The following is a 52,962-nucleotide window of genomic DNA, read 5'->3' as shown; positions in this document are numbered from 1 at the left end:
TGGCGTCACCTTCCAGAGCCATATCGACGGCTCGCGCCATGTGATGTCGCCGGAACGCTCCGTCGAGATCCAGCAACTGCTCGGCTCCGACATCCAGATGCAGCTCGACGAGTGCATTGCGCTTCCCGCGCCTCGCGACGATGTGGAACGCGCCATGCGCCTGTCGCTTCGCTGGGCCGAGCGCTCGCGCGCCCAGTTCGAGAAGATGGGCGGCCCCGGTCGCGGCCAGGCGCTCTACGGCATCGTCCAGGGCGGCGACGTGCCGGACCTGCGCGTGGCCTCGGCCGAGGCGCTCGGGCAGATGCCCTTCGAGGGCTATTCCGTCGGCGGTCTCGCCGTCGGCGAGCCGCAGGAGGTGATGCTGCGGATGCTGGAGGTCACCACCCCGGCGATGCCGGTCGAGAAGCCGCGCTACCTGATGGGCGTCGGCACTCCGGAGGACATTCTGGAAAGCGTGGCGCGCGGCATCGACCAGTTCGACTGCGTGATGCCGACACGCGCCGGCCGCCACGGGCTGGCCTATACGCGCTACGGCAAGGTCAATCTGAAGAACGCCCGCCACGCCGAAGACCCCCGGCCGCTGGACGAGGCGAGTGACTGTCCTGCGGCGCGCGACTACAGCCGCGCCTATCTCCACCATCTCGTCAAGGCAGGCGAGGGTCTGGCGGCGATGCTGTTGACCTGGACCAATCTTGCCTACTACCAGACGCTGATGCGCGAGATGCGCGCGGCGATCGAGCAGGGGCGCTTCGAGGACTTCCGCGCAAGGACGCGCGAGGATTGGGCGCGCGGCGACATTCCGCCGCGCGATTGAGTCGGCCGGTGTGCGTTACGCAGAGGCACCGGGAGAGGTTGTGAGCACGCAGCCGGAAATTTTCCAGCTCCCGTCCGCCTGCTGCTCGAAGCTGTAGAGCGCCAGCCATTCCTTGCCGTCCGCTCCCGTGAGGTAGACCTCCTGCACGGGGCCGTCGGCGTCCGGCCGCAGACGACCGAAGCTCACCGATCCCGGCTGATAGACCGGCGGATATCCGCGCTTCACCATATCGATGAAACGATCCGGCGTCGGGAACAGGCGGCGGATATCGGGGGCGGCGAAGCCATAGGCGCGCTCCGCGTCGCCAGCTCGGAACGCCGCAATCTGGCCTTCGACAAGGCCACGCAGCACCGTGCCGTCCTGTGCAAGCGCCGGGCGTGTCGGCAAGACGAGGGCGAGGAGACACAAAGCAGCGAGGACCATCGTCAGGTGGCGGGCAGGGCGCATGGGTGATCTCCTTGCAGACGTTGCGTCACCTTTTCTACGCCCGATGCTCCTGCCTGGATGTCTCGGTCCTAGAGGCGGTTGAGAAGCGTCGCCGTGGGCCAGCCATCGGCCGGGATTCCGAGGCGAAGCTGTTCCGCGCGAACGGCGGCGCGGGTGCCGGAGCCCAGGATCCCGTCGACCTTGCCGACGTCATGTCCGCGTGCGGCAAGCTTCTCCTGAAGCTGTCGCATCTCGCCATCCGAAAGACCGGGCTCCGGGTTGCCTGCGTCATAGCGCGGCGCACCGGCCAGCCGGGTCGCGAAATAGGCGGCCGATGTCGTGTAGACGAAGGACTGGTTCCACTCGAGATAGACGTTGAAATTGGGATAGGCGAGGAAGGCCGGTCCCTTGCGCCCCTGCGGCAGGATGAGAGCCGCCGGCAGCGTAGCGGACGGCAGTGCGCCGGAACGGGCGGAAACGCCGAGGCCGGCCCAGTCGCCGACGGTCATGTCGAAGGTGAGCCCGGTCTTCTCCCAGGGAAGGTTGCCCGGCAGGCGGACCTCCTGGAGCCAGGGCTCGCCACGCCGCCAGCCAAGGCTGTTGATGAAATGCGCGGCGGTCAGGATCGTGTCGGGCGCGCTTGCCTTGAGATCGACGTGGCCGTTGCCGTCGCCGTCGACGCCATAGCGGATGATATCCTCGGGCAGCATCTGCACCTGCCCGATCTCGCCGGCCCAAGCGCCGGTGGTGCGCGCCGGGTCGAGATCGCCGTGCTGAACCATCTCGATGGCCGCGAGGAGTTGCGGGCGGAAGAGATGCGGGCGGCGGCAGTCGTGAGCAAGGGTGGCGAGCGCATTGACGGTGTTGAAGTCACCCTGAACCGCGCCGAAGTCGGTTTCCAGCCCCCAGAACCCGGTGATCACCGGCGCGGGCACGCCGTAGTCCCTTTCGGCGCGCTGGAAGGCGCTGGCATAGGCCTTCATGTTCTTTGCGCCATGCGTCAGCCGGTAGCCGGAGACCGAGCGCTTGGAAAAGGTCAGGAAGTCCTGCTTGAAGACGCCCTGGGCCCGGTCGCGCGACAGAACCTTCTTGTCGATGCGCGCGCCCGAGAGCGTTGCCCGGATCGCCGTATCGGGCCGGCCGGCGGCCTTCGCCTCTGTCGCGACCCCTTGCAGGAAAGCGTTGAAGTCGCCGCCACACGGCGTCGCGGCCGCCGCCGGTGCCGCGGCAAGCCCGAGGGTCGCGGCGATCAGCAGGGGGACGGAGAGTTTGGCGGAAGATGCGGGCATGACCGGTTCCTGTGTGATTCCCTAGCGGCAAGTCGCAAGGGCGATCATGGCGGATTGGGGGCGGCGATCAAGGCCGGGTTTCTTCAGCCCGCGAGAACCGCGCGCCCGCTGTTCCGCATCCGTGCGATGATCTGGTCGATGGACAACGCCCCTCCAAAGAGCGGTCCCTCGCCGAACCGGCAGCCGCGCTCGAGCAGGAACTTGCGCTGCGCCTCGGTCTCGATGCCCTTGGCGATAATGTCGATGCCGAGCCCGTCGGCAATGCCCAATGTTCCCTCGATGATGACCTCCGAGGAGCGGTCCGTGCCGATGCCGCCGACGAAGGCGGCCGGAAGCTTCAGTTCGTTGATCTCGTAATCCTGCAATTGCTGGAGAGAGCTGTACCCTTGCCCGAAATTGTCCATCGAGATGCGCAGGCCCGCCTTCGCGAGGCCGCGGACGTTCTCGCGGATGATGTCGCCGCCGCGTGAGACGAAAATGTCCCCGCGGAGATCGAGTGTCAGCAGCTCCGTGAGCTTGGGGAACTCGGCCGTCCTGTGGGCGAAGTCCTCGAGCATGCCGGGCATGGAGAGCGTTGTCGGGTCACCCTTGAAGATGAGGCGAACGGGGTCGATGCCCTCGCGCAACTGTCTCTTCATGTTCTCGACCGCCTGGCGGAAGATCTCGAAAGCGAAGTCGCGCTTGAGGCTGAAGTGTTCCAGCCTGTGCTCGAACTGCTCTCCGGTCTGGATGCCGCCGTCCGGCCTCTTCCATACAGGGTGCGCCTCGAAGCTCACGACGTTGCCCGTGCCCAGGCAGACAACGGGCAGGTATTGTAGCTGGAATTCGTGACCGGCAATCGCCCGCTCCAGCTCCTTGCGGTCGTGGAGATCCAGATATCTCTTCGTCATGTCGGGCGTGTAGCGGACAAAGGACTGCTGACGCTGTTCCTTTGCCAGATACATCGCCTGATCGGCGGCAAGCACTAGCTCCTCGGGCCCGCCCTCGACATCGGCGGCGCACACCACGCCGATGCTTGCTCCGACGTTCAAGGTTCCCTGCATGTATTCGATCGGCTCGGCGATTGCCGCCAGGACGCGCCGGGCCAGGGTCTCGGGGGAACCGAACGCCACCACCGAGGGGAAGAGAAGCCCGAATTCGTCGCCACCCAGACGCGCCACCAGATCGCCATGGCGAACGAGATCGGTGAAGCGTTTCGCCAGTTCCACGAGCACTGCGTCGCCGGCGCCGTGGCCATAGGCATCGTTGATCGGCTTGAAGCCGTCGAGATCGATCAGCAGGTAGACGAGGTTGCCGCGTCCGCGCCGGTCCCCGGCGAACATATGCGCCAGAAAGGCGTCGAAGGCGGGACGGTTCGCCAGACCGGTGAGCCCGTCGTGGGTCGCGGCATGCTCGAGTTCGGCCTGTTTGACGACCCGGTCTTCCGCGAGTTGGCGGTTCTCGAGCATCGCGATCTGCAGGTCGCGAACCGAGTGGGCAATGCTGCCGATCTCGTCGCGCCGCCGTGTCCAGGGGACGCGACGGGTCAGGTCTCCCTGCTTGAGGCCTCTGATTGTTGCGACGAGGTCGGAGATCGGCTGCATGATCGCGCGCGCGGCTGCGATGCTGATCGCGGTTGCGATCAGTCCTGTCAGGACGGCGATCGCCAGAAACTCGTGGGACAGGCGGTCGGCGTGCTTGTTGGCCAGACTTGCCCCGGTCGCGAAACGCTCTGAGGCAATCCGCGCGATATGCGCCGCCTGCCGTTCGATGTCGCGGTTCTTTCGGTCGCCGCCGCGGATGGAAAGAATGCCGAGGTCCGGGTCCTTCAGGATAAGAAGCAGCGTTTGCCCCGCGTTGTAGCGATAGGACCTGAAGACCTCGAGAAGGGCGAGGGAGCCGGGTAGTTCGGCCTTCACCAGTTCGACGATATGCGTCTCCACGCGCTGCAGATTGTACTCGACGGTCCGCAGGATGTTCTCGATCTCCTGGCCGGTGACGCCGATCCTCCTCCATGTCGCAAGCTGGTAGAGGTTCGATTCGACATCCGCCAGGTGATACGAGACCGCGTAGGCACGCTCCACGACCGGCACCAATTCGTTGTAGTTCGAGACGATTGCGGAGCGCTGGTCGCGCAGCGTCTGCCAGGCGATGAACGTCAGGGACAGGAGCGTTACCAGCGTGATCAGGGACGCTGCCGTGACCTTCGCCAGAATCGACCAGTCGGAGAATTTGAACAGACGAAACAAGTCGCTATCCGTCCTTGTCCTCAAAGGCGCCGGCACAGAGGATCCGGACCTGATCGCTCAGCATGAAGCAGGTGTGATATCCGAAGGCCGATTGGCGCGTCACCGGATGAAGATAGCGGATCATGAAGATTTTCTCCCCGCTTCCGTTTGCGGACTTCCTGGCAAGTTCGGACCAGTAGCGACCGTCGATGTCGGTCGCTTCCGAAACATTGATTCCCACAAGATTCGGGTGCCCGGCGTCGAACCAGCTCCTGCCGGCACGCGTCACGCCCCAAAGATGCAGGCCGTTGGCCTGGCGCGTCCACGGCGGTGCGCCGAAATCCGCGACGGCCTGCGTGTCGCCGACATTCTCGATGTGCCAGCGCGCGAGATCCGCCAGCAGCGTCACGTCTTGCTCCAGCGCCTGGCTGTCGGAGCCGGACGCGCCCGCATGCAGGTCGTCGATTTTCCGCGCGACCTCGGCCGGGGAAAGCCGGGGTTCCGTTGTCTGTGAAGCAAGGGCCGGGGCGAAGCCGGCGACGCCGACCCAGGCTGCCGATGCCACCATTCGGGCCGCATAGTGCATCTCGATCATCCTCAAACAGTCACGTTACGGTAGCAGGCAGTCATGAACCTGCATTTAAAATGGAAGTTCAGAAAGCGATTCTCCATGATTTTCGGGAGGCTGCGCGTTGAGCGGTTGAGTATTTCACTCATTTGCAACTGCGGCGCGTTGCCCGCTTGCTTTGCTCGGCTCAGTCCTGAATATGGGTTGACGAAGACAGGTATCCAGCTGGGAACGCTGAAACAGGTGGTCGGAGGCTGAATGACAGCGGACGTGGCAGGACGGATCGGAGTGGGCGCACCGGAGGCGGAGGCGTCCTTGGGTGGCGTGTCGCCGCAGGCGCGGCGGCATCTGCAGATGCGCAAGGACGCGCTTGCCGTTCATCCCGCCTTGCGCACGCTCGCAGGCCCCGACCGGCGCACCGCCTTTGCCATACCCGTGCTGCTTGGTATGCACTGGACGATGGCCTGGTACGTTTCCGACACGAACCTCCTGGTCGTCTTCCTCGCCGCGTTCTTCTTCGGTCAGTTCGTCATTCATGCGACTGGCGCGCTGGTCCATGAGACCGCGCACCGGCTCGTGTTCAGGGGAGACCGCGCCAAGCTCGCCTTTGACCTTGGACTGGAGACGATCCTCGCCTCCTTCGGCAAGCAGCTCACCTATCAGCACGAGCACCTGTCGAGCCATCATCCCTACATGGGCGACTACGAACGCGACTACGAGCACGAGGACCTGTGCGCCTTCAAGGCGCGCGAGATGGTGGTCCAGGGGCGGCCGCGCCTTCAGAGGGTGCTGACGGTGGCAACGCTTGTCGTCCACCTGTTGCCCTTCGGCTTCATCATCTCCGACGAGATCTTTCCGCGCGTCTATCGCCGTTTGAGCGGCCATGTGACCGGCGACCGGGAGCGTCATATCGATGCGACGCGGCCGCCGCTTTGGCAGAAGCGGCTGTTCATCGCCTGGTCGCTCGGTGTCAACCTCGTGTTATTCCTGCTGTTCGGCGTCCTGGGCTGGCTCTACCATAACTGGGCCCTGTCGATCTTCCTCGGCAAGTGCGGTATCAGCAATCTGGGTCAGTCGCTGTCCGAGCATCCGGGCGATGACGCGGAAACGCCGACGCGCTCGACGTACGGCTGGGTCAACCGTTTCCTCTTCAACACCGGCTATCACAACGAACATCACACCTTTCCCAATGTCGCTTGGAGCCAGTTGCCCGAACTGACGCGGAAGGCTCCGGACGTGTTCAGCGCGCGTGCCGAGAAGTCCTATCTCGGTTACTGGTGGGAGCATGTCACCCGCGACTTCAAGACATCGCGACGCAATCCGCTGCAGCAGCAGGACCAGGAAGCGCGTTGTCCGAGGACGGATGCGCGCGGGATCGGCGCTGCGGAGTGAGTTGGCCGGGCTCATGCCTCCGGCAGAACATCCAGGCCTGATCAGGCGGGAGCAGGAATGACCAAGACACAGTGGTTCGTCGGAGCCCTTCTGGCCGTCGTCGCCGGCGCGGGTGGCTATGCGATCTGGCAGCGGCTCGCCGAGCCGACGCTGCCCGACGGCATCGTCCAGGCGAATGGCCGCATCGAGGCCGAGCGTATCGACGTCTCCGCCAAGACGGCGGGACGTGTCGCAGAGGTGCTTGTGAAGGAAGGGGACTGGGTCGAAAAGGGCGTGCTGATCGCCCGCCTCGACACCTCCGAGATCGACGCCCAGATCCAGCAGGCGGAGGCGCAGGTGCGCCAGGCCACTCAGCAGAAGCGCCAGAACGAGGCGCTGCTGAACCAGCGCAAGTCCGAACTCGAATACGCCAGGCAGGAGTTCGACCGGGTCTCGCAGCTCGCCGACCGCGGCCACGCCACCCGCCAGCAGGCCGACAACCAGCGCATGGTTCTGGCCACCGCCCAGGCCGGCGTTTCGGCGGCGGAGGCCGGGATCGATCTGGCGGAGGCGACGATCTCGTCGGCCCGCGCGTCGCTCGACAGGCTGAAGAGCGTGCGTGACGACACCCTTCTCACCGCTCCGCGTTCGGGGCGGGTGCAATACATTCTTGCCAACGCCGGCGAGGTCGTCGGCTCCGGCGGAAAGGTCCTCACGCTGACGGACCTGACCGACGTCTATATGACCGTCTTCCTGCGCGCCGCCGACGCGGGGCGCCTTGCCATCGGCGCCGATGCCCGTCTCGTCCTCGACCCGGTGCCGGAATACGTGATCCCGGCGCGGGTGACCTTCGTCGCCAGTACGGCCCAGTTCACGCCGAAGACTGTGGAAACCTCCGATGAGCGCGCCAAGCTGATGTTCCGGGTGCGGCTCGGCATCCCCGAGGACCTGCTCGCGAAGTACCAGAACCATGTCAAGGCCGGCGTCGCAGGCATGGGATACGTGCAGATATCATCCACCGCCGAATGGCCGGACTGGCTGGCGGTGAAGCTGCCGAAATGAGCCAAAACGCGGTCGCATCGGTTCGCGGGCTGACCCACCGTTTCGGCGAGACGGTGGCGGTCGACGGGATCACGCTCGACGTGCCGGCCGGCTGCATGGCCGGGCTGATCGGCCCCGACGGCGTCGGCAAGTCGACGCTGATGTCGCTTCTCTCCGGCGTCCGCCGTATCCAGGACGGATCTGTCGAGGTGCTCGACGGCGATATGCGCGAGCGGGCACACCGGCGCACCTGCAGCAATCGCATCGCCTACATGCCGCAGGGCCTGGGCCGCAATCTCTATCCGACGCTGACCGTTTTCGAAAATCTCGACTTCTTCGGCCGCCTCTTCGGTCAGGACGCAGCCGAGCGCCGGCGCCGGATCGATGATCTCCTGCGGGCGACCGGGCTCGACCCGTTCCCGGACCGCCCCGCCGGCAAGCTCTCGGGCGGCATGAAACAGAAGCTTTCGCTGTGCTCGGCGCTGATCCATGATCCCGATCTTGTCATTCTCGATGAGCCGACGACCGGCGTCGATCCGCTGTCGCGCCGCCAGTTCTGGGACCTGATCGACCGCATTCGCGCCGATCGGCCGGGCATGAGCGTGCTTGTCGCCACCGCCTACATGGAGGAGGCCGAGCGGTTCGACTGGCTGGCTGCCATGTCGGACGGCAAGGTTATCGCCACTGGCACGCCGGCGGAAATCCGAGACAACGCCGGTGCCAAGACACTGGAAAGCGCCTTCATCGCAATGCTGCCGGAAGCTGTTCGCAAGGAGCACCGGGAGGTTGTCGTGCCGCCGCCGATCGAGCACGACGGTCCGCCGGCGATCGAGGCGCGCGGGCTGACCCGCCGGTTCGGTGACTTCACCGCCGTCGACCATGTCGATTTCCGCATCGCTCGGGGCGAGATCTTCGGATTCCTCGGCTCCAACGGCTGCGGCAAGACGACGACGATGAAGATGCTGACCGGCCTGCTTCCGGCAAGCGAGGGTGAGGCGCTTCTGTTCGGCGAAACGCTCGACGCCCGCGACATGGCGACACGAAGCCGCGTTGGCTACATGTCCCAGTCGTTCTCGCTCTACAGCGAATTGAGCGTGTCACAGAACCTCGATCTTCACGCCCGGCTCTACCAGTTGCCGCAGGAAAGCCGCGCCGCGCGGATCGCCGACGTGCTCGAGCAGTTCGACCTCACCGACGACAGGAACGCCCGGCCCGAGGATCTTCCGCTTGGCGTTCGCCAGCGGCTCCAGCTTGCCGTCGCCGTGCTGCACGGGCCCGAGATCCTGATCCTCGACGAGCCGACATCGGGCGTCGATCCGGTGGCGCGTGACGGGTTCTGGCGTCATCTCATCGACCTGTCGCGCAAGGATGGCGTGACCATCTTCATCTCGACCCATTTCATGAGCGAGGCGGAGCGCTGCGACCGCATTTCGCTGATGCACGCGGGCAAGGTGCTGGCGGTCGGGCGTCCCCAGGAGATTGCCGACAAGCGCGGCGAGGGCAATCTCGAAGACGCCTTCATCACCTACCTGAAGGAGGCGGAGGGGGCTCCGCAGGCCCCCGCCGACACCGCGCCGGCTCGCCCTGACGTCGCGGAGGCCGCCGCCGCCCCGGTCTCGGCAACGGCCGCGGGGCAGGGGGCAAAGGTTCCTCGCGCGCGCGGGTTCCGCTTTTCGCCGGCGCGCATGTGGGCGCTGGCGCGGCGCGAGGCGACGGAGATCGTGCGCGACCGCTTGCGGCTTGCCTTCGCGCTGCTCGGGCCGCTGCTGATGATGTTCACCTTCAGCTACGGCATTTCCTTCGACGTCGAGAACCTCGGCTATGCGGTCGCCGATTACGACAGGTCGCGCGAAAGCCGCGAGTTGCTCGAGGGGTTCGCGGGGGCCCGCGTCTTTGAAGAGAAACCAGCGGAGGCCGGCGACACCAGGAGCCTGGAGGATCGTCTGCGCGCGGCGGAAATCGTCTTCGGCGTCGAGATCCCCTCGGGCTTCGGGCGGGAACTCCTCAGCGGCCAGACGCCCGAGGTGCATATTTCCGTCGATGGCGGAATGCCGTTCCGCGCCGAGACGACGCGCGGCTACCTGCAAGGGGTGGCGAGCACCTATCTCGCCGACCAGATGGAACGTTCGACCGGCGACCCGGCGACGCTATCGCCCGTCTCCGTCGAGACCCGCTTCCGCTACAACCAGTCCTTCGAGAGCGTCATCGCTATGGTGCCTTCGGTGATCATGCTGATGCTGGTGCTGATCCCGGCGATGACGGCGGCTGTATCAGTCGTGCGCGAGAAGGAGACAGGGTCCATCGCCAACTTCCACGCGACCCCGGTGACACGGACGGAGTTCATCCTCGGCAAGCAGATTCCCTATGCCGTGCTCGCCTTCTGCAGCTTCCTGATGCTCCTGCTTGCCGCAGTTACCGTCTTCAACGTTCCCGTCTCAGGCTCGCTCGCTGTGCTCTGCCTCGGCTCGGCGCTCTATGTGATCGCGACCACGGGCTTCGGCTTCGTCATCTCCACGGTCACCCGCTCGCAGGTCGCCGCGACCTTCGCCGCCGCGATCCTCGCCATCATTCCGGCGGTCAATTTCTCCGGCCTGCTCGTTCCGGTCTCCTCGCTGACCGGATCCGGTCGGGTGATCGGGCTCGCCTTTCCGGCCGTCTGGTATCAGCAGATCAGCGTCGGCGCCTTCACCAAGGGGTTGGGGCTCGCCACGCTCTGGCCGAACCTTTTCGCGCTTGGCGGCTTCTCCGTGCTCTTCGCGGTGATCGCCATCGCGGCGCTGTCGAAACAGGAGCGCTGACATGCGCCGCTGGATCGCCAACACATTCCGCCTCGGCGTCAAGGAACTCAGAAGCCTGTGGGCCGACCCCTCGCTGGTGATCCTGATCGTCTATGTGTTCACGGTCGCGATCTACTCGGTGGCCACGGGCGCGAAGCTCGAGGTTGCCAATGCCTCGGTCGCCTATGTCGACTTCGATCGTTCGGCTGTCACCGACCGCATCGTCGGCGCGATCCTGCCACCGAACTTCAAGGCGCCGATCGAGATCTCGCCTGACGACGTCGATCCGGCGATGGCCACGGGCGACTACGTTTTCGTGCTTTCCTTCCCGCCGCGCTTCGAGGCGGATCTGCTGCGCGGGCGCGTGCCGGAGGTTCAGCTCAATGTCGACGCCACCGCCATGGCCCAGGCGGGCAACGGCGCGGCCTTCCTGCAGCAGATCATCCGCGACGAGGCGGCCAGGTTTCTCTCCGGCGAGGACAGCGCCGGCTCGACGCTTCCCATCGATTTCGTGGTGACGTCGCTGTTCAATCCCAATCTCGACACGGTGCGCTTCTCGTCGGTGATGCAGGTGATCAACAACATCACCATCCTCGCCGTGTTGCTGACCGGCGCCGCGCTCATCCGCGAGCGCGAGCACGGCACCATCGAGCATCTCCTGGTGATGCCGGTGACGCCGTCGCAGATCATGGTGGCGAAGATCTGGGCCAACGGCCTGGCCATCATCGTTGCCGCGCTTCTGTCGCTCGCCATCGTGGTGCGCACACTGATGGGCGTCGAGGTGAGCGGGTCGATGCCGCTCTTCGCCTTCGGTGCGGTGATCTACCTTGTCTCGATGACGGGGCTCGGCATTCTCTTGGCCACGTTCACCACATCGATGCCTCAGTTCGGCCTGCTCGCGATGCCTGCGCTGGTGATGATGAACCTTCTGTCCGGCAGCACGACGCCGATGGAGAGCATGCCGGTGCTGCTCCAGGACATCATGCAGGTGGCGCCCTCGACCCATTTCATCGCCTTCGCGCAGGCGATCCTCTATCGGGGGGCGGGAATTCTCACCGTCTGGCCGCAGATGCTTGCCATGGCGGTGCTCAGCGCGGTCTTCTTCGCCATCGCGCTGCGACGCTTCCGCGTCACCATGGCAAGCCTGAGGTAGGCGGCTGCGTTGGCAAGCCCCCCGGCGCTTGCATCAGTCCGCCGCCAGCCGTCCGTCGCGCAGCCGCGCGAAATAGTCGTCGGTTCCGATCTGGCCACCCTTCAGGGCAATCTCGAAACGCGGCCCGCTCGCATCATGCGCGGTGCACAGCGGAGAACCAGGGCTGTCGGGGATCGGGTGGCGCAGGGTCAGGGCGTCGATCCCGAGAACGCCGATGGCATGGCTCGAGGTGTCGCCGCCGGCGATGATGATCCGTCGAAGCGCGTGACGCTCCTGCAGGCACGACAGAACCTGGCCCAGCGCTGCGCCGACGGCGGCGTCCGCGCCCTCCACCGGCGCTCCGCTTTCCGCGCCGAGTGCCGTATGGACCAGCGGGCTTCGGCCCTCGCCAACCGCCGACGATCCGGCTGAAATCGCGGCCTCGACCGCCGCCTCGCGGCCTTCGCCGGTGGCAAGCGCCCGGTAGTCGATGGGGATTGGCGCGAAGCCGCATGCCGCCGCGGTCTCGATCTGGCGGGCGGTGGTCGGCGAGCAGCTTCCCGAGACGACCGCCGTCGTCGGAACGGCGTCGGGTGCCGTGATGCCGGCGGGCCCGACATGCTCGCCGCGCGCCTGCCAGGCAGAAAGCAGCGCATATTCGACACCCGATGATCCGACGAGAAAACGGTCGCCGGCCTCTGCGGCACGTTCCAGCACGTCTGCCGCGGCAAGCTGTGTCGCGGTATCATGCACGTCAACGAGCGCCAGACGGGTTTCCTCCGCAAGGCCGGCGTCCCATGCGCGGTCGCCGAAGCCGATGAGCTGCGAGGCAAGCCCGGTCTGGGCGGCGAGGTGGACGAGGAGGTCGGCCTCCCTCATCGGGGTCGCCGGATGGCGGGACATCACCGGATGCCGGTCGATGCGGAAGACCGCATCGCGATAGCCGGCGAAGAGCTGGCCGGCAAATGTGTAGCGGCGAAGCTGCGGCGCGCCGACCACCACATGGGCGCGGTGCTGGCCGAAGGCGGCAAGCCCCAGTTCCGTCGCCCGCCCGATGTTGCCGCGCCCGGGGGCGCTGTCGAAGGTGGAGCAGACCTTGTAGTGGCAGAAGTGCGCGCCAAGCGACTTGAGCCAGCCGTAGATGGGGGGAAGCTCGCGGTCCATCCAGTCCGGCGACTGGCTGCGGCTGGTGCCGGCAAGCCCGACCGCGCGGCAGTGGCCGAAGGCCGCCAAACGCTCGGGCGCGGGCATCCTGGTGAAGAGCACGGTCTCGATGCCGCGCGCGGACAGCGCCTCCATCACGTCGGTGGAGCCGGTGAAGTCGTCGCCATAGAAGCTGACAAGCAGGTCGGACCGCATCAGCGCCTGTCCTTGAAGAGCGAGAGTGCGGCGGCGAGTTCGCCGTGGTCGCGGGCATAGTCGTCTATGGGAATGCCGGCCATCGCGGCCTCGGCTGCCTGACGCAGGCTCATGACCCCGGCCGCCGTGCCGCCGGGGTGGCCCATGATGCCGCCGCCGGCGCAATAGAGAAAGTCCTCGGTGCCCACCGCCGCGAAGGTAGGGGCCATTTGCGCCGCCGTCTGGCCGGAGGAAAAGACCGGCATAGCCGCGAAGGACGGGTCGTCGCCGCCGAAGAGCGGCGTGCCCACGGCCTTTGCCGAGGCGATCACCGAGGCATCGCTCTCGGAAAACTTGTTGGCGAGCCCGTTGACGTGCAGATGGTCGGCGCCGGCCAGCCGCCAGAACTTCTGCCAGGCCACATAGGAAACGCCGATGTCGGGCGAGCGGGAGAACAGGCCCCAGCCGTTGCGGTGGCAGTGGAGCGGCAGCGAAACATGGCGGCGGATGGCACCGAGCCCGGCCAGGCCGAGGGAATGCAGGCTCACCATCACGCAGGTTCCGCCCGCCGCCTGCACGTAGTCGGCGTTGCGCTTCATCTCGTCGATTTCGCCGGTGATGTTGAAAGCCACCATCGCCTTGCGTCCGACCCGCTGCGCCCGGTCGTTGACGACGCGCATGACCGCGTCGACGCGCGCCTGAAGCGGGCAATGCGGGCCGTTGCCCTGCAATTCGTCATCCTTGATGAAGTCGATGCCGCCATCGATGAGATCGCTCACCATCGCCGCCGTTTCCTCCGGCGACAGGCCGACGCTCGGCTTGATGATGGTGCCGATCATCGGCCGCCCCTCGACGCCGGCAAGACGCCGGGTTCCCTCGACGCCGAAGGCCGGCCCCGCATAGGCCTCTGCGAAGGCTGGCGGGAAGGTGACGTCGAGAAGGCGAAGCGCGGAGACCTCGGCGAGTTCGAAGAGATTGCCCGCGACCGTCGCCAGCACGTTGGTCAGCGACGTGCCCATGTTGTCGAGCGGCCAGGAGAGCGTGACCTCGCCGCGGGTGTAGGTGTCGGATGACTTGCGGCAGGGCAGGGAGGGCGTCGACGAAGTGCCGGTCACGGTCAGCGCCTCGATGCGCGCCCCGGAGCGTTCGCGCAGCGCATCCGTCTCGCCGGGCAGGCGCATGAAGGTGCCGCAGGACTGCTCGCCGGCGATCACCTCCGCCGCACGCTCCAGTTCCAGCGGACTTTCAAGCTCGTACCGCGCCTGCAATCGTTCCATCGTCGCGCCTCCTCCCGGCAGTCGTCTCGTTCGGGTGAATATCACCTCATCATACCAGTTGACAACCTGATCCTGTTCCGCGAATGATCGCCGAAACGGAGGAACACCCATGAAGATTGCTTTGCTCGGCGCCGGCGGAAAGATGGGCGTGCGTCTCGCCACGAACCTCAAGGGTTCGGCCTATGACGTGGCGCATGTGGAAATCAGCGAGGCCGGGCAGGCGCGCCTCAGGGACGTTCTCGGCGTTGATTGCGTCGACCTCGACCAGGCGCTCGACGGCGCCGGCGCGGTCATTCTCGCCGTGCCCGACACGGCGATCAAGGCGATTGCCGCAAATGTCGTGCCCCGGGTCGCGCCCGGCACCATCGTCATGGCGCTTGACGCGGCCGCGCCCTTCGCCGGCCACTTCCCCGAACGCGACGACATCACCTATTTCGTGTCTCACCCCTGCCACCCGCCGATCTTCAATGACGAGACCGATATGGCCGCCAAGCGCGACCACTTCGGCGGCGTCGCCGCGAAACAGGCCATCGTCAGCGCCCTGATGCAGGGGCCGGATGAGCATTATGCCGTGGGCGAGGCGATCGCCAGGACGATCTACCAGCCGATCCTGCGCTCGCACCGCGTGACCGTGGAGCAGATGGCGATCCTGGAGCCCGGCCTTTCGGAGACTGTCTGCGCGACGCTGCTCGTGGTGATGAAGGACGCGATGGAGGAGGTCGTGCGTCGCGGCGTCGACCGCACGGCTGCCCGCGACTTCCTGCTTGGGCATCTCAACATCCTCGGTGCCGTGGTCATGGGCGAGATCGACGGAGCCTTCTCGGACGCCTGCAACAAGGCGATCGCCAACGGCAAGCCGCGGCTGATGCGCGACGACTGGCTCGGCGTGTTCGAGCCGGAGGAGATCGCCGCGAGCATTCGCGCCATCACCTGAGCCGAACGCCGCCGCAGTTGCTATCGGACAGGCTCACCTGATACCTAGATCCGGCGACTGCGGCCCCTTGGGAAGGCTGCCCGGCATGGTCCGGGCGGCCGCGCCTTGAGCGGGACGGCGAGGCGAGCGGGAGGGCATTGTGCAAAGGCGAGAAGCAGCGACGGGAGAGGGCGGCAAGATCGTCCGCAGAAAGCTATCGGATCAGGTTCTCGAGCGCCTGCTCGAGATGATCACCAGCGGCGAGCTCGCACCGGGTGAGCTGATGCCCTCCGAGCGCGACCTGATGGAGCGTTTCGGCGTCGGCCGTCCGGCTGTGCGCGAGGCGCTCCAGTCGCTCGACACCATGGGGCTCATCAGCATTTCCCATGGCGAGCGCGCCCGCGTCGCCGCCCTGTCGGCCGAGACGGTGATGCGCCAGATCGACGGTGTCGCCCGGCTGCTGCTCTCCACCTCGCCCGACAGCCTTGCTCACCTGAAGGCCGCCCGCCGCTTCTTCGAGATCGGCATGGTGCGCACCGCGGCGGCAAAGGCGCGGCCCGGGGACATCGCCGACCTGCGAGAGCTTGCCGCGCGCCAGCGCGCCAGCCTTGGCGACGCGGAGGCCTTCATCGCCGCCGACATCGCCTTTCATCGGCGCATCGCCATGCTCTCGGGCAACCCGATCTTCGTGGCCGTAAGCGACGCCATGCTCAACTGGCTCTTCAACTATCACGCCGACGTTCTCATCTGGACCGGGGCGGAGACCACGACGCTGAACGAGCACGACCGGATCCTCGACTGTCTCGCCGCCGGTGACGCGGATGGCGCGGCGGAGGCGATGGGACGGCACCTGGACCGCTCCGCCGGGCTTTATTTGCATCACGAAGAGGCTCAAAAGAAGTAAGACTAGTTTACTCGCGGTGGCGGATTGCGCTAAATGGCTGCTGGATCAACCATGCAGTCGGGAGAACGTCATGGGGAGGAATTACAGCATTGCCGTCATCGCAGGTGATGGCATCGGCAAGGAAGTCGTGCCGGAGGGGCAGCGCGTCGTCGAGGCCGCCGCCAAGCGCTTCGGCTTCACGGTCGACTGGACCGGATACGACTGGAACTGCGATTACTACGAGCGTCACGGACGCATGATGCCGGAAGATGGCGTCGAGCAGGTGCGCGACAAGGATGCGATCTTCCTGGGTGCCGTTGGCTGGCCGAGTGTACCGGATCACATTTCCACCTGGGATCTGATCCTGCGTCTGCGCCGCGAGCTCAACCTCTATGTTGCCTTGCGCCCGGCGCGGCTGTTGCGCGGCATCACCTCGCCGCTGGTCGGCCGCACCGCCAAGGACATCGACTTCGTCATCGTGCGCGAAAATTCCGAGGGAGAATATTCCTCCGTCGGCGGCATGCTCTACCAGGGCACGCCGGAGGAGATGGTGATTCAGGAATCGGTGTTCTCGAAGCGCGCCACCGACCGGATCCTGCGCTACGCCTTTGAACTGGCGCGCACGCGGCGCAACAAGGTATCGCTGGCCACCAAGTCGAATGGCATCAAGATCGGCATGCCCTATTGGGACGACCGCTTCGCCGCGATTGCCGCCGAATATCCCGATGTTGCGCACGACAAGTACCACATCGACATCCTGACGGCGAATTTCGTCAATCATCCCGACTGGTTCGACGTCGTCGTCGGGTCTAACCTGTTTGGCGACATCCTGTCGGACCTCGGTCCGGCGGTCGCTGGCAGCATCGGGATCGCGCCGTCGGGCAACATCGATCCGTCGAAGGCCAACCCCTCGATGTTCGAGCCCGTCCACGGTTCTGCGCCCGACATCGCCGGCAAGGGCATAGCCAATCCGATTGGCCAGATCTGGGCCGGCGCGATGATGCTGGAGCATCTCGGCGAACTCGAGGCCGCGCGCGCCATCGAGGCCGCCATCGAGACGGTTCTCGGCGACGGCGGGCCGCGCACGCGCGATCTTGGCGGCACGGCCGACACGGTCGAGGCCGGCAAGGCGATCGCCGACGCGCTCGGCTGAGCCCGACACCGCAACGAGAGGGCCCGGTCTCGGCCGGGCCCGTCAGGTTTTCTTGCGCCCGCGGCCGCATCGACCGCCGGCAATCGCGAACGGAAAGTGCAGACAAATGCTGGACAAGACTTCCATCACCGCCTTCGGCCACCTGATCAACGGCGAGATCGTCGATCGCGCCGACAAGGGCGGTATCGACGTTCTCGATCCTTCGACCGGAGCCGTCTTCGCCCGGTTGCCGCGCGGCGGACAGGCTGAGGTCGACCGCGCCGTCGAGGCGGCGCGCGCCGCCTATGAGGGCCCCTGGGGTGCGATGACGGCGACCGAGCGCGGCCGCGTGCTGATGCGTCTTTCGGCGCTGATCCTCGACAACTTCGAGGACCTCGCCAAGCTCGAGAGCCTGGACACCGGTAAGCCGATGAAGCAGGCCCGTGCCGACATCACCGCGACGGCACGCTACTTCGAGTACTACGGCTCGGCCGCGGACAAGCACCACGGCGAAACCATTCCATATTCCAAGGGCATGACGGTCATGGCGCTGCGCGTGCCGCATGGCGTGACCGGCCACATCATCCCGTGGAACTACCCCTCGCAGATCTTCGGCCGCTCGGTCGGCGGCGCGCTTGCTGCCGGCAACGCCTGCGTCGTCAAGCCGGCCGAGGACGCCTGCCTGACGCCGCTCAAGATCAGCGAGCTGGCGCTTGAGGCAGGCCTCCCGGCCGGTGCGCTGAACATCGTTTGCGGGCTTGGCATGGAAGCCGGCGCGGCACTCGCCGCCCATGTCGGCATCAACCACATCTCCTTCACCGGCTCGCCGCAGACCGGCACGGCGGTCGCCAAGGCGGCGGCGGAAAACCAGATCCCGGTGACGCTCGAGCTTGGCGGCAAGTCACCCCAGATCCTCTTCGAGGACGCCGACCTCGACGAGGCGCTGCCCGTCGTCGTCAACGCCATCGTGCAGAACGCCGGACAGACCTGCGCTGCCGGCAGCCGCGTGCTGATCCAGCGTTCGATCTACGACAAGGTGATGGCCGAATTGACCAGGAGGTTCTCCGCGCTCAAGACCGGCCCGGGTGCCGACGATCTCGATTGCGGCCCCATTATCAGCGCCAAGCAGCTTCAGCGCGTGACGATGCTGGTCGACGCGGCCCTTGCCGACGGCGCCAAGGTTGTCGCGCGGGCGACGCTTGCCGACGGCGCGCCCAAGGATGGCTTCTACTATCCGCCGATGCTCGTCGACGGCGCGTCCCCGCAGAGCACGATTGCCCAGGATGAGGTCTTCGGGCCGGTGTTGGCCGCGTTCCCCTTCGAGGATGAAGCCGAGGCCATTCGTCTTGCCAATGCAACGCCTTACGGCCTGACGGCTTCGGTCTGGACCCGCGATGGCGGCCGCCAGATGCGCTGCGCGCATGCCATCGAGTCCGGCCAGGTCTTCATCAACAACTATGGCGCCGGCGGCGGCATCGAGCTGCCCTTCGGCGGCATGAAGCGGTCCGGCTACGGGCGTGAGAAGGCGTTCGAGGGCATGGTCAGCTTCACCACCATCAAGACCGTGGTGATGAAACACGGCTGACGCCAGGGCCGTTTCCTCGGAAAGGCCTTTCGAAACGAAAGGGGCGGCGCCATGCGCCGCCCCTTTTTCGTTCGCTCTGTTTCGCAGGAAGCGCGGGCAGGGGGGGGTCAGAATTCGGTGCGGCTGCTCAGCATCCGGCTTCGGGCATGCTCGATGTGATTGCGCATCGCCCGCTTCGCCTTGGTCGCAGCGCCCGCCTCGATGTGCTCGAAGATCTCCCGGTGCTCGACGCGGACCGCGGCCGCACGCACCAGCGGCGGAAAGCGCGTCAGGAAGCGCATCAGGTTCACCGAGCGGGAGACGTCGTATTCCAGCGATTTCAGCGTCGCCACGATGCGAGGATTGCAGCTCGCCATGGCGACGGCCTCGTGAAACGCGTAGTCGTGGGCATGCAGGATCGAGTTCTTGTCGAGCGCCTCGTCATAGCGCTCAAGCGCCGTGTTCATGCGCTCGATGTCGGCGGGGCCGCGGCGTTGCGCGGCGAAATAGGCTGCCTGCGGCTCAACCAGAAGCCGCAATTCGATGCCGTTGAGAAGGTCGCCGATCCGCTCCAGCGCATCGCGGTCCTCGTCGCCCGCGCTCGCCTCCACCGGGGTCGAACTGACGGCGTTCTTGACGAAATTTCCAGAGCCCCGCACGGAGAAGACCAACCCGTCGGCGCGCAGCTTGTCGAGCGCCTCGCGCAGCACCGGGCGGGACACGTCGAACTCGCCGGCCAGGACATTTTCCGACGGCAGCTTGGTGCCGGCCGCGATCATGCCCGTCACGATGGCGTGAAACAGGTTCTCGTAGACCTTGTCGGCGAGCCGCTCGGCCTTGCTGTGCTGCAGTGCGCCGAAGGCGAAATCCGTCGGCCGTTGCGATGTTGCCGCCTTGTCCATGTCCAGGTCTTTCCGCCGGTGCCGAACGTGTCGCGCCCGCCGGGGCGGCAAGTCGGCTGACTGTCTCGCGGGCAGGCGAAGGTGTCGAATATGATCACCTTACAGCTTCTCATCAAGTTGTAAAATATATTGACTGGATAGGTGTCGGACGCCACACTCAAAGACAGGTGATCGAGTCACCGTGGGAGGAGATCTGATATGTTTCGCATCCGCAGTCTGGCGGCAGTGTCCGCCATTGCCATTTCCGTTGCCTTTACCGGTACGGCAATGGCGCAGACCGTCTTGAACTTCGCGCATTCCACTGCGCAGAATTCCCACTACAGCATGGGCGTGCAGGCCTTCGGCAAGAAGCTCGCGGAGCTGAGCGACGGCAAGTACGAGATCCGCGAGCAGGCCGCTGGCGCGCTCGGCGGCGAGCGCGACGTGATCGAGGGGCTGCAGATCGGCTCGGTCGAGCTGACCGTGTCCTCGACCGGCCCGCTCGGCAATTTCGTGCCCGAAGCGCTTGTCCTCGACCTGCCGTTCCTCTTCAAGGACTACGCCAACGCGCGCGCCGTCCTTGACGGCCCGATCGGCCAGGAGCTGCTCGACAAGGTCAGCGAGAACAATCTCGTCGCGCTTGCCTGGTCGGAGAACGGCTTCCGCCACATCACCAACTCCAAGCATCCGGTCAACACGCCCGCCGACCTCGACGGGCTGAAGATCCGCACCATGGAGAACCAGGTGCACATGGAGGCGTTCCGCGCCGCTGGCGCCTCGCCGACGCCGATGGCCTTCCCGGAGGTCTTCGCGGCCCTGCAGCAGCATGTCATCGACGGTCAGGAAAACCCGATCCCGGTGATCACCGCATCCAAGTTCTGGGAAGTGCAGGACAACCTGACGCTGACCGGCCACGTCTACTCGCCGGCGATCATCCTTGCTTCGCCGAGCCTGTGGGACGGTCTCTCCGACGAGGAGAAGGGCTGGTTCCGCGAGGCGGCCAAGGCTGGCGTCGCAGCGACCCGCGCCAAGGTCGAGGCCGATGAGGCAAACGGCGTCTCGCTGCTGCGCGAGCACGGCATGAAGGTCGTCGAGAAGGTCGATCAGGCGGCGTTCCAGAAGGCCGTCAGCCCGGCTTATGACACCTATGTCGCCAAGTACGGCGACACCATGCTGAAGCGCATTCAGGCCGCTCAGGAATAAGACCCACTCCACCGACGTTGTCCCCGGGGTGGCCCGCCTTGCGCGCGGTCACCCCGGCAGGAGTTCGTACATGCAATGGTTCCTAGGCCTCGAGCGCCGGATCACCCGCGTCGCTCTTGAATGCTCGATTGCGGCCCTCGCAATCATCGTCGCTCTCACCTTCTACCAGGTGGTCACGCGCTTCGTCTTCGATCACCCCTCTGCCTGGTCGGAAGTGGCGGCGCGATCGACGATGATGTGGATGGTGTTCATGGGGCTTGCAGCCGCGTTCCGCCAGGGCGTGATGATTGCGGTCGACTTCCTGCTCGACGTCTCGCCGCGGCCGCTGCGCAAGCTGCTCTTCATCGTCATCGGCATCGCCTCGCTCACCTTCCTCGGCCTGCTCATCTGGTACGGAACGGCGATGGCCTTGCGGGTGCAGCGCCAGAACCTGGCGGGGCTGGAGATCAGCATCGCCTGGGTCTATGCGGCGCTTCCCACGGGAGCCGCCTTCGCCGTGCCCGGCGTCATTGTCCGCCTGTTCCTCAACCTCACCGAGGAGAGGGACGAAGGGACCGACGAAATCAAGGATGTGGAGGGCCAGGTATGAACGCGGCTCTGGCCTTTTCGCTGCTAATTCTCTTTGCCGTTGCCGTTCCCATCGGTGTTTCGCTGGTGCTGGCCAGCGCCTTCGGCATCGCGTTGTTCTCGCATGTGCCGTTGCTGCTGGCCGTGCAGCGCATCTTCACCAGCATCGATTCCTTCCCGCTGCTTGCCGTGCCGTTGTTCATCCTGTCCGGCAACCTGATGGCCGCCGCCGGCATCTCGGAACGGCTCGTTGAGCTCGCCAAGTCGATGGTCGGCGGCATCCAGGGCGGGCTGGCCTGCACCTGCGTCGTGACCTGCATGATCTTCGCATCCGTGTCGGGATCATCCGTCGCCACCACCTTCGCCATCGGCGTCATCCTCATTCCGGCGATGGTCAAGCACGGCTATCCGATCGGCACCGCCGCCGCGATCCAGGCCTCGTCGGCCGAGCTTGGCGTGCTGATTCCTCCGTCGATCCCGCTCATCCTCTATGGCGTGGCGACGGAGACCTCCATCGGTCAGCTTTTCCTGGCCGGCATCGGCCCGGGCATTCTCGTCGCCGCCGCGCTCTTCATCTACCTGCTGGTGCTGTGCCGGGTGAAGGGCTACGGAAAGATGGATGGTGACGAGCGCAAGAGCTTCTTTCGTGCGTTGGTGCATGCGGGATGGGCTCTGCTGATGCCTTTGATCGTGCTCGGCGGCATCTATGGAGGCGTCTTCACGCCGACGGAAGCCTCTGCCATCGCCGTGGTCTATGCGCTCGCAGTGGGTGTGCTCGTCTATCGCACGCTGACGTTCGAGAAGATCTATGTGGCGCTGCGCAGCTCGGCCGTGTCGAGCACGGTGATCATGATCATCATTGCCGGCGCCGGGCTGTTCTCGTTCCTCGTCACCCGCAGCGGTCTTCCCTCGATCATCGCCGAATGGGTCAATGCCGTCTTCACCGACAAATACAGCTTCCTGATCGCGGTGAACGTGTTCCTGTTCTTCGTCGGCATGTTCATCGAGACTTCGGCGGCCATCCTCGTGCTCGCGCCGCTGCTCGCGCCCATCGCGGTGAGCTACGGGGTCGACCCGGTTCACTTCGGCCTGATCATCGTCGTCAATCTTGCGCTCGGCATGTTCACGCCGCCGGTCGGCGTCAATCTCTTCGCAGCCTGCGCCGTCGCCGGAATATCGATCCAGAAGATCATTCCGGCGCTGGTGCCCATGGTGCTCGTCGTCCTGGCCTGCGTTCTTCTGGTCACCTATGTGCCGATGATCTCGCTGGGCGCGGTCGAGCTGTTCTACAGGTGAGGGCAGAGGCCCGAGCCGCATCAGGAGTGAACTCAGAATGAAGCTTCAGGACAAGGTCGCGATCATCACCGGTGCCGGCGGCGGCTACGGCGAGGGCATTGCTCACTATTTCGCCGAGCAGGGTGCCAAGGTGCTTGTGGTCGACATCCGTGCCGACGCGGCCGAGAAGGTTGCCGCCGACATCGGTGCCAACGCCAGCGCGTTCAAGGCGGACGTGACCAGCGGCGATGACACCAAGGCCATGATCGAGGCCGCCATCGAGCGCTTCGGCAAGCTCGACATCATCATCAACAACGCCGGCACGACGCACAAGAACCAGTCGATGCTGCTTGTCGACGAGAAGACCTATGACAAGGTGTTCGACGTCAACGTGAAGTCGATCTACCACGCCGCCATGCACGGCGTTCCCGCGCTGGAGAAGAACGGCGGCGGCGTCATCATCAACATCGCCTCGACCGCCGGCGTGCGCCCGCGTCCGGGCCTGACCTGGTACAACGGCAGCAAGGGTGCGGTGATCGCCATCACCAAGTCGATGGCCGTGGAACTGGCCGACCGCAAGATCCGCGTCTGCGGCATCAACCCGGTGATGGGCGAGACCGGCCTGACCGACCAGTTCCTGCCGGGCGAGGATACCCCCGAGACCCGCGCCAAGATCGTCGCCGGCATTCCGCTCGGCCGCATGTCGCGTCCGCTCGACATCGCCAAGGCTTGCGGCTTCCTCGCTTCCGATGAGGCCGAGTTCGTCACCGGCGTCCTGCTCGAGGTCGACGGCGGCCGCTGCATCTGATTGTCGCCGCGCGGAACGCTGCCTCCGCGCGACGTTGCCTGAGGGGCGGGTGGGCCGAAAACGGCTCCCCGCCCTTTTTTCATGCCTGGCGCGCGGCGGCAGCCTCCGGCATCGGGCCGACATAGCTGGACTGGGGGCGGATGAGACGGCCGGTCTTTTCCTGTTCGAGCACATGCGCCGTCCAGCCCGCCATGCGCCCCACCGCAAAGACATTGGTGAAGCTCTCACGCGGGAAGCCGACGGCTTCCAGGACCAGCGCGGTGTAGAATTCCACGTTGGTCTGCAGCGGGCGCAGCGGCTTCTTCCGTGCCAGAAGCGCCAGAGCTTCGCTCTCCACTTTCTCGGCAAAGCGAATGCGGGCGGCGTTCTCGCGAAGGTTGGAAACGACCGCCTTGAGGACATCCGCGCGCGGGTCGCGCACCCGGTAGATGCGGTGGCCGAAGCCCATCAGCCGCTCGCCGCGCGCCAGCGCATCGACGATCCACGGACGAATGCGGCTTTCCTCGCCGATCGCGTCCAACATGTCGAGAACGGGGCCGGGCGCGCCGCCGTGCAGCGGCCCCTTCAGCGCGCAAAGGCCACCGACCACCGAGGAGAAGAGGCCCGCCCGGGTCGAGGCGATCACCCGTGCCGTGAACGTCGAGGCGTTGAGCCCGTGATCGGCGACGGTCACGAGATAGGCGTCGAGGGCGTCGATCTTTTCCCGCGCCGCCGGAGTGCCGTGGAGCATTCGCAGAAGATCGGCGGAAAGGCTGAGCGCGGCGTCGGGGGCGACCGGCGGCGCGCCGGCCCGGCGGCGCGCGATGGCTGCGGTAAAGACCGCCACGGCGGCGACGGCGACCACATGGTGCGGGGAACTTTCCTCATCGCCCAGCGCGGACAGCAGCAGCCGCAAGGCCTCGACCTGCGACAGGCCGTCCGTTGCGGTAAGCAGTGGCAGGAGTTGCTGGTGGACCCTCACGCGCGCCTCGCCGAGCGCCGCACGCAGGGCGTTTCGGTCCATGGTCCCGGGCGCAAGATCCCGCCACAGCAGCGCCAGGACGGCCTCATAGCCCTGGCCGGCGATCTCCGCCAGCTCATGCCCGCGCACGACCAGCCGCCCGGCTTCTCCGTCTACGAAGCTCAGCATGGTTTCGGCGGCAATGACATGGTCAAGGCCGGGTGCCGGCGGCGCAACGGCCAGCGCCGGGGTGAGAAACTTGGCTTGATTGGTCATGGCAATCCTCCTGGTTGACACCGGCGAGGATGGCGGACGATTATATATAGTCAATCTTGATTCAACCAATCAATCCATGTTGGACAATGCCCGGACAAGAGAAGTTCCTCGACGCGGAGGCGGCGGCCGGGGCGCTCGGTGTCAGCCGCGCGACCCTTTATGCCTATGTCAGTCGCGGCCTTGTACGCACCGCGCCGGACCCGCGAAACCCGCGTAAGCGGCTCTACGATGTCCACGACATCGAGCAACTTCGGAAGCGCAAGACCGTTGGCCGGCGGCCGCGCGAGGTGGCGGCGACGACGCTGGACTGGGGGCTGCCGGTGCTCTCCTCGGGCATTTCGCTGATCGAGAATGGCCATCTCTTCTTTCGCGGGCGCGATGCCGTCGCCTGGGCGGAAGGAGCATCGCTCGAGGACACCGCCCGGTTGCTCTGGGGGTGCGGTGACCATGATCCCTTCGCCGCACCAGGTCCCGACATTCCGCTTTGGAGCGACGAACTGAGGGCGCTGGCCTCACAGCTGCCGCTGACCGAGCGGTGTCAGGCGTTGCTGCCGTTCGTTTCCTCGGGCCGGTCGACGGCCTGGCAGCGCGACAGCCTGCGGCTGTGGCCGGGCGCGGCCGCCTTGTTGCGCGCCACCGTCGCTGCGGCCAGCGCGACCGCGCCCGGTACCGGGTGCGCGCACGCACATCTCGCTGCCGCCTGGGGGCTCGATGCCGAGGCCGCCGATATCGTCCGCCGTGCGCTGGTGCTGCTCGCCGATCACGAGTTGAATGCCTCCGCCTTCGCGGCGCGCGTCGTCGCCTCGACCGGCGCCTCCCTGGGCGCCTGCCTCAACGCCGGCCTGTCGGCCTTGAGCGGCCCCTTGCATGGCGGCACCACCAGTCTGGTGGAAATCCTGCTGGAGGAAAGCGACGGCAAGGGGGATCCGGCGGCCGTGGTCGAGAGCAGGCTTCGGCGCGGCGAGGGCGTGCCGGGCTTCGGTCATCCGCTTTATCCGGATGGAGATCCAAGAGCCGCTGCGCTCCTCCCCCTGCTGCCGGAGGATGCAAGCAGGTCCGGGCTTGTCGCGGCCATGGCGGAAGCGACCGGAAAGTCGCCGAACATCGACTTCGCCCTGGTGTCGATCCGCCGCGCCTTCGACCTGCCGCCGGGCGCGGCTCTTGCCCTGTTCGCGGTCGGGCGAACCGTCGGCTGGATTGCCCATGCGCTGGAACAACGCGCCGACGACAAGCTCATCCGACCGCGCGCCAGCTATGTCGGCCCGCCGCCGCAGGACGGACCGGCCGCCGCCTCCTAGCGCCGGACATGCCCGTGGCTCGGAGACGGTCGTTGTTCCGCGAGATCGGATCTGGCGTCTCGCGCTCGCGCTTGGCATGTTGTGGGCGTACGCGCCTCGTCTCTTTCCCCAATGCGCTGTCCCGTGGAGACCACCGCCCATGGAGAATGATCTTCTGCTTCTGTGGCTCGCCGCCTTCCCGTTGATGGGAAGTCCGGGGCCGGCAACGCTCAGCCTCGCCGGCCTCGGCATCGCCTTCGGCTTTCGCGCCAGTTTGCGCTATCTGGCTGGCATTATTGCCGGAACGACGGCGGTGCTGCTGCTGATCGCCACCGGCGTCACCGCGCTGGTGCTGTCACAGCCCGTTCTGCTGGTTGGGCTCAGCGTGCTTGCCGCCGCCTATATCCTCTATCTCGCCTGGAAGATCGCCACCGCTCCCATCGGCCGCATCGCGGCGCGCGCCGAGCAGGCCCCAGCCTTCGTGCCGGGCTTCAGTCTCGCGGTGGCCAATCCCAAGGCCTTCGCCGCGATTGGCGCGGTCTACGCGGGCCACACGCTCGTCGCGCAGGACCTGAGGGCGGACGCCTTCGGCAAGCTCGCCGCGCTGACCGTCGTCATCGTCATCGTCAACACGCTCTGGCTTGCCTTCGGCGCGACCTTCTCGAAAGCCCTGACCAACCCGGTCGTCGGCCGGGCGGTGAACATCGTCTTCGCGGTCATGCTGGTCGCCTCGGTGGGCTTCGCGCTTCTGGGGGGCTGACCCGTTCGCCGCAATAGGGGCGGCCGGGGCCGTGTTTTGCCCGGGGCTGGGGCCGCGCGCTGGCGCGCGACCCCGATGGGTCAGGACCCGCTTGCGTCGGCAAGCGTCGGATAGTCCGTGTAGCCGGCTGCGCCGCCGCCATAGAGCGTCGCCCGGTCGATCTCCGCCAGCGGCGCGCCGCTCTTCAGCCGCTCCACCAGATCGGGATTGGAGATGAACGGCCGGCCGAAGGCGAACAGGTCGGCCTTGCCTTCGGCCAGGCTCGACGTCGCGAGTGCAAGATCGTAGCCGTTGTTGGCGATATAGGCGTTGCGGAAGCGGCGGCGCAGGGAGCCATAGTCGAAGGGCGCGATGTCGCGAGGGCCGCCGGTGGCACCCTCGACCACATGGAGATAGACAAGCCCCAGAGCATCGAGCCGGTCGACGATATGGTCGAACAGGGCCTGGGGATCGCTGGTTGTGATGCCATTGGCCGGAGACACCGGCGAGATCCGGATGCCGGTGCGCCCAGCGCCGATCTCATCGGCGACGGCGGCCGCCACCTCGAGCATCAGCCTGGCGCGGTTCTCGATCGAGCCGCCATAAGCGTCGGTGCGCGTGTTCGCGCCGTCCTTGGCGAACTGGTCCAGAAGGTAACCGTTGGCGCCGTGGATCTCGACCCCGTCGAAGCCGGCCGCAATGGCATTCGCCGCCGCCTGTCGGAAGTCCTCGACGATCCCCGGAATCTCGTCCAGATCGAGTGCCCGCGGCATCGAGACGTCGGTGAAGGCGTTGTTCACGAACGTCTTGCCTTCGGCGCGGATGGCTGAGGGCGCCACCGGCGCGCCGCCGTTCTCCTGCAGGTCGACATGCGAAATGCGCCCCACATGCCAGAGCTGAAGGAAGATCCGGCCTCCCTTGCCATGCACGGCGTCGGTGACCTTCCGCCAGCCCTCGATCTGAGCCCGGGTGTAGATGCCGGGCGTGTCCTGATAGCCTTGGCCCTGTTGCGAAATCTGGGAAGCCTCCGAGATCAGCAGGCCGGCCGAGGCGCGCTGGCTGTAATATTCCGCGGCAAGCGCGCCGGGGACGAAGCCGGCATCCGCGCGATTGCGCGTTAGCGGAGCCATGACGATGCGGTTGGCAAGTGTCAGGTCGCCAAGCGCGAAGGGTTCGAAGAGCGACGTCTCGGTCATGGGTATTCCTTCATCTTTTTGCGTTGCGGCGCCTGTCGGCCTGCCGCTTCGAAGGTCAGTAAACGCTTGTGTCCGGGGCATGGCGGACGTCATGCCGGTCAGCGGAAACGGTGGAGTTGCAGCATCGGATTGCTCTCTCCTGCGGGTGTGCCTATATTCATGATAGGCATCATGATTGTCGTTAGGTGTGATGGCCTCATGTGAATTTCAATGGCGCTTGCGGAGAATTCCGGAAATGCGGGTCACCCGAGAACAAATGGCGGAAAATCGCCGACGGATCCTGGATTCGGCCAGCCAGTTGTTCCGTGAAAAAGGGTTTGACGCGGTCAGTGTCGTGGAGGTGATGAAGGCCGCCGGCCTCACCCATGGCGGCTTCTATGGCCATTTCAGGTCGAAGGACGATCTGATCGCGCAGGCGCTGGCCCATGGTCTTGCCAGCGGCGGGGAGGGGGAGGGCGATCTTCACGCCTTCGTCGCGGCCTATCTCTCGCCCGGGCATCGCGACAATGCCGCCGAGGGCTGCGCGACCGCGTGTCTGGCCGCCGATGTCCGTCACCAGACCCCGGCGGCGCGCGCGGCACTGGAGGAGGGCATCCGCGCGCAGATCGACCGGTTCAGCAAGGCGCTTCCGGCGACTGCGGCTGCGGACGGGCGTCAAATGGCGATCGCGAGCTGGGCTGCCATGGTGGGGGCCGTGATCCTCTCGCGGGCGATCGAGGATCCGGAACTGTCGCAGGAGGTTCTGGAACAGACGCGTTCCTGGATCGATGCAGGCATCGACCGGGCTTCCACCAGTTCGTGACCGGGGATGCGGCTGGCCTGTCGAGCGGCCGATCTGTCGGTCGGTTGGCCGATGCCCGCCGACTCCGCACAACGCGCCGTGTCGGCGGCGAGGCGGGACCCTACATGGGTTTGCCTCGGCGTCCCGGCAGACGTCGGGCGCGGCGACTTTCAGCCGCGTCCGTGCCGAGGCCCAGCCCAGTTCCCGCGGTCATCTTGCCCGTTGCACCGCCCAGGTCGAAGCCGGGCCGATCGACGGCATCATGTCGCGTCAAGCCATCTGAAGCCTTGCCGGATATCTTGTCCTGACCGGGCGTGGTTTTGCGGCTGCCTTTCGGGGCTGACGTGCCGGGTTGTTTCTCGACCATGATCCTGTGTCTCCTGGGTGCGTTGAGTTGGGCAAGGGGTGAAAGGCGCTCTCCTAGTGATCGCCGGTCCGGATGGTTTCGGCACCCTTCACGTGATTGACCCTGCCCAAGGTGGTCTCGAGCGCGCGCCGCAATTTTTTGGCAGCTCCCGAATAGGCGCCTTCAAGCGTCGCGGCGCGTTTGCTGGCCGCTTCCGGCTGGCGTCCCTCCAGGCGTGCCTCGATGAGGCAGCGCTTGTCGGAAGAGCCGGTCTTCTTGCCGTCCTGGTCGCTGAGGTGCACCTCGATACGGGTGATGTGCTGACTGAAGCGGTCCAGACGGTTGTGGATCTCGGCCGAAATACGGGCGGACAGGTCGTCCCCGCCGGCCACGTTCTCGTCGGTGTTGATCTGAATTTGCATGACTGCGTCCCTTTCTCGAACCACCGCCCGGCGCTCAAAAGCGGCTGCCGGGGAGGGTGCTGTAGCCGACTCGAGCCGGCGTGAAAGGAGATCGCCGACCCTTGGCTGACTGAACCATAGCCCCGCCCGGTCGGGCGCGGGCTGATGTCGATCAACCTCGTGCCGGGACCATCCACCCGCAGCCGACGAGGGTGGATGGGATGCTGCGGGGCGGGAGAGAGGCTGCGCCTATCCAGCTCATTCTTCAGACGGCGGCTTCCTGCCACCTGATTGCCATCCCCCCTGATGGCTTGGGGAACATCCTCTGCCACGCGTAGAGCGCGTGCAGGCTGGTGACCCGAGCCGCTCAGCGGGATAGCCCTGCCCAGGAAACTGCGCGTCCGCCTCGCGCTTGAAAACATCGTGGAAATTGGCTTTGCCCGTAACGGCTTCCCTGCATCAAAATATCGGGAGAAGGCGCCTTCGAATCTCCAGGGGCTATTCAACAATCAGGATTGCCCATGCCCCAGACCAATGCTTCCGATCCTTCAGGCTCACTTGTCGAAAGGCTGGACCTGCCGCCTTTGGATCAAGGCCCACTCGACAATATGACCTTCACCGTGAAGGACAATATCGACATTGCAGGCCATCGCACCTCCTACGGCAGTCCGGCTTGGCGGGACACGCATCCGGCGCCGGTGCACAACGCGCTTTGCGTGGACCAGCTTCTCGCTGCGGGCGCACGCTGCGTGGGCAAGGTCGTTGCCGACGAATTCACCTATAGCCTGGATGGTGAAAGCCAGTTTTTCGGCACCCCGCGCAATGCAAAAGCTCCCCGGCGCATCCCCGGCGGATCGTCCAGCGGGTCTGCGGCCTCCGTTGCGAACGGATTGGCTGATGTCTCAATCGGGACGGATTCGGGGGGCTCGGTAAGAGTCCCGGCCAGTCTTTGCGGTCTCTGGGGGATGCGCCCGTCGCTGCACCGGATTTCAGAGGCCGGGGTGTTGCCCTTCATGCCAGGGGTCAGCACGGTGGGCGTGCTGGCGGCCCGCTTCGCCGATCTGGATAGGGCGGCGCGGGTTTTGTTGCGCAGCGGATCGAAGCCGGTGACGCCGCTTTCGCGGATACTGCTTTTGAGCGATGCGATGGAGATCGCCGATCTTGCTGTACAAGAGCAGGTGCGCCAGTCGCTGGACGACATCGCGCGCCGCACCGGCATTGCCGTCGAGCCGATCCGTTTCGCCCAGCTCATTGGAGAAGACATTCCGTTGAGCACCTGCAATGTGGGGGCGCTGCGCGATCTGCAGACCGCGGAATTCCAGAGCACGCTTGGCAACTGGATCGAGACGGTGCAACCGGAACTCGGGGTCACCTTTTCCATGGCCTATGAGAATGTGCGGCGGTTCGATCGGCTTTCCGCCCTCAAGAGCGTGACGCGTTGCGAGCGGCTCTTCGAACAGATTAATGCTGCGCTTCCCGCAGGCACTGCAATCTGTTTTCCAACCACGCCGGTCATTGCGCCGTTGAAGGGGGCCTTGAATACGCTCGACGCGGTGATGGATTTCTACAACCGCACGATGACGATCACCGCATTTTCCGGGGTTGCCCGTCTGCCCGAGATTTCGGCCCCATTTCTGAGCGTTGAAAGCTGCCCGGTCGGACTTTCCTTTGCCGCAGGCCATTATCAAGACGAGTTTCTGCTCTCAGCACTAAAAAGGATATTGGCGGCCGCGACGTCCTGATGCTTGCATCGACATCGGTGTGGCGACGGCTACGCCTCTCACTGTCAGTGGCGTTTCGTTCAACACCCGACGGCCATCAATCCACTTGCCCCCACGCACCTTGGTGGGCGGCAAAGGCTGGATAACCGGCATATGCGCCGGGGATCATCTGGCGCTCAGGTTGGCGGGTTGAAATAGGCTTCGGTAAAGGCTGTAAAGGCCTGGATAATTGGCCGTTTGAGTGCCGCGCCGCGATGGGCAAGGGCAATCTGATGCTGCGGCGGGTGGCCTGCAAGGGGCACCCGGACGACCGGACTGCCATCGTAGCAGGGGCCGTCCGGCAGGTCGGTCGCCAACAGGCCGACACCAAACCCGTTGGCCACCATTGAGCGCAGCATTTCAATCGAGCCGGTTTCGTGGGCCACCCGCACCGGGACACTGGCATTCTGCAACAGCGACAGAAAATAGCCACGGCTGTGCGGCAGGTTCACCAGGATGATCGGCTCCTGTGCCAGTTCTGCGCCGCGCAGACTGCTTCGTCCTGCAAGCCTGTGCCCCTGCGGCAGAAGGGCATAGGGCTCGGCCGCGGCCAAGGGCCTGATGACGAAATCTGACGGAATGCCGAAATCATAGAGCAGCGCCAGGTCAATCCGGCCCTCGCTGAGCCAGTCGAACAGCGTTTGCAGGTCGCCTTCAAGGATGCGGACTTCAGCGTCGGGGCGGGCTTCCAGAAAGCCGCGCACCAACTGCGGCGCGTAGCGCGGGCCAAGGGTGGAAAACACCCCGAGATGCAGAAATTCCGGCGTTCCCTCGCCGCAGCTCAGGACCCAGCGCGCCTGCTTTTCCAATTCGCGCAGTTGGGCGAGCTTGTGCTGCCCGAACGGGGTGAGTTCCATCCCGCGTCCGGGGATGCGGATGAAGAGCTTCTGCCCGAACACCTCCTCGCAGCGGGAAATGGCCAGCGAAACCGCGGGCTGAGAGGTATTCAGCGCGCGGCTTGCCGCGGCGGTGCTGCCTGTGTCCGCGACCGCCAGCAGGACTTCGACCTGGCGGAAGTTCAATGGTATATTCAAAAGAGAATATCCTTTATATCACCCTCTTATTTCCGAGTATATCCAGCCGCACGCTATCCTCCAGCAAACAAATGATGGGGGATGCATGTTCGAAACTGACAAGCCGGCAGGCCGCAGGCCGCTCGAGGGTGTTCGGGTGCTGGATTTCTCCCGTGTCCTGGCCGGGCCCTACTGCACGGCGCTGATGGCCGATCTGGGTGCGGAGGTGATCAAGGTCGAGCCCCCCGCGGGCGACGACTACCGCCATATCGGTCCGTTCAAGGACGGCGAGAGCCTGCTGTTCCAGTCGGTGAACCGCGGCAAGAAATCCATTGTCCTGGATCTGAAGTCCGAGGAAGGCGCTGCAGCGGCCCGTGCGTTGGCGGCGGAGTGCGACGTGCTGGTCGAGAACTTCCGCCCCGGTGTGATGGAGCGGTTCGGGCTGGGGGCGCAGACGCTGTGCGCGGCCTGTCCCCGGCTGGTCTACGTTTCCGTGTCCGGGTTCGGCCAGACGGGCCCGAACCGGATGCAGCCGGCCTATGACATCATCATCCAGGCGATGAGCGGGCTGATGGATATCACCGGCGCCGAAGACGGCCCGCCCATGATGGTCGGCGAAGCCTTTGCCGATGTTGCGGGCGGCCTGTTCGCGGCCTTCGGGGCGATGGTGGCTCTGTTCGACCGCAGCCGAAGCGGCAAGGGGCGGCACGTCGATCTGGCGCTCTACGACGCGTTGGTGTCGATGATGCCGGTCGCGGCCTGTCGGGCTCTCATGGCGGGCGAGACGCCAAGGCGGACGGGCAGCAAACATGCGCTGTCGGCCCCCTTTGGCACTTATCCGGCAAGAGATGGCGGTTTCACCGTCGCGGTGCTGAACGACCGGCTGTTCGAGCGCTTCGCGGCCGCCATCGGCGCGCCGGACCTGGCGGACGATCCGCGTTTTGCCAGCGATTCCTTGCGGCGGCAGAACGAACCGGCGCTGGCGCAACACATCGAAAGCTGGTCCGCCGACCGCAGCGCGACGGAGGCTGTGGCGATTCTGTCCGAGGCGGGCATTCCGGCCGCGGCCCTGTGCTCGGTGTCCGAGGCCTGGGGTTCGCCGCAAGCGCAGGCGCGCGGGCTGGCATCGACGGTGGATCATCCCGCCCTTGGCACGGTCACCGTGCCGGAGCAGCCAGTGCATTTCAGTGGTGCGCCACGGGGCGGACGTCAGTCGGCGCCCGCCCTGGGCGCCCATACCCAGGACATTCTGCAACAACTGCGGCACAAGCCGGGAGAGCCCCAATGAGCGTTGACCTGAACAGCGAAGAGCAGGCCGTCATCGACCAGATCGAACGGTTCTCCGGCAAGGTCCTGGCACCTGCCGCCGCCGAAATCGATGCGAAGTCCCGATTTGCGACCCTGCATCGTCCGGCGTTGGCCGAGATGGGCATCATGGGGATGAACCTGCCCGAAGCTCATGGCGGCATCGGCTTGTCCGGGCCGGCGCTCTACCACGCGGTGGAGGCCATCGCGGCGGCCTGTGGCTCTACCGCCTCGATGCTGACCGCGCATTTCCTGGCCACGGATTCGCTGCTTCTGGGGGCGGATGAGGCGCTGAAGCAGCGCATTCTGCCCGCCGCGGCGGCGGGTGAGACCCTGGGGGCCTTTGCCCTGACGGAGCCGATGGCCGGCTCCAACCCGGCGGACATGCGCAGCACCGCCACCCGCGAGGGCGACGGCTACCGGCTGAAGGGCTCCAAGTGCTTCATCTCCAATGCGGGGGAGGCGGATTTCATTGTGGTCTACGCCAAGACAGACAATGCTGCCGGCGCCCGCGGGGTCAGCGCCTTTGTGGTGGAACCGGCCAGGATCGACGGGGTGGAGATCGGCAAGCACGAGGAAACCATGGGCCTGCGCGGCGGCCATGTGTTCCCGGTCTCGTTCGACTGCCACGTGCCCGCGGAAAACCGGCTGGGCGACGAGGGCACCGGGTTCCGCACCGCGATGAAGGTGCTGGACAATGGCCGTATCGAAGTGGCCGCGCAGGCCACCGGCATTGCGCGCGCCGCGCTGGATGCGGCTGTGTCCTATGCCCGGGAACGCGAGGTTGGCGGACAGCCGATCGGCAATTTCCAGGGGTTGCAATGGATGCTGGCCGACAGTGCCACCGAACTGGCTGCAGCGCGGGCCCTGGGGTTGCAGGCCGCCCGCAAGCGCGGAACGGGAGAGCGCTATTCGAGGGACTCCGCCTTTGCCAAGCTCTACGCCAGCGAGGCGGCCTGGCGCATCGCCGACCGGGCGCTGCAGATCCACGGCGGATACGGCTACACCCGCGACTTTCCGCTGGAACGGTACCTGCGCGACTTGCGGATCTTCCGGATTTACGAAGGCTCCTCCGAGATCCAGCGAACCATCATTGCCCGCGACCTGCTGAGCTAACTTTTGGCAGGGCCTCGTGCCGACTTTTGCCTCCTTGGAAAATTGCTTAATCGCAGCGAAATCAACGCAGCGATTAAGCAGGGCAAGACTATCCCCTGATACCCCGCCCGGTGATGCCGCAACCGGCGAGGAGGGGCACCTGTTTGCTGGTCTTGCGGGATATCCGTCCATGGCACTCTGGAATAGCATCAAGGTGGGCAAGCTGCGTGTTCGTGTTTGGGGGAACCACGACCCGAGCAACGGCGGGGTTTTGGCGATAAGGGAAAACGGCCGGACCTTTTCGAGGATCGATGCTTCAAATGAGGGAAATACATGGCTGTTCCAACGTCCAAGGCGGAATTGCTGACTGCGATTACGACGGCGTTCGAAAAGCTGATGACGGATTTGGCGAAGGTTCGGCCCAACCACGCACGTGAGGTCACGATGAAGGGCCATGCCAACGGAACCACCATGAGCCCGGCCGATCTGGTGGCTTATCTGGTCGGATGGAACGAGTTGGTTCTGAAATGGCTGGATCGCGACGACCGGGGTGAACCGGTTGATTATCCAGAGACCGGATTCAAATGGAACCAGCTTGGCCTGCTCGCTCAGAAATTCTACGCAGATTGCAGCACAGTCCAATGGCACGAACTGCTGGCCCGTCTGCAGGAGGCGAATGCAGGATTGATCGCGACGATCACGGTCCGATCAGATGAAGAGCTCTATGGCGGCGCCTGGTACGGGAAATGGACCAAGGGCCGCATGATCCAGTTCAATACCTCGTCCGCTTACGCCAATGCGCGAGCCCGGATTCGGGCGGCGACGCTAAAACTCGATCGTGACTGACGGCACGTTGCGCTTCGCCTCGCCTTGATAGACGGCCTCAATGTTGTTGCCATCGGGATCGAGGACGAAAGCGGCGTAGTATCCCGGATGGTAGGCCCGCACTCCGGGTGCGCCGTTGTCGCGCCCTCCGTGGGCCAGGGCCACGCTATAGAAGGTATCGACAATCGCGCGATCTTTCGCCTGGAAAGCGAGGTGATGTCGCCCCGTCAATTCGCCCGCTGCTGTGGCGCTGTCTGCCGAGGATACGATGAGTTCATCGGCCAAGAAGTAGCCGTTGTCCGTGCTGAGAACTGGTATATCCAACACAGACATGACTGCCTTGTAGAAGGTTTCGCTCGCCGCGAGGTCGCGCACGACAAGTTGGATATGATCGATCAAGCGTCCACGGTGCAGTCGGTTTTCTTCCATGTCTTTCTTCCGTTGAACAAGGGGCGGACATACCTTCGCAAAATCGGGAGAAACCGGTAAATTTCAAAGCATCCACTCCCAACGAAGACTGGAAACGACCGGAACAGGACCGATGCCAGCCTCTTTCGGCATCCCGGAATTGTCGGGCTGAAGCGCAGAACAGGCAGTGTTGTGCGGCGATCGGCGGCAACATCGGATCATATACGGCAATCAGCGGAAAATGGCGGGCCGTGCGGGATACCAATGGGCACGATACCCACGCCATACCCCTACCGACTGAACCTTGATCGAAGCGTGCAAGCTACTGGAAAACGTCTTCGCGTCGTCCACTCGGTCGCTTGTCAGGCCGTTGCAGCCCCCGCGTGCTCCGAAAGCAGTTTCCTGGCGATCTCCATGGCCTCCTCGCGAGACGCGGCAAGCTTCATCGGATGGCCCCAGAATTTGGCAAAGGCCACACCGAAAGGCTTGAATGCCATACGCTTGGCGGCGCTCGGCTCAATCACGATCATTGCCAGAACAAATTTCTGCAGTTCGGCCTTGTGTTTCTTCATCCACAGCACGGTGCGCTTCTTTTCTTCCTGGCTGTGCTCGTGGTCTTCGGTCGGAGCGTTGTCGGTCAAGATCACGAACGGTGCGCCGCGCTTAAAGCTTGCCTCTAGCACCTCGAAGTCCTCATCATGGTCGTGATCGGGCCCCTCGTCATAGCTCATCCAGACGAGCGGGAAGTCCGTGCTGTTCAAAGGCATCTATCGTCTCCTTGCCGGGATGGATGGTTTCAATTCGGGCGGATGTGTCGCCACGACATGATCAGCGCGACCGCGCCCGGAAGCGTGACTGCCAACAGCTCCAGGGCAACGAGATGGCCGCCGTCGCGCAATCCATCGAAAACGCCGGTGAGCGTGCTCATGGCGCAAAGGAGACCGCCGAGGACGAGCATGGCCCAGTTGGTCGCGCGCCTTGCGACAAGCGCCAGCAACGGCGGCACGACCCAGGCACCGTAGAATATAGATACGCCCCACAACGCGGCGGGATCGAGCGTCATGGTCTCCATCGTTCCGCCGCTGCCGACATAGGCGTTCAAGTAAGAAAAGCATTGGATTGTGACAAATATTGCGGCGCCAACGGCTGGAACAAGCCATGCGAGTGCAAGCTTGACGGGGTTTTCTTCGATCACGTCAAAACTCCTGTTCAAATGTGTTCGACAGGGCAGTTGAACTGCCGCCCCTCTCGAAGAGGCGCGCGATCACGATCGCCGCGCATGCCTTCTACCTGAAAGCAATAAGGCAGCCGGCAGTCGGCGTCATTGCGCAATTCCGCAATTGCATGTTTCAATCCGGCCAAATGCAAATGCCGAGGCCCATGATGTATGTAGACGCCCATTGCGACTGGCTTGCTTATGTAGATGAGGTTCCTCGCGCTCTCGTCGCGGCGAACGCTGTCGCCAGTCTCGAAACCCTGGAGCAGTCGCCGCGACACCGGCATCAGAAAGCGCAACTGCTTTTCACCGTCCGTGGCGTTATCAACTGCGAGGTTGAAGACGCGGTCTGGATCGTGCCGCCGCAATGCGCGGTGTGGATTCCCGGCGGGCTGCCCCATACCGTTTTCGGTTCGGGCGAGGTGGAGTGCATTTCACTCTTCATAGAACCTCCTGAGGCTCCGAACCTGCCGAATGAATGCTGCACGATCACGGTGTCGAGCTTTTTCAGTCATTTGCTGTTGCGGGCCAACGAGCTACCGGAGCTGTATGACGTCGACGGGCCGGACGGCCGGATCGTGTCCGTTATCTTCGATGAGCTGGCTGCGGCACCGGTCGAAGACATCCGCCTCCCGATTCCTGGCGACCCGCGCCTGAAGAAGCTCACCGACCTGTTGATCGCTGCGCCTGCGGATCATGCGACCGTCGCGGAGTGGGCCTCCCGCGTCGCGCTCAGCGAGCGCAGCCTGAGCCGTATGCTGGCGGAAGAGGTGGGCATGAGTTTCGGCCGCTGGCGCCGCCAGTTGCACATCGTCCTTGCCTTGCGGCAGTTGAGTGCCGGCCAGACGGTCAAGGCGGTCGCCATGGATCTCGGCTATGAAAGCGCCAGCAGTTTCGTGACCATGTTTCGAAAGATGGTTGGCAAGCCGCCGAGCCGCTATCTGCTTGAGCGGCGGCGGTAGGAGCAGCCCGGTGTCATCCGCGATCGCCGCATGGCGAACGCTCCTGTAACTGTAGCGTGCAAGAACATATGGCACTGAGCCGGGATTGAGTGGGAACTGGCGGAAAGAACAGAAAGCGCGCGAAAGTCTGGGAATAGTGGCGCTCAGCGGCAAATGGCGGGGCGAAGACGGCAACGCCGAGAACCACGCCTACGCCATAGCCCTCTGAACTATCGTCATGACACTTTCCCTCGCTCGGCCAGGAAGTCCAGCACAGCCCGAACGCGCGAGGGTAGCGGACCACCTTGGCCGACATGGACGGCGTGAAAATCCTCTTTCTCGCCGCTGTCGAGATTGCTGAGGACCGGTATGAGCCTTCCGGCGGCGACATCTGCGCGCACCGTAAAGTCCGCAAGGCGGGCAAGGCCAACACCCGAAAGCGCCAGATGGCGCAAGCCTTCGCCATCGCTGGCTTGCACCCGGCCGGTGGCAGGTACGAGCCTATCCTCGTCAGTTTCCCGCAGCCGCCAGCCATCAACCGCGCGTGCATACCCAAAGCCAAGTCGATTGTGCTGTTCGAGATCAGCAATGCTGCGCGGCTCGCCGTGGCATTCCAGGTACGAAGGCGAGGCGACGATGGTCAGCGCCGTCTCACCGAGCTTGCGGGCAACGAGGCTTGAGCTTTTCATTGGCCCGGCCCGGACGGCAACATCCGTACGCTCCGCAAGGAGATCAACCACGGCATCGGTTTGTACGATGTCGAGCGTGACGGCTGGATGCTGCGCCAGAAAATCCGTCAGCACTGGCGCAAGTATGTGATTGAAATATGAGGCGCTGGTGTTGATGCGCACGCGGCCCACCGCCTCTTCGCCCATGCCAGCCGTCCGTTCGGCGTCCTCCAGATCGGCGAGGATTCGTGTCGCCCGTTCATAAAACGTGCAGCCCTCGGGCGTGAGTTGAAGCTGGCGCGTCGAACGATTGAGCAACCTCGTGCCGAGCCGCGCCTCCAACCGTGCGATCAGCTTGCTGACCGCCGAGGGCGTCATTCCCGCGATACGCGCTGCGGGCGAGAAACCACCCTGTTCAACCACGCGGACAAACACTTCCATCTCGCCGGATCGGTTGATTTCAATACGCGCCATGATGACTTCATCTCACAAGTGATATTCAAAAATGCAGTCTATTTCATCAAACGCAGCTCGTCTATCTCTCAGCAAATAGAACCGAATGAAGATCGGAGTTCATCATGCCGCTGACGTTCCACGCTCTGACGGACGGGGCCGTCGGGAAATGAACAGCCGGACATTGGCAAGGTCTTCACTGGCCTTCTGGGAGCAACCGGCTTTGCCTCCGTCGCGCCTTTGCAGATGGGGGGCTGTCGAAAGTCGGTGGTGCGGGTCAGAGCCTCGCATCAAGCTTAAATCTCGGTAATGCCATCGGCGCATGGGCGAGCGGCATGGTCATCGGCCACGGCCCGGGCATCGCCTTTGTAGCCGTTGCGGCCGCAATCTTCCCGCTGCCTGCCATAGCCACTGCGTTTCTCGCCTTCAGGACGACAAACGCAGGAGATCGCACCCGTCAACCAAATCAGACCACCCAAATGACAGGATCGAATTACGATGCCAACTAAGTATTCAGCGGTGCCCCCCTGTCGAGCGCGCGTCAAAAACTCCCTTCGTCCCGGAACCTTTGCCATTGCGTTTGCACTCGCCTCAGCTCTTTCCGGGCTGGCCATGGCTCAGGATCAGGAGCCCAACTGGGTCGGTACGTGGATGGCGAGTCCGCAGCCGATCTGGGGGGCGGATTTCCCGTTCCCGACCAAGATTCCGGTATCTGCAAGCGATCAAACCTTCCGGCAAGTCGCGCAGATCAGCCTTGGCGGTTCGCGCGTGCGTTTGGTTTTCTCCAATTCATATGGAGAAAAGCCCCTGCGGATTGGCGGCGCGAGTGTTGGATTGGCCGGCGAGAACGGCGCGATGATCCCCGGCACACTCCACCAAGTAGCTTTTGGCGGCCAGGATGGGACCATCATCCCGCCCGGTGCGCCGGTTGTCAGCGATCCGGTGGACATGGCGGTCGAGGCCCGGTCTGACCTCGCTGTCTCGATCTATCTGCCCGAAGATACCCCGCTGACCACATTCCATTGGGATGGACGCCAGACGGCATGGTTCGGGGACGGAAATCTCATCGCAGCGGAAGATTTCCCCGCGGCATCTGCGACGGACGCCCGCGTGCTTCTGACTGACGTGCTGGTCGATACGCCGAATGAGGGGGCCGTCATCGTCATCGGGGATTCGATCACCGATGGGAATGGCGCAACTCTGGATGCCGATACCCGCTGGTCCGACTTTCTTGCCGAAAGGCTTGCGCCGCATCGGATTGCTGTACTGAACGCCGGAATCTCGGGTGGCAGGCTGCTTCAGGATAAAATGGGCGTGAACGTCGCTGCGCGACTACAGCGCGATGTGTTCTCGCAACCGAATGTGAAGGCAGTGGTCCTTCTGATCGGCATCAACGACATTTCCTGGCCCGGTACGAATTTCGCACCTGATCAGACGCGCCCAACCCTCGATCAGATGATCGCCGGTTATCGGCAGGTCATTGAGCTGGCCCGCGCCAACAACATCCGTCTGATCGGGGCGACCTTGCCGCCATTCGAGGGGGCGCTGAGCGGAACGCCACTCGGCAACTACTATCACCCGGATAAGGACGCGCTCCGCCAGGAGGTTAACCGCTGGATCAGGGAAAGCGGTGCCTTCGATGCCATCGTGGATTTCGACGCCGTTCTCCGTGATCCCGGACATCCCACGCGGCTCATAGCAGCATTCGATTCCGGGGATCATCTTCATCCCGGCGACGAGGGCAATCGCGCGATGGCAGAGGCTGTCGACCTTGATGCTCTGCTCGGTCGCTGACCCATCAACTGAAACCAAAAGGACCTTCTCATGGAATATCGCTCCCTTGGAAACTCCGGCCTCAAGGTGCCGGTCCTCAGCTTCGGTGCCGGCACGTTCGGTGGCTCCGGCCCTCTGTTCAGCAACTGGGGCACGTCCGATGCGACCGAGGCACGCCGTCTCGTGGACATTTGCCTGGAAGCCGGCGTCAACCTGTTCGATACCGCCGATGTCTATTCGCAAGGCGCGTCGGAAGAGGTGTTGGGCGAGGCAGTTAAGGGGCGGCGCGACACGGTGCTGCTTTCAACCAAAACCAGCCTGCCGATGGGTGACGGGCCGAACGATGCGGGTTCCTCGCGCTTCCGGCTGATCCGGGCCGTCGAGGATGCGTTGCGCCGCTTGCAGACTGATTACATCGACCTGCTGCAACCTCATGCCTTCGATGCAAGCACGCCTGTCGAGGAAGTTCTTGCGACACTCGATATGCTCGTTCGCGCCGGCAAGGTCCGCTATGTCGGCATCTCGAATTTCTCCGGCTGGCAGATCATGAAATCGCTCGCCGTCGCCGACCGCTTTGGCTGGCCGCGCTATGTCGCCAATCAGGTCTACTATTCGCTGGTCGGGCGCGATTTCGAATGGGATTTGATGCCGCTTGGAGCGGATCAAGGACTTGGCGCAATGGTCTGGTCGCCGCTTGGCTGGGGTCGGTTGACGGGGAAAATTCGGCGCGGCGCGCCATTGCCCGAAGGCAGTCGTCTGCACGAAACCGCCAGCTTCGGACCTCCGGTCGATGACGAACATCTCTACCGCGTTGTCGATGTGCTGGACGCAGTGGCAGAGGAAACCGGCAAGACCGTTCCCCAGATCGCGTTGAACTGGCTGCTGCAACGTCCAACTGTTTCCTCGGTCATTGTTGGCGCGCGCAACGAGCAGCAGCTTCGCCAGAACCTTGGCGCAGTCGGGTGGACCCTGACGCCTGAACAGATCGCCAAGCTTGACAAGGCTAGCGCCGTTACCGCGCCTTATCCGCATTTTCCCTACCGGCGGCAGGAAGGCTTCGCACGACTTGACCCACCTATCGCGGGGTAGGGGACGGCGATGCGTCGGCGCTCAGCCTGCGATGTAGAAAAGCCGATCGGGCAGACCTGGAGCCTGCCAGGCGTAGCGCTATCTGCGGCACACAGGCTCTTGTCGGCGCCAATCAGCGGGTATGGCGGGCAGAAGTCGATGAAACAGAGAACTACGTTTGCGCCTTAGCCCTCCCAAATTAACGTGAGAGCGACGTGCAGAACGCCTTGGATTTCTTGTAACGCAGGGACCATCCGTGCTTCTGGCCACCATGAACCCAATCGGGAGTGAAAACGCCGGGATATGTTACCTCGATCCAATCCCGCAACGTGACCCATTGCTTGAACGCGTCCGGCCCAATCCAGTCGCGGATAGTCGTATCGTCTGGCGGCGCTGATTTGTCGGTGATCCGGCTTCCAACCTCGGGCGAATATTCCATGCAGCAATCCCTCGTGTCCGCGAGAGCATCGCAAATACGGCAAGGACGGGAAGGGAAGGGGGCATGAAGTCCCGGTGAACAGCACAGCGGGTATATTCAGCAAAGGGTGGTCTTACCTGCCCACGGCGGTTTCGTTCCAGGTCTGTGCCTGAAGGCGGCTCATCCTTTCTCCAGAAGACGCTCGAAGACGCTCTCCACGTCATCGAGAAATGCACTCCATTCCCCGTCTTGCTCGATGCCGACGATGCGCAGCAGGAAGAGACCCTCGACTGCCAGCAGAGCGACCCGGGCGGCCTGCGCATCGCTCGCTCCGCCGTCCAGGCGCTTGAACATGGAACGGTACCACTGGCGGGTTTCCATGATGTTTTGCGGGTTCTGGATGTAAGCAATCATCAGTCCGGCCATTTTGGCGTTCATGGCCGCCTGCGAGCTCCGCATGACCTTGATGTACTTTCGGACGAGGTCTGCTGGCGCAACGCCGTCCGCTTCACCAAGTAACGCGTCGAATTGACCTGTCCAGCGCTCGATCAGAGCGCGGACCAGATCGTCCTTGGATGTGAACGAGTACTGGACGCCGCCCTTCGAGATGCCGGCAGCCCTGGCCAGGGCATCGATGGTCAGGCCAGCTGCGCCTTCACTGCGAACGATCCCTTCCGCGATTTCGAGCAATCCCTCACGCGTGATCGTTGGCTTCCTGCCCAATTCGACGCTCCTTCACCATCGACAGTCATTGAAATCCATACGTATGTATTTATATCAGTGAGCGCAATCCTTATTCAGGTGAATGATGTCGTCCACTTCTCTCTCGGGCAACCGCTGGTTTGTCCTCGTCGCTGTCATGCTGGCCTTCCTCCCGGTGGTGCTGGACATGACAATCCTTCATGTCGCCGTCCCGACGCTGACGCAATCGCTGAATGCCTCTGGCATCGAAGTGCTTTGGATCATAGACATCTACCCGCTTCTGATGGCAGGGCTTCTGGTGCCTATGGGCACACTCGCAGACCGGGTTGGAAACCGCAAAATCCTGCTCATCGGCCTTGTCACCTTCGCAACGGCCTCGACATGGGCCGCCTTTGCACAAAGTCCCGCAATGCTGATTGCCGCGCGTTTGCTTCTGGCCCTGGGCGGTTCGATGATCATGCCGTGCGTGCTCGGCCTTATCCGCAAGACCTTCGAAGACGAGCGCGAGCGCGCCATGGCTCTCGGCCTTTGGGGCATGGTCGGAGCCGCCGGCGCTGCGGTCGGGCCGCTTGTCGGTGGCGCTCTTCTGGAGCACTTCTGGTGGGGGTCGGTATTCCTGATCAATGTGCCGGTCATGCTGGTGGTCGCGCCGGCCTGCTATGTCCTGCTCCCACGCGTCGAAAAGACGACGCCCGGAAAGTGGGCCATCGGCCAGGCGTTGCTGCTGATCGTCGGCATGATATCACTCGTCTACGGCATCAAGGCCGGCTTCGGCGGCAAGCAGCCGCTGGCGATCATCGTCCTCGTCATTGTCTTCGGCATCGCGTCCATGACGCTTTTCGTGCGCAAGCAACTCAGGTCGCCAGAGCCGATGCTGGACCTGTCGCTCCTGTCTCATCCCGCGATCGTCGCCGGCCTGATCATGGCCATCGTCGCATCGGGCGCGCTGGCGGGTGTCGAGCTGACGCTGGCACAGGAACTGCAATATGTGCTGGGGAAGACGCCGCTCCAGGCCGGCATCTTCATGATCCCCATCATGGCGGCGGCAGCCGTTGGCGGCCCGGTCGCCGGCTATCTGTCCAACCGGTTCGGATTGCGGCTGGTCGCCACACTTTCGTTTGCGATCTCGGCCGGGGCGCTGGTGTATCTCGCGCAAAGCGACTTCCATCAGCCGGGTTTCCTCATTCCGTTCGCGCTTGCCCTTCTCGGGCTCACGCTCAGCATCGGGCTGACAGCCTCGTCGATCGCCATCATGGGCTCCGTCGATGCCAGCAAGGGCGGTGCCGCAGGCTCGCTGGAGGCGACGGGCTATGAACTGGGTACCGGGCTCGGGATCACCCTGTTCGGCGTTTTCATGTCGAGCGCGTTCAGCCGCGCCATCGAGCTGCCATCCAGCCTGTCAGAGACTTTGGCCGACCAGGCTTCGCGCACGATCGGTGATGCCTACATCGTTGCCAGGGAGCTTCCCGGCGAGCAGGGTGCGGCATTGATCGAGGCAGGCAAGGCCGCCTTCACGCAGACGCATGCGGCTCTTTTGACGACGGCTGCCGTGGTGATCGCAGCGCTGGCGGTCGCGGTGTTTTTCACTCTTGCCGGGTATCGCAGCCTTTCCCGCCCACATCATTGACTGGCTTTCGAAGAGGATCGACCCTGCAGATCATTGAGACCGAGCGCCTGATCCTGAGGCCGTTTCGGGAGGGGGATGCAGCGGCCCTTTTCTCTTATCTGCGCGCACCCATCGCCACCTGCTTCCTCTCGCTGAAGCCCGCAGATCTGGCCGAGGCGGAGACCGAGGTCAAAAAAACGCGCCCTCGACGGGGGCCGCGTGGCGATATGCCTGAAGGCAGGCCGGTCAGGTCATCGCCGGCGATATCGCACTGTAGAGGGCAATCGGCGGTGAATGGCGGAGGGGGTGTCCGGCGAACCTGATATTTAACTATCAGAAATTATTTATATTTCTGATCTTGTTTTCGCTATGTGCCCGCATTCGTGTCCGCTTCTGTGGGGGCGTCTTCGACAGTCCGCGGCAGGCTGCGGATCCAGTCGTCAACCTCGTCTTCAAGCCATCGGACGGTGCCCGGTGACACCTGTAGCGGAGCAGGGAACGTCCTGGCCGCAATATAGCGGTAGATGGTTGAGCCCCCCAGGCTTGTTTTCGCCTTCACTTCGCGCAGTTGAAGAAGCCTCACGTTTCTGCCTCCCCATGTTCTGAGATTGCGGGTTGTCCGAGTGTTTCGACCGGGACGAAGTGCGGTGCGAGGCCATCGGGCTCGAAGCGGAGGCGGGTCTCGCCCTGGATGAACCAATGCATGTCACAGGTGCCCGGCTCGAGCTCGCTGTCGCGAATGAGGCCGTCCACCGACGTGTTGCAGCTCTCATATTCCCCGTCGATCACGATCCAGTTCACCTCGACCGGGATCTGAGGGGGTGCAGACCACGTGCCATCGTCGTGCACCGTCAGGGTGGCCTCGCCGCTGCCTCGTTCGTCGAGAATGTGATGATGTCACCCACCGCCAGCGGCGCGGCGAGGTGCTGCCATTCGTCTGCACCGTCATGCGTGCCGTTGACAGGCACGAGAGACCAGGAGCCGTCCGGATTGCAGCGGGCGAACGCAGACGGGTCCTCCTGCATCGGCGGGCTGATCTCATCGAGCCAGTTGGCGGGGAGATATTTCGCTTCGGTCACGATCACGTCTCCTGCGGTTTGCGGGGGGGTGCCGCCGGCGGACCAGGGAGGACAATCCGCCGGCGGCGTTCCCGCGCGGTGAGAAAGGAGCATCGCGCGGGAATTCCTCGTGTCTCAGGCGGGGCCGGCCATCCCGAGCGCCTGCATGTAGAGGTCGAGGATCGCCTCTTCCTCCTCGCGCTCGTGCGGCTGCTTCTTGCGCAGGGAAATGACCTTGCGCAGGATCTTCGCGTCGAAGCCGGTGCCCTTGGCCTCGGCGTAGACCTCCTTGATGTCGTCGCCGATGACCTTCTTCTCCTCCTCGAGCCGCTCGATGCGCTCGATGAAGGCGCGGAGCTGGTCCGCTGCAATTCCGCCTGCATCACTCATGTGTCGGTTTCCTTCTGGTCGGGCAGGGGACGCCCCTGCCAGGGCGTGAGGTCGGTCTCGTCGTCGTGCTGCCGGCGCAAGCCCATGGTGAGAGAGGCCACGCCGGCAAGGGTCGCCGCGACGAGCACAAACAACGCCGCGCAAAACGCGGTCCCCAAGACAATGAGGGCGAGGGTGGCGAGCTGGCTCATGCGGCACGGTCATCCCGGCCGGGCGCCAGCGCGCCGGCATGGCTGCGCAAACGCTCCATCAGGGCGGCGCAGGCCTCGTGCTCGAAGTTCAGCGGGCATTCGGGATTCGGGGTGATGATCCGAAACGCAGCCTCTGGGCCGTGTGCCTCGATCTCGTCTTGCGCGAAGCTCTCCCTGAGATCGGCAATGTCGACCCAGCCGCGCGTCTCAGCACCCGTTCGCAGCACATCGGCCATGCGGTCGATTATGTCGGGCCGGTCAGTCATGACCGGCCTCGTCGCGCTCCGGTGCTTCACCCGTCTCCGCACGGGCTCTTGCCGCAATGGCGGCAAGAGGGCCGACCTCTTCGGACAGATTGCGGGCGAGAATGGTGAGCGTCTGGTCGCGCAGGATCTCCAGCAGCGCCTCGGCAAGAGGGCCGGCGCCTTCCCAACCGTCGAAACAGTCTGGATCCGAGTGGTAGAAGGTGAAGGCCTCGCGCCGGCCGTCATCCCTGTAGCTGCAATCGCTGGCGATCCGGTCGAAGTTCTCGACCGTGACCTGGCGTGAAATTGTCTCGGTGGCGTCCGCCGCGATCAAGGCGAGGCGGGCGACCTCCCGAAAGTCACTGGCCTGCTGTGCAAGGTCCGTGCGGCGATACTCCGGATTCTCCGCGCGCATCCGTGCGTCATGAGCGCGCTCGGCTTCACACATGGGCTCGCATGGAAAGATCCACTCTCGCGAGGAGAGGTCGCGGATCATCAGGGTGCGGCCGAACGCATTGCGGCTGATGAGCCTGCTGCCGTCGATCTCTGCCGGCATGTCGAGCCGGTCATCATGACGGACCTCGCCTGCCTCAGCCGCCTCGCCTGCTGCCGAGCCGGCGGCGCCGCGCAGAAAAGCGCGACGCGTGATGCGCGTGGTGGCGTTGCCGGTCACGGCTTCACTTCCAGCGAACAGCCCCGGTTTTCCAGAAACCGGATTGTCGACTTGTCGTCGATGACGGCGTACTCGGCGTTGGTCAGGCGCACGGCAAGCTTGCTGGCGAAGACCTCCAGCGCCTCGATGCGGGCGAGGAGGCTTGCCACGGTCGGCGCCTCCTGCGCCTGCGCTTCCGCTGTATCGCTGCCGGCGGCTTCGTCGCCTTCGGCCGATACGTCGGTGTCCAGCGACTTGAGGTCCACCGCGAGAAGCGAGGTCAGTTCCCGGTGAAGCCGCGCGGCTTCCGTCGGAGACAGGAGGTGGAGGGCCGCCTCATCGGCGCTGCCCGTGTTCCGGGACAGCGTGAGCTGGATGTGACGGGCAGGGGTGCGCCCGGCACTGACGAAATGGCTTTGATCGGATGACACTGACATGGGACCTCCATCGGGGTAGCGATGGAGGAGTGTTACCCAAATCGGGTATATACGAAACCCCAATATGGGATGTGCATTTGGCGGAGGTGTATGCTGCTTTGGTGGTTGGCCTCAAGGTGCCCCGTTTTGAGTCTGGACGGTGGGCACCGTTCATCTCCTGCGGTGGTGGTTGCGTGGGGGAAGTCGTGTTGTTTCTGTTCTGTGTGTGAGGCGAAGGGGAGCTCTGCTTGCTTGGCTCTTTTGGGTGTCCTGGTGCACGCGAGCAAAAAGCGATCATTGCTAGCATCCGCCGGTAGGGCGTCGTGCAGCAGAAGCTCTGTTTCAAGTAAGAAGTGACTTGGGAAGGGGGGCTCTTTCAGTCGCCAAAAAGGCCGTGCGTATGTGGCGGGGAATTTTGTCCGTATATCGGGCGAGATTCTCTATGGGGTGGGAATGATCCCTTGCAATACCTTCGCGAAATTTGACGTGAGGCGCATTCGTATGAATGCTGTTATATGAGAGATATCAATTATTTGATGTCGTAATTTGTGTATGCGTTACGGGAGGTGAAATGTCTATGGATGAAGATCGGCGCAATATAGAGCGCCTTATTGGGTCTCTCCCGGCTTGGGCTTTTTCTCGGGTCGAGGCGCTATTGCGTCAACTAGATCCTCGATCTGACGCAGTGCCACCTGCTGAACCGCTGGTGGAAGACGATCATAAAGACCCAAGAGATAGTCGCGCTCACCGTCAGTCATAAGTGTCGGATCATCCAGGACTTCGGCCTTTGTTACCCCGTAGATTTTGGCGGCCTTAGCGATGCGGTCTGCGGTGAGCTCTCGCTCACCGCGTTCGATCTTGATGTAGCCGGACTTGGATAGGTCAAATTCGGCGGCCGCTCTTTCCTGCGTCCACCCTCGACCTTCGCGTAGAAATTTCAGACGGTTACCCATGTCGGGGATAATGCCGACGTCTTGCGGGTTTGTCGCAACCCAATATGGGGTTGCATAATTACCCAATATGGGTAACTTACTTTGCATGACACTCTCCGATTACATTCGCCTGAATGGCCTCTCAACTCACGGATTTGCCGTGCGCATGGGAGGAGTGACCGCATCGGCTGTTGTCAAATGGATGCGGGGGGAAAGGGTTCCTCGACCGGACCAGATGCGTCGCATCTTTGAGGTTACCGGAGGAGCAGTCTCACCCAACGATTTCTTCCTTAATTCCGAGCGTGGGTTAGTTCGTGAGGTTCCCTCATGAGCGGCTTGGTTCACTCCCGACCCATCGTTCTCTCTCCGCACATCCTCTCCCTCATCGTCTCGCCCGGCTCCCGTCGGGCGTACCCGCCGGCCCGCGCGGTTGGGTGTCTCGCGCGGGCCGGCCTCCCTGTCGGTGTGTGGCCGGCGCCCCGCGAGGCGGTACGGGGCGCCGCTGCCGGCTGGCGGGGGGGCGATCCCTTGCACCGGCTTGCCGCCTGACGGTGCGGCGATCCGGAGAATGGCCGTGTGCGGCCGGTCCGCACAGGTCCAACCGTCTTCCCGTGTTTGGAGGCCCTGCGCAGGCGGGGCCGGTTCTGGAGGCATGACATGAGCGCAGTGAAGCCCCGTCCGCGCGGCTCCGTTCACGATGCGATCACCCGGGCGTTCGACGAGATCCAGCAGCGCACCGGCGAGCAGGGCATCGCGGCGGCCGCCGCGACACTCGGCGTGTCGCAATGGCTGCTCTATGCGGCCTCCGATCCCGACCGGGATGGCGAGCTTTCGCTCCTGCGCGCCGGGTTGCTGACGCAGGTCTATGGCATCCGGGAGCTGGCCGAATGGCTGGCGGACAAGGCGGGGTGTGACCTGGTGGAGCGGACGCCGGCCAGCGGGCCGGGGTTTTCCGGTGTTCTGGCCGCTCTTGGCCAGACGGTGCAGGACCTCTCGGACCAGCATCTTTCCGATGACGATGTGCGCAACATCCAGGCGCTCATCCGCAAGCTGCACGGGCTGATGGCGACGGACCGCGCTTCGGCCGGGGCCCGCCTGCAGGAGGTGCACTGATGAGCGTGTGGTCGCCCGCACTGGAAAGCCGGCTCGCGGAGATGGTGGGCCGGGGGCACACCTCGACCGAGATCAGCGCCGTGCTGGGCGTGAGCCGCAGCGCCGTGATCGGCAAGGTGCACCGGATGGGACTGGCGTTCAGCCGCGCACGCCTCCGGCGCCCGCAGCGCCCGGGCTCCGGCCGTGCACGGGCGCGGGCCAGATCCGCTCAGACCGCACAGGGCAACCCGGCGCGGGGGAGGGTGCTTCTGCCGGATGGACCCGCGCCGGAGGAGGCTGTGCCCGTTGCAGCGGGGGCGGACCCGATCGGCCCGCGCGAGGCGGTGACGCTGATGGAGCGCCAGCGCAGCCAATGCCCGCGCCCGCTCTGGCCGGACGATGTCACCCCTACAGCAGAGGCGGCCTTTGTCTGCGGTGCGCCGACGGCACCGGGCTCCAACTGGTGCGCGTGGTGCCACACGCAGGTGTTCCAGCCCCGCATGACCACACCGCACAGGAGGGGACGATGAGACCGCATGAGTAGACCGGCTCTCAGACCGAAGCCGATCCGCTGGCCGGCTGGCTGGCGGCGCAGACGCTGCGGCTGAACGCGGGGCGGGCGCGGCGCATGACGCTGCTTGTCGCCGGGGCGCTGGCGTTCGGGCTTGCCCTGGCGCTTGCCGCCTGTGCGGCGCCGACCGATGGGGGCGGGGTGCTGCCCCCGGATGCATGGAAGCAGCGGGCATGAGCGCGGTGCTGTTCACACCGGCGGAGCGCGCGCATGTGCGGCGCGTGCTGGCGCTCTTCGTCTGTGCCGCCGGGATTGCCGGGCGCGACAGGCGTGAGAGCGAGCGTAAAGACGCGGGGGAGAGCCGGGCGTCGCTTGCGGCGTTTCGCGCTGGCCGGTTTGTCCGCGATGCGGCGCTGGTGGAGGTCGGCGTCTGGTGCGGCGTTGGCCTTGCGGAGTTGAGACGGGCGGCGGCGGTGGCCGGCGCACGGGACCGGCGGTTTTCAACGGCAGGGAGGGATGCGGCATGAAGAGGATTTCCGAGACGCTCATGGCGATGGCGCCGACGGGGCATCCGCTGGTGGACGCGGCGCGCGACGCCCTCAAGCTGCCGGCCCGCAACCATGCGCCGGTTGAGGGCGATCACTGGCGCCCGGCCTGCGACCGCTTCGTGCTGCCGGGGGATTGGCCTGACGTCCTTCAACGGGCTTTTGGCGACGCGGAATCCATGCTTGCTGCAGCCACCAATGCGCGCGTTCCCCTGGTCCCGTGCTTTGTCGAGCACGACGCCATAGCTCTTTACTGCCATGGGGCGGTCGAAGCGCCGACAGTCACCGTCTTCGTCAGGCCCTCGCGAGTGGATGCCCCGCTGCCGGTGTGCAGCTTCGTCATGGACCACGGTGAGGGCAGCGGGTTTCTCGCGCCATCCGCCTCCATCCATTTGGAGGCTGGTGCATATGCCTTTGGCTACTGCGATGACCAAGGGGAGAACAAGGACCCGGCGTTCTTCGATCTGATGAAGGTTGCCGTGGCAACGCTTGCCGCGCTTTCCAGCCCGCGTGTCACCAGCGTGCGCTGGGTTCTGCCGTCGATGCTGGACCGGGCCCGCGCGGCGCGCAGCCGCCGGCGTGCGCAGGTTGGCGCGCCGCTTGGCTCCTACAACAAGGTCGAGTTCGTTCTGCCAAAGACGGCGCTGCACCGGGGGCAGGTGCGGTCTGTTGAGTCCTTTGCTGGGCTGCGGGGGCACATGGTCGTGGGGCACTGGCGGCTGATCGACGGTGTTCTGGAGCCCTATTGGCTGTGGATCGACGGTCACTGCCGGGGCAATGCCGATCTTGGCTGGGTCAGCAAGGAGCGCCGCGTGGTGCGGCATGACGACCTGCGCCGGGGTTTCCGGATGCCGGAGCGCGATGGTCACCCGGGCGAGCGGCTACCGGCCGTGCGGGGAGGGCGGCGGCATGAGCGGTGAGACCGACACGGCCGCCCTGGACGTCGGGCAACGCCTTGTTCTTCTCGGGAAGCTTTCGCCGCGCGAGGGCCTGATCACGCTCCGGCTGACGCCGGGACAGGCGGTCTTTCTGGGCAAGACGCTGCAACAGGCGGAAGACAGTCTGGGCGAGGTGCTGGCCTGCCGGCACATGCGCGCCCTCCGGCGCGCGCGGGGACGCGAGGAGGTCGGCACCTACGCCATGTGGTTCGTCACCGGGCTGTGCGCCGCCGAGGCAAGCCGGGCGCTCCTGCTGGTGCTGTCCGGGTGGCTATCATGAGCGCGGCGGTGCATGAGGCGGCGGCGCTGGCGTTCATGGGCAGCGCCTTCCGCGCGGCGCGCGAGCGGGCCGGGCTGTCCGTACGCGGGGCCGCAGGTGAAGCGGGTGTCTCGCCGCGTGTCGTCAGCCATGCCGAGAACGGCAAGCCCGTGTCCTCGACCTCGTTCCTGCGGCTGTGCCGGCTGCATGAGGTGAACCCGTTCGCGCTGCTGGATGCGGCGGAGCTGCACCGGCGCGAGGGGGCGTTCCACAAGGCGGGGGGACGGGGTGTTTCACGGGGAACCACCAGTGTAACACGTTGTAATTCCACAACCCGGGAGGCGCGGCCATGAGCGCGCCCCGTGAACGCCCGCTGAATGAGGCCCGCGTTCAGGACGCCCATGACGAGGCGGCGCGGGAGCTCGACCGGCGGCGGGCGGCGGCCGACAGGCGGCCCGACGACCTGCGGGCGCAACTGGCCCTTGCCCAGGCGCATGCCGCCTATGAGGCCGCGCGGGCGGACGTCGTGTCCGCCGCGGTGGCGGATCTCACCAGACGCAATGCCGAGTTGACCGCGCGCAATGGCGATCTGGCCCGCCGGAATGAGATCCTGCGGCGCAATCTCGCCCTGGCCAGTGCGGAACTGGCGCGGCGTTGCGCCCAGGTGGAGGCGTTCGGGCGGCTGAGCTCTATCGCGCCGCGTCCGCGCGAGCGGCGTGACGCGGGCCCGCGCGCGTGTGACCTCTTCGCGGCGGACGAGGGGAGGGCGGCGTGATGGCGTCAGTCGTCGTCTTTGCGCTCGGCCGGATCGCGGTAGGTGATCGCGGCTTCGATCTCCGGGGGCATGTTCTTCGGCGGGCGGTCCGCCCATGCCCAGATGCCGGTGAGGTTGGTATGTGGGTCGATTCTGGTTCCCTTGAAATGGGCACCGGACAAATTGGCTCTGCTAAGGTTCGTGCCGGACATATTCGCGACATCAAGGGACGCACCGGACAGATTGGCTCCATCAAGGTTCGCCCCGAACAGATTGGCCTCTTCGAGGACCGTGGCGGTCAACTTA

General features: G+C 64.8%; 58 protein-coding genes and 1 pseudogene (2 of these 59 running past the window's edge). 31 read left to right on the top strand and 28 right to left on the bottom strand.

Annotated elements, in window-relative coordinates; genetic code table 11:
* A protein-coding gene (gene tgt / locus ACSLUQ_RS07435; RefSeq protein WP_461808149.1) for a tRNA guanosine(34) transglycosylase Tgt crosses the window boundary here: on the top strand, nt 1-814 show its 3' portion. The gene continues 332 nt to the left of window position 1, outside the view; only the last 814 of its 1,146 coding nucleotides appear in the window; its start codon lies off the left edge, out of view; the stop codon is at nt 812-814.
* 15 nt (nt 815-829) lie between these two features.
* Here tgt and ACSLUQ_RS07430 read toward each other — a convergent pair whose 3' ends face one another.
* From ACSLUQ_RS07430 to ACSLUQ_RS07415, 4 genes are all read right to left on the bottom strand, one after another.
* On the bottom strand, nt 830-1,261 hold the full coding sequence (locus ACSLUQ_RS07430) for a DUF4864 domain-containing protein (protein ID WP_461808148.1): 432 nt from the start codon (nt 1,259-1,261) through the stop codon (nt 830-832).
* A 68-nt stretch (nt 1,262-1,329) separates the two neighbouring features.
* On the bottom strand, nt 1,330-2,529 hold the full coding sequence (locus tag ACSLUQ_RS07425) for a lytic murein transglycosylase (RefSeq protein ID WP_461808147.1): 1,200 nt from the start codon (nt 2,527-2,529) through the stop codon (nt 1,330-1,332).
* Nucleotides 2,530-2,612: 83 nt separating this feature from the next.
* Entirely contained in the window at nt 2,613-4,757 is a 2,145-nt protein-coding gene (locus tag ACSLUQ_RS07420) for a putative bifunctional diguanylate cyclase/phosphodiesterase (protein ID WP_417774276.1), read from the bottom strand.
* Nucleotides 4,758-4,761: 4 nt separating this feature from the next.
* Nucleotides 4,762-5,145: a hypothetical protein gene (locus ACSLUQ_RS07415; RefSeq protein WP_461808146.1), complete on the bottom strand. Its 384-nt coding sequence runs from the start codon at nt 5,143-5,145 to the stop codon at nt 4,762-4,764.
* Between the two features lie 417 nt (nt 5,146-5,562).
* On the opposite strand from ACSLUQ_RS07415, the gene ACSLUQ_RS07410 reads away from it, so the two are divergent.
* Genes ACSLUQ_RS07410 through ACSLUQ_RS07395 form a run of 4 tightly spaced genes read left to right on the top strand, consistent with a single transcriptional unit; the run spans nt 5,563 to nt 11,646 of the window.
* The gene (locus ACSLUQ_RS07410) at nt 5,563-6,696 is read left to right on the top strand and encodes a fatty acid desaturase (protein ID WP_461808145.1); all 1,134 of its coding nucleotides are present in this window, start codon (nt 5,563-5,565) and stop codon (nt 6,694-6,696) included.
* Nucleotides 6,697-6,753: 57 nt separating this feature from the next.
* Entirely contained in the window at nt 6,754-7,737 is a 984-nt protein-coding gene (locus ACSLUQ_RS07405) for an HlyD family secretion protein (RefSeq protein WP_461808144.1), read from the top strand.
* Nucleotides 7,734-10,514, top strand: a complete 2,781-nt coding sequence (gene rbbA, locus ACSLUQ_RS07400) for a ribosome-associated ATPase/putative transporter RbbA (RefSeq protein ID WP_461808143.1) — start codon at nt 7,734-7,736, stop codon at nt 10,512-10,514. Before ACSLUQ_RS07405 ends, rbbA begins: the two co-directional genes overlap by 4 nt.
* A 1-nt stretch (nt 10,515) precedes the next feature.
* Nucleotides 10,516-11,646: an ABC transporter permease gene (locus tag ACSLUQ_RS07395; RefSeq protein ID WP_417774281.1), complete on the top strand. Its 1,131-nt coding sequence runs from the start codon at nt 10,516-10,518 to the stop codon at nt 11,644-11,646.
* A gap of 33 nt (nt 11,647-11,679) precedes the next feature.
* Here the strand turns inward: ACSLUQ_RS07395 and ACSLUQ_RS07390 are convergent, their stop codons facing one another.
* Both ACSLUQ_RS07390 and ACSLUQ_RS07385 read right to left on the bottom strand, forming a co-directional pair.
* Nucleotides 11,680-12,984, bottom strand: coding sequence for a four-carbon acid sugar kinase family protein (locus tag ACSLUQ_RS07390; protein WP_461808142.1), 1,305 nt, complete (start codon nt 12,982-12,984; stop codon nt 11,680-11,682).
* Complete coding sequence (locus ACSLUQ_RS07385) at nt 12,984-14,240, bottom strand: ribulose-bisphosphate carboxylase large subunit family protein (RefSeq protein ID WP_461808141.1); 1,257 nt, start codon at nt 14,238-14,240, stop codon at nt 12,984-12,986. Before ACSLUQ_RS07385 ends, ACSLUQ_RS07390 begins: the two co-directional genes overlap by 1 nt.
* Before the next feature lie 109 nt (nt 14,241-14,349).
* Here ACSLUQ_RS07385 and ACSLUQ_RS07380 point away from each other — a divergent pair, with 109 nt between their 5' ends.
* The 4 genes from ACSLUQ_RS07380 (at nt 14,350) to ACSLUQ_RS07365 (ending at nt 18,753) form a co-directional block, all read left to right on the top strand.
* Nucleotides 14,350-15,174 carry a phosphogluconate dehydrogenase C-terminal domain-containing protein gene (locus ACSLUQ_RS07380; protein ID WP_417774284.1) on the top strand — a complete coding sequence of 275 codons (825 nt, stop codon included), beginning with the start codon at nt 14,350-14,352 and terminating at the stop codon, nt 15,172-15,174.
* Nucleotides 15,175-15,313: 139 nt separating this feature from the next.
* Nucleotides 15,314-16,057, top strand: a complete 744-nt coding sequence (locus tag ACSLUQ_RS07375) for a transcriptional regulator NanR (RefSeq protein WP_461808140.1) — start codon at nt 15,314-15,316, stop codon at nt 16,055-16,057.
* A 70-nt stretch (nt 16,058-16,127) separates the two neighbouring features.
* Nucleotides 16,128-17,189 (top strand): tartrate dehydrogenase, encoded by a 1,062-nt coding sequence (locus tag ACSLUQ_RS07370; RefSeq protein ID WP_417774285.1) that lies wholly within the window; start codon nt 16,128-16,130, stop codon nt 17,187-17,189.
* A gap of 106 nt (nt 17,190-17,295) precedes the next feature.
* Nucleotides 17,296-18,753, top strand: coding sequence for an aldehyde dehydrogenase family protein (locus ACSLUQ_RS07365; RefSeq protein WP_461808139.1), 1,458 nt, complete (start codon nt 17,296-17,298; stop codon nt 18,751-18,753).
* Nucleotides 18,754-18,860: 107 nt separating this feature from the next.
* On the opposite strand, the gene ACSLUQ_RS07360 is transcribed toward ACSLUQ_RS07365, so the two are convergent.
* Nucleotides 18,861-19,634, bottom strand: coding sequence for a FadR/GntR family transcriptional regulator (locus ACSLUQ_RS07360; RefSeq protein WP_417774287.1), 774 nt, complete (start codon nt 19,632-19,634; stop codon nt 18,861-18,863).
* A gap of 198 nt (nt 19,635-19,832) precedes the next feature.
* Between ACSLUQ_RS07360 and ACSLUQ_RS07355 the strand changes: the two genes are divergently transcribed.
* From ACSLUQ_RS07355 to ACSLUQ_RS07340, 4 genes are all read left to right on the top strand, one after another.
* Nucleotides 19,833-20,816 carry a TRAP transporter substrate-binding protein gene (locus ACSLUQ_RS07355; RefSeq protein ID WP_461808138.1) on the top strand — a complete coding sequence of 328 codons (984 nt, stop codon included), beginning with the start codon at nt 19,833-19,835 and terminating at the stop codon, nt 20,814-20,816.
* 70 nt (nt 20,817-20,886) lie between these two features.
* Nucleotides 20,887-21,405 (top strand): TRAP transporter small permease, encoded by a 519-nt coding sequence (locus tag ACSLUQ_RS07350; RefSeq protein ID WP_461808137.1) that lies wholly within the window; start codon nt 20,887-20,889, stop codon nt 21,403-21,405.
* Entirely contained in the window at nt 21,402-22,679 is a 1,278-nt protein-coding gene (locus tag ACSLUQ_RS07345) for a TRAP transporter large permease (protein ID WP_417774290.1), read from the top strand. The genes ACSLUQ_RS07350 and ACSLUQ_RS07345 overlap by 4 nt, the downstream gene beginning before the upstream one ends.
* Before the next feature lie 37 nt (nt 22,680-22,716).
* Nucleotides 22,717-23,466 (top strand): glucose 1-dehydrogenase, encoded by a 750-nt coding sequence (locus ACSLUQ_RS07340; protein WP_417774291.1) that lies wholly within the window; start codon nt 22,717-22,719, stop codon nt 23,464-23,466.
* Nucleotides 23,467-23,545: 79 nt separating this feature from the next.
* On the opposite strand, the gene ACSLUQ_RS07335 is transcribed toward ACSLUQ_RS07340, so the two are convergent.
* Complete coding sequence (locus ACSLUQ_RS07335) at nt 23,546-24,682, bottom strand: citrate synthase/methylcitrate synthase (RefSeq protein WP_461808136.1); 1,137 nt, start codon at nt 24,680-24,682, stop codon at nt 23,546-23,548.
* Between the two features lie 86 nt (nt 24,683-24,768).
* Between ACSLUQ_RS07335 and ACSLUQ_RS07330 the strand changes: the two genes are divergently transcribed.
* Complete coding sequence (locus tag ACSLUQ_RS07330) at nt 24,769-25,980, top strand: citrate/2-methylcitrate synthase (RefSeq protein WP_461808135.1); 1,212 nt, start codon at nt 24,769-24,771, stop codon at nt 25,978-25,980.
* Nucleotides 25,981-26,119: 139 nt separating this feature from the next.
* Complete coding sequence (locus tag ACSLUQ_RS07325) at nt 26,120-26,719, top strand: LysE family translocator (protein WP_461808134.1); 600 nt, start codon at nt 26,120-26,122, stop codon at nt 26,717-26,719.
* 80 nt (nt 26,720-26,799) lie between these two features.
* On the opposite strand, the gene ACSLUQ_RS07320 is transcribed toward ACSLUQ_RS07325, so the two are convergent.
* Nucleotides 26,800-27,894, bottom strand: a complete 1,095-nt coding sequence (locus tag ACSLUQ_RS07320) for an alkene reductase (protein ID WP_461808133.1) — start codon at nt 27,892-27,894, stop codon at nt 26,800-26,802.
* Between the two features lie 235 nt (nt 27,895-28,129).
* Here ACSLUQ_RS07320 and ACSLUQ_RS07315 point away from each other — a divergent pair, with 235 nt between their 5' ends.
* Nucleotides 28,130-28,696 carry a TetR/AcrR family transcriptional regulator gene (locus ACSLUQ_RS07315; protein ID WP_461808478.1) on the top strand — a complete coding sequence of 189 codons (567 nt, stop codon included), beginning with the start codon at nt 28,130-28,132 and terminating at the stop codon, nt 28,694-28,696.
* A 100-nt stretch (nt 28,697-28,796) separates the two neighbouring features.
* Here ACSLUQ_RS07315 and ACSLUQ_RS07310 read toward each other — a convergent pair whose 3' ends face one another.
* Both ACSLUQ_RS07310 and ACSLUQ_RS07305 read right to left on the bottom strand, forming a co-directional pair.
* The gene (locus ACSLUQ_RS07310; protein ID WP_461808132.1) at nt 28,797-29,042 is read right to left on the bottom strand and encodes a hypothetical protein; all 246 of its coding nucleotides are present in this window, start codon (nt 29,040-29,042) and stop codon (nt 28,797-28,799) included.
* Nucleotides 29,043-29,095: 53 nt separating this feature from the next.
* Nucleotides 29,096-29,443, bottom strand: coding sequence for an HPF/RaiA family ribosome-associated protein (locus ACSLUQ_RS07305; protein WP_417774298.1), 348 nt, complete (start codon nt 29,441-29,443; stop codon nt 29,096-29,098).
* A 500-nt stretch (nt 29,444-29,943) separates the two neighbouring features.
* On the opposite strand from ACSLUQ_RS07305, the gene ACSLUQ_RS07300 reads away from it, so the two are divergent.
* Nucleotides 29,944-31,164: an amidase family protein gene (locus ACSLUQ_RS07300; RefSeq protein WP_461808131.1), complete on the top strand. Its 1,221-nt coding sequence runs from the start codon at nt 29,944-29,946 to the stop codon at nt 31,162-31,164.
* A 155-nt stretch (nt 31,165-31,319) separates the two neighbouring features.
* Here ACSLUQ_RS07300 and ACSLUQ_RS07295 read toward each other — a convergent pair whose 3' ends face one another.
* The gene (locus tag ACSLUQ_RS07295) at nt 31,320-32,204 is read right to left on the bottom strand and encodes a LysR family transcriptional regulator (protein WP_461808130.1); all 885 of its coding nucleotides are present in this window, start codon (nt 32,202-32,204) and stop codon (nt 31,320-31,322) included.
* Between the two features lie 97 nt (nt 32,205-32,301).
* Here ACSLUQ_RS07295 and ACSLUQ_RS07290 point away from each other — a divergent pair, with 97 nt between their 5' ends.
* From ACSLUQ_RS07290 to ACSLUQ_RS07280, 3 genes are all read left to right on the top strand, one after another.
* Complete coding sequence (locus ACSLUQ_RS07290) at nt 32,302-33,483, top strand: CaiB/BaiF CoA transferase family protein (protein WP_461808129.1); 1,182 nt, start codon at nt 32,302-32,304, stop codon at nt 33,481-33,483.
* Nucleotides 33,480-34,616 (top strand): acyl-CoA dehydrogenase family protein, encoded by a 1,137-nt coding sequence (locus ACSLUQ_RS07285; protein WP_461808128.1) that lies wholly within the window; start codon nt 33,480-33,482, stop codon nt 34,614-34,616. The genes ACSLUQ_RS07290 and ACSLUQ_RS07285 overlap by 4 nt, the downstream gene beginning before the upstream one ends.
* Before the next feature lie 312 nt (nt 34,617-34,928).
* A complete protein-coding gene (locus tag ACSLUQ_RS07280) occupies nt 34,929-35,441 on the top strand; it encodes a ClbS/DfsB family four-helix bundle protein (protein WP_461808127.1) in 513 nt (170 codons plus the stop codon).
* Here ACSLUQ_RS07280 and ACSLUQ_RS07275 read toward each other — a convergent pair.
* The 3 genes from ACSLUQ_RS07275 to ACSLUQ_RS07265 form a co-directional block, all read right to left on the bottom strand.
* Nucleotides 35,421-35,849, bottom strand: coding sequence for a VOC family protein (locus ACSLUQ_RS07275; RefSeq protein ID WP_461808126.1), 429 nt, complete (start codon nt 35,847-35,849; stop codon nt 35,421-35,423). The two genes, ACSLUQ_RS07280 and ACSLUQ_RS07275, sit on opposite strands and share 21 nt — an antisense overlap.
* A gap of 341 nt (nt 35,850-36,190) precedes the next feature.
* Nucleotides 36,191-36,595, bottom strand: coding sequence for a hypothetical protein (locus tag ACSLUQ_RS07270; RefSeq protein ID WP_417774305.1), 405 nt, complete (start codon nt 36,593-36,595; stop codon nt 36,191-36,193).
* 29 nt (nt 36,596-36,624) lie between these two features.
* Complete coding sequence (locus ACSLUQ_RS07265) at nt 36,625-36,891, bottom strand: hypothetical protein (protein WP_461808125.1); 267 nt, start codon at nt 36,889-36,891, stop codon at nt 36,625-36,627.
* Between the two features lie 152 nt (nt 36,892-37,043).
* Between ACSLUQ_RS07265 and ACSLUQ_RS07260 the strand changes: the two genes are divergently transcribed.
* Complete coding sequence (locus tag ACSLUQ_RS07260) at nt 37,044-38,006, top strand: AraC family transcriptional regulator (protein ID WP_461808124.1); 963 nt, start codon at nt 37,044-37,046, stop codon at nt 38,004-38,006.
* A 215-nt stretch (nt 38,007-38,221) separates the two neighbouring features.
* Here the strand turns inward: ACSLUQ_RS07260 and ACSLUQ_RS07255 are convergent, their stop codons facing one another.
* A complete protein-coding gene (locus ACSLUQ_RS07255) occupies nt 38,222-39,127 on the bottom strand; it encodes a LysR family transcriptional regulator (protein ID WP_461808123.1) in 906 nt (301 codons plus the stop codon).
* Between the two features lie 477 nt (nt 39,128-39,604).
* On the opposite strand from ACSLUQ_RS07255, the gene ACSLUQ_RS07250 reads away from it, so the two are divergent.
* Nucleotides 39,605-40,900 carry an SGNH/GDSL hydrolase family protein gene (locus ACSLUQ_RS07250; protein WP_461808122.1) on the top strand — a complete coding sequence of 432 codons (1,296 nt, stop codon included), beginning with the start codon at nt 39,605-39,607 and terminating at the stop codon, nt 40,898-40,900.
* Nucleotides 40,901-40,930: 30 nt separating this feature from the next.
* Nucleotides 40,931-41,968 carry an aldo/keto reductase gene (locus tag ACSLUQ_RS07245; protein WP_461808121.1) on the top strand — a complete coding sequence of 346 codons (1,038 nt, stop codon included), beginning with the start codon at nt 40,931-40,933 and terminating at the stop codon, nt 41,966-41,968.
* A 193-nt stretch (nt 41,969-42,161) separates the two neighbouring features.
* Here ACSLUQ_RS07245 and ACSLUQ_RS07240 read toward each other — a convergent pair.
* A pseudogene (locus tag ACSLUQ_RS07240) lies at nt 42,162-42,386 on the bottom strand (DUF3788 family protein); the annotation flags it as partial.
* A 159-nt stretch (nt 42,387-42,545) separates the two neighbouring features.
* The gene (locus tag ACSLUQ_RS07235) at nt 42,546-43,088 is read right to left on the bottom strand and encodes a TetR/AcrR family transcriptional regulator (protein ID WP_461808120.1); all 543 of its coding nucleotides are present in this window, start codon (nt 43,086-43,088) and stop codon (nt 42,546-42,548) included.
* Between the two features lie 85 nt (nt 43,089-43,173).
* Between ACSLUQ_RS07235 and ACSLUQ_RS07230 the strand changes: the two genes are divergently transcribed.
* Nucleotides 43,174-44,694, top strand: a complete 1,521-nt coding sequence (locus tag ACSLUQ_RS07230) for an MFS transporter (protein ID WP_461808119.1) — start codon at nt 43,174-43,176, stop codon at nt 44,692-44,694.
* Nucleotides 44,695-45,040: 346 nt separating this feature from the next.
* Here the strand turns inward: ACSLUQ_RS07230 and ACSLUQ_RS07225 are convergent, their stop codons facing one another.
* The 9 genes from ACSLUQ_RS07225 to ACSLUQ_RS07185 all read right to left on the bottom strand — a co-directional run bounded on the left by ACSLUQ_RS07225 (nt 45,041) and on the right by ACSLUQ_RS07185 (nt 48,665).
* Nucleotides 45,041-45,232 carry a helix-turn-helix transcriptional regulator gene (locus tag ACSLUQ_RS07225; protein ID WP_461808477.1) on the bottom strand — a complete coding sequence of 64 codons (192 nt, stop codon included), beginning with the start codon at nt 45,230-45,232 and terminating at the stop codon, nt 45,041-45,043.
* Nucleotides 45,233-45,252: 20 nt separating this feature from the next.
* Nucleotides 45,253-45,522, bottom strand: coding sequence for a hypothetical protein (locus ACSLUQ_RS07220; protein WP_461808118.1), 270 nt, complete (start codon nt 45,520-45,522; stop codon nt 45,253-45,255).
* Nucleotides 45,523-45,524: 2 nt separating this feature from the next.
* Nucleotides 45,525-45,752, bottom strand: coding sequence for a hypothetical protein (locus tag ACSLUQ_RS07215; protein ID WP_461808117.1), 228 nt, complete (start codon nt 45,750-45,752; stop codon nt 45,525-45,527).
* Between the two features lie 114 nt (nt 45,753-45,866).
* Nucleotides 45,867-46,121, bottom strand: a complete 255-nt coding sequence (locus tag ACSLUQ_RS07210; RefSeq protein WP_461808116.1) for a DUF2312 domain-containing protein — start codon at nt 46,119-46,121, stop codon at nt 45,867-45,869.
* Nucleotides 46,118-46,312, bottom strand: a complete 195-nt coding sequence (locus tag ACSLUQ_RS07205) for a hypothetical protein (protein ID WP_461808115.1) — start codon at nt 46,310-46,312, stop codon at nt 46,118-46,120. The genes ACSLUQ_RS07210 and ACSLUQ_RS07205 overlap by 4 nt, the downstream gene beginning before the upstream one ends.
* Nucleotides 46,309-46,578 (bottom strand): hypothetical protein, encoded by a 270-nt coding sequence (locus ACSLUQ_RS07200; protein ID WP_461808114.1) that lies wholly within the window; start codon nt 46,576-46,578, stop codon nt 46,309-46,311. The genes ACSLUQ_RS07205 and ACSLUQ_RS07200 overlap by 4 nt, the downstream gene beginning before the upstream one ends.
* The gene (locus ACSLUQ_RS07195; RefSeq protein WP_461808113.1) at nt 46,571-47,230 is read right to left on the bottom strand and encodes a hypothetical protein; all 660 of its coding nucleotides are present in this window, start codon (nt 47,228-47,230) and stop codon (nt 46,571-46,573) included. Before ACSLUQ_RS07195 ends, ACSLUQ_RS07200 begins: the two co-directional genes overlap by 8 nt.
* Nucleotides 47,227-47,646 (bottom strand): hypothetical protein, encoded by a 420-nt coding sequence (locus ACSLUQ_RS07190; protein WP_461808112.1) that lies wholly within the window; start codon nt 47,644-47,646, stop codon nt 47,227-47,229. Before ACSLUQ_RS07190 ends, ACSLUQ_RS07195 begins: the two co-directional genes overlap by 4 nt.
* A 587-nt stretch (nt 47,647-48,233) precedes the next feature.
* Nucleotides 48,234-48,665, bottom strand: coding sequence for a helix-turn-helix domain-containing protein (locus ACSLUQ_RS07185; protein WP_461808111.1), 432 nt, complete (start codon nt 48,663-48,665; stop codon nt 48,234-48,236).
* A gap of 549 nt (nt 48,666-49,214) precedes the next feature.
* Between ACSLUQ_RS07185 and ACSLUQ_RS07180 the strand changes: the two genes are divergently transcribed.
* The 7 genes from ACSLUQ_RS07180 (at nt 49,215) to ACSLUQ_RS07150 (ending at nt 52,677) form a co-directional block, all read left to right on the top strand.
* Nucleotides 49,215-49,670 carry a hypothetical protein gene (locus ACSLUQ_RS07180; protein ID WP_461808110.1) on the top strand — a complete coding sequence of 152 codons (456 nt, stop codon included), beginning with the start codon at nt 49,215-49,217 and terminating at the stop codon, nt 49,668-49,670.
* Complete coding sequence (locus ACSLUQ_RS07175; protein ID WP_461808109.1) at nt 49,670-50,179, top strand: GcrA family cell cycle regulator; 510 nt, start codon at nt 49,670-49,672, stop codon at nt 50,177-50,179. Before ACSLUQ_RS07180 ends, ACSLUQ_RS07175 begins: the two co-directional genes overlap by 1 nt.
* A gap of 214 nt (nt 50,180-50,393) precedes the next feature.
* Complete coding sequence (locus ACSLUQ_RS07170; RefSeq protein ID WP_461808108.1) at nt 50,394-50,687, top strand: hypothetical protein; 294 nt, start codon at nt 50,394-50,396, stop codon at nt 50,685-50,687.
* Entirely contained in the window at nt 50,684-51,625 is a 942-nt protein-coding gene (locus ACSLUQ_RS07165) for a hypothetical protein (protein WP_461808107.1), read from the top strand. Before ACSLUQ_RS07170 ends, ACSLUQ_RS07165 begins: the two co-directional genes overlap by 4 nt.
* Entirely contained in the window at nt 51,615-51,923 is a 309-nt protein-coding gene (locus ACSLUQ_RS07160; RefSeq protein WP_461808106.1) for a hypothetical protein, read from the top strand. Before ACSLUQ_RS07165 ends, ACSLUQ_RS07160 begins: the two co-directional genes overlap by 11 nt.
* Entirely contained in the window at nt 51,920-52,255 is a 336-nt protein-coding gene (locus tag ACSLUQ_RS07155; protein ID WP_461808105.1) for a helix-turn-helix domain-containing protein, read from the top strand. The genes ACSLUQ_RS07160 and ACSLUQ_RS07155 overlap by 4 nt, the downstream gene beginning before the upstream one ends.
* The gene (locus ACSLUQ_RS07150; RefSeq protein WP_461808104.1) at nt 52,252-52,677 is read left to right on the top strand and encodes a hypothetical protein; all 426 of its coding nucleotides are present in this window, start codon (nt 52,252-52,254) and stop codon (nt 52,675-52,677) included. Before ACSLUQ_RS07155 ends, ACSLUQ_RS07150 begins: the two co-directional genes overlap by 4 nt.
* Nucleotides 52,678-52,682: 5 nt before the next feature.
* Here ACSLUQ_RS07150 and ACSLUQ_RS07145 read toward each other — a convergent pair whose 3' ends face one another.
* Nucleotides 52,683-52,962, bottom strand: partial view of a pentapeptide repeat-containing protein gene (locus ACSLUQ_RS07145; RefSeq protein WP_461808103.1) — the 3' end only. It continues 1,004 nt past the right edge of the window; the window shows 280 of its 1,284 coding nt (coding positions 1,005-1,284); the start codon falls outside the window, past its right edge; the stop codon is at nt 52,683-52,685.

This window comes from Stappia sp. ICDLI1TA098 (assembly GCF_054880955.1).
This window is presented reverse-complemented; position numbering and strand designations above follow the sequence as displayed.

What these genes read in the sequence shown, in the direction of transcription:
- ACSLUQ_RS07360 (WP_417774287.1), bottom strand. Translation starts at nt 19,634, where the DNA reads ATGGACAAGGCGGCAACATCGCAACGGCCGACGGATTTCGCCTTCGGC.
- ACSLUQ_RS07280 (WP_461808127.1), top strand. Translation starts at nt 34,929, where the DNA reads ATGGCTGTTCCAACGTCCAAGGCGGAATTGCTGACTGCGATTACGACG.
- ACSLUQ_RS07350 (WP_461808137.1), top strand. Translation starts at nt 20,887, where the DNA reads ATGCAATGGTTCCTAGGCCTCGAGCGCCGGATCACCCGCGTCGCTCTT.
- ACSLUQ_RS07320 (WP_461808133.1), bottom strand. Translation starts at nt 27,894, where the DNA reads ATGACCGAGACGTCGCTCTTCGAACCCTTCGCGCTTGGCGACCTGACA.
- ACSLUQ_RS07230 (WP_461808119.1), top strand. Translation starts at nt 43,174, where the DNA reads ATGTCGTCCACTTCTCTCTCGGGCAACCGCTGGTTTGTCCTCGTCGCT.
- ACSLUQ_RS07305 (WP_417774298.1), bottom strand. Translation starts at nt 29,443, where the DNA reads ATGCAAATTCAGATCAACACCGACGAGAACGTGGCCGGCGGGGACGAC.
- rbbA (WP_461808143.1), top strand. Translation starts at nt 7,734, where the DNA reads ATGAGCCAAAACGCGGTCGCATCGGTTCGCGGGCTGACCCACCGTTTC.
- ACSLUQ_RS07245 (WP_461808121.1), top strand. Translation starts at nt 40,931, where the DNA reads ATGGAATATCGCTCCCTTGGAAACTCCGGCCTCAAGGTGCCGGTCCTC.
- ACSLUQ_RS07270 (WP_417774305.1), bottom strand. Translation starts at nt 36,595, where the DNA reads ATGCCTTTGAACAGCACGGACTTCCCGCTCGTCTGGATGAGCTATGAC.
- ACSLUQ_RS07265 (WP_461808125.1), bottom strand. Translation starts at nt 36,891, where the DNA reads ATGACGCTCGATCCCGCCGCGTTGTGGGGCGTATCTATATTCTACGGT.
- ACSLUQ_RS07175 (WP_461808109.1), top strand. Translation starts at nt 49,670, where the DNA reads ATGAGCGTGTGGTCGCCCGCACTGGAAAGCCGGCTCGCGGAGATGGTG.
- ACSLUQ_RS07335 (WP_461808136.1), bottom strand. Translation starts at nt 24,682, where the DNA reads ATGACCAATCAAGCCAAGTTTCTCACCCCGGCGCTGGCCGTTGCGCCG.
- ACSLUQ_RS07390 (WP_461808142.1), bottom strand. Translation starts at nt 12,984, where the DNA reads ATGCGGTCCGACCTGCTTGTCAGCTTCTATGGCGACGACTTCACCGGC.
- ACSLUQ_RS07200 (WP_461808114.1), bottom strand. Translation starts at nt 46,578, where the DNA reads ATGACTGACCGGCCCGACATAATCGACCGCATGGCCGATGTGCTGCGA.
- ACSLUQ_RS07385 (WP_461808141.1), bottom strand. Translation starts at nt 14,240, where the DNA reads ATGGAACGATTGCAGGCGCGGTACGAGCTTGAAAGTCCGCTGGAACTG.
- ACSLUQ_RS07340 (WP_417774291.1), top strand. Translation starts at nt 22,717, where the DNA reads ATGAAGCTTCAGGACAAGGTCGCGATCATCACCGGTGCCGGCGGCGGC.
- ACSLUQ_RS07210 (WP_461808116.1), bottom strand. Translation starts at nt 46,121, where the DNA reads ATGAGTGATGCAGGCGGAATTGCAGCGGACCAGCTCCGCGCCTTCATC.
- ACSLUQ_RS07250 (WP_461808122.1), top strand. Translation starts at nt 39,605, where the DNA reads ATGCCAACTAAGTATTCAGCGGTGCCCCCCTGTCGAGCGCGCGTCAAA.
- ACSLUQ_RS07275 (WP_461808126.1), bottom strand. Translation starts at nt 35,849, where the DNA reads ATGGAAGAAAACCGACTGCACCGTGGACGCTTGATCGATCATATCCAA.
- ACSLUQ_RS07155 (WP_461808105.1), top strand. Translation starts at nt 51,920, where the DNA reads ATGAGCGCGGCGGTGCATGAGGCGGCGGCGCTGGCGTTCATGGGCAGC.
- ACSLUQ_RS07315 (WP_461808478.1), top strand. Translation starts at nt 28,130, where the DNA reads ATGCGGGTCACCCGAGAACAAATGGCGGAAAATCGCCGACGGATCCTG.
- ACSLUQ_RS07170 (WP_461808108.1), top strand. Translation starts at nt 50,394, where the DNA reads ATGAGCGCGGTGCTGTTCACACCGGCGGAGCGCGCGCATGTGCGGCGC.
- ACSLUQ_RS07300 (WP_461808131.1), top strand. Translation starts at nt 29,944, where the DNA reads ATGCCCCAGACCAATGCTTCCGATCCTTCAGGCTCACTTGTCGAAAGG.
- ACSLUQ_RS07180 (WP_461808110.1), top strand. Translation starts at nt 49,215, where the DNA reads ATGAGCGCAGTGAAGCCCCGTCCGCGCGGCTCCGTTCACGATGCGATC.
- ACSLUQ_RS07165 (WP_461808107.1), top strand. Translation starts at nt 50,684, where the DNA reads ATGAAGAGGATTTCCGAGACGCTCATGGCGATGGCGCCGACGGGGCAT.
- ACSLUQ_RS07310 (WP_461808132.1), bottom strand. Translation starts at nt 29,042, where the DNA reads ATGGTCGAGAAACAACCCGGCACGTCAGCCCCGAAAGGCAGCCGCAAA.
- ACSLUQ_RS07205 (WP_461808115.1), bottom strand. Translation starts at nt 46,312, where the DNA reads ATGAGCCAGCTCGCCACCCTCGCCCTCATTGTCTTGGGGACCGCGTTT.
- ACSLUQ_RS07405 (WP_461808144.1), top strand. Translation starts at nt 6,754, where the DNA reads ATGACCAAGACACAGTGGTTCGTCGGAGCCCTTCTGGCCGTCGTCGCC.
- ACSLUQ_RS07160 (WP_461808106.1), top strand. Translation starts at nt 51,615, where the DNA reads ATGAGCGGTGAGACCGACACGGCCGCCCTGGACGTCGGGCAACGCCTT.
- ACSLUQ_RS07185 (WP_461808111.1), bottom strand. Translation starts at nt 48,665, where the DNA reads ATGCAAAGTAAGTTACCCATATTGGGTAATTATGCAACCCCATATTGG.
- ACSLUQ_RS07330 (WP_461808135.1), top strand. Translation starts at nt 24,769, where the DNA reads ATGCCCGGACAAGAGAAGTTCCTCGACGCGGAGGCGGCGGCCGGGGCG.
- ACSLUQ_RS07370 (WP_417774285.1), top strand. Translation starts at nt 16,128, where the DNA reads ATGGGGAGGAATTACAGCATTGCCGTCATCGCAGGTGATGGCATCGGC.
- ACSLUQ_RS07430 (WP_461808148.1), bottom strand. Translation starts at nt 1,261, where the DNA reads ATGCGCCCTGCCCGCCACCTGACGATGGTCCTCGCTGCTTTGTGTCTC.
- ACSLUQ_RS07255 (WP_461808123.1), bottom strand. Translation starts at nt 39,127, where the DNA reads ATGGCGCGTATTGAAATCAACCGATCCGGCGAGATGGAAGTGTTTGTC.
- ACSLUQ_RS07290 (WP_461808129.1), top strand. Translation starts at nt 32,302, where the DNA reads ATGTTCGAAACTGACAAGCCGGCAGGCCGCAGGCCGCTCGAGGGTGTT.
- ACSLUQ_RS07380 (WP_417774284.1), top strand. Translation starts at nt 14,350, where the DNA reads ATGAAGATTGCTTTGCTCGGCGCCGGCGGAAAGATGGGCGTGCGTCTC.
- ACSLUQ_RS07325 (WP_461808134.1), top strand. Translation starts at nt 26,120, where the DNA reads ATGGAGAATGATCTTCTGCTTCTGTGGCTCGCCGCCTTCCCGTTGATG.
- ACSLUQ_RS07395 (WP_417774281.1), top strand. Translation starts at nt 10,516, where the DNA reads ATGCGCCGCTGGATCGCCAACACATTCCGCCTCGGCGTCAAGGAACTC.
- ACSLUQ_RS07365 (WP_461808139.1), top strand. Translation starts at nt 17,296, where the DNA reads ATGCTGGACAAGACTTCCATCACCGCCTTCGGCCACCTGATCAACGGC.
- ACSLUQ_RS07190 (WP_461808112.1), bottom strand. Translation starts at nt 47,646, where the DNA reads ATGTCAGTGTCATCCGATCAAAGCCATTTCGTCAGTGCCGGGCGCACC.
- ACSLUQ_RS07345 (WP_417774290.1), top strand. Translation starts at nt 21,402, where the DNA reads ATGAACGCGGCTCTGGCCTTTTCGCTGCTAATTCTCTTTGCCGTTGCC.
- ACSLUQ_RS07150 (WP_461808104.1), top strand. Translation starts at nt 52,252, where the DNA reads ATGAGCGCGCCCCGTGAACGCCCGCTGAATGAGGCCCGCGTTCAGGAC.
- ACSLUQ_RS07410 (WP_461808145.1), top strand. Translation starts at nt 5,563, where the DNA reads ATGACAGCGGACGTGGCAGGACGGATCGGAGTGGGCGCACCGGAGGCG.
- ACSLUQ_RS07285 (WP_461808128.1), top strand. Translation starts at nt 33,480, where the DNA reads ATGAGCGTTGACCTGAACAGCGAAGAGCAGGCCGTCATCGACCAGATC.
- ACSLUQ_RS07425 (WP_461808147.1), bottom strand. Translation starts at nt 2,529, where the DNA reads ATGCCCGCATCTTCCGCCAAACTCTCCGTCCCCCTGCTGATCGCCGCG.
- ACSLUQ_RS07355 (WP_461808138.1), top strand. Translation starts at nt 19,833, where the DNA reads ATGTTTCGCATCCGCAGTCTGGCGGCAGTGTCCGCCATTGCCATTTCC.